61 protein-coding genes (2 of these 61 cut by a window edge) are annotated in these 55844 nt (G+C 49.5%); 41 read left to right on the forward strand and 20 right to left on the reverse strand.

Annotated features, from left to right (window positions below; genetic code table 11):
- The 3 genes from QUE60_RS03940 to QUE60_RS03950 form a co-directional block, all read left to right on the forward strand.
- On the forward strand, positions 1–453 hold the 3' portion of the coding sequence (locus QUE60_RS03940) for a heme-dependent oxidative N-demethylase subunit alpha family protein (RefSeq protein ID WP_286227351.1). The gene continues 327 nt to the left of window position 1, outside the view; only the last 453 of its 780 coding nucleotides appear in the window; its start codon lies off the left edge, out of view; its stop codon occupies positions 451–453.
- 17 nt (positions 454–470) lie between these two features.
- Positions 471–611, forward strand: coding sequence for a hypothetical protein (locus tag QUE60_RS03945; RefSeq protein ID WP_286224587.1), 141 nt, complete (start codon positions 471–473; stop codon positions 609–611).
- 75 nt (positions 612–686) lie between these two features.
- Positions 687–1067: a BLUF domain-containing protein gene (locus tag QUE60_RS03950; RefSeq protein ID WP_286224588.1), complete on the forward strand. Its 381-nt coding sequence runs from the start codon at positions 687–689 to the stop codon at positions 1065–1067.
- On the opposite strand, the gene QUE60_RS03955 is transcribed toward QUE60_RS03950, so the two are convergent.
- Genes QUE60_RS03955 through QUE60_RS03965 form a run of 3 tightly spaced genes read right to left on the reverse strand, consistent with a single transcriptional unit; the run spans position 1068 to position 2317 of the window.
- A complete protein-coding gene (locus tag QUE60_RS03955; protein ID WP_286224589.1) occupies positions 1068–1457 on the reverse strand; it encodes a hypothetical protein in 390 nt (129 codons plus the stop codon).
- Between the two features lie 15 nt (positions 1458–1472).
- The gene (locus QUE60_RS03960; protein ID WP_286227353.1) at positions 1473–1856 is read right to left on the reverse strand and encodes a glycine zipper family protein; all 384 of its coding nucleotides are present in this window, start codon (positions 1854–1856) and stop codon (positions 1473–1475) included.
- A 47-nt stretch (positions 1857–1903) separates the two neighbouring features.
- A complete protein-coding gene (locus QUE60_RS03965; protein WP_286227354.1) occupies positions 1904–2317 on the reverse strand; it encodes a gamma-glutamylcyclotransferase family protein in 414 nt (137 codons plus the stop codon).
- 81 nt (positions 2318–2398) lie between these two features.
- Here QUE60_RS03965 and QUE60_RS03970 point away from each other — a divergent pair, with 81 nt between their 5' ends.
- Positions 2399–2827, forward strand: a complete 429-nt coding sequence (locus tag QUE60_RS03970; RefSeq protein WP_286224592.1) for a CBS domain-containing protein — start codon at positions 2399–2401, stop codon at positions 2825–2827.
- Here the strand turns inward: QUE60_RS03970 and QUE60_RS03975 are convergent.
- A complete protein-coding gene (locus QUE60_RS03975; RefSeq protein WP_108508318.1) occupies positions 2824–3201 on the reverse strand; it encodes a carboxymuconolactone decarboxylase family protein in 378 nt (125 codons plus the stop codon). The genes QUE60_RS03970 and QUE60_RS03975 overlap by 4 nt on opposite strands.
- Positions 3202–3246: 45 nt before the next feature.
- On the opposite strand from QUE60_RS03975, the gene QUE60_RS03980 reads away from it, so the two are divergent.
- The 7 genes from QUE60_RS03980 (at position 3247) to QUE60_RS04010 (ending at position 7292) form a co-directional block, all read left to right on the forward strand.
- On the forward strand, positions 3247–3513 hold the full coding sequence (locus QUE60_RS03980) for a hypothetical protein (RefSeq protein ID WP_286224594.1): 267 nt from the start codon (positions 3247–3249) through the stop codon (positions 3511–3513).
- Between the two features lie 22 nt (positions 3514–3535).
- On the forward strand, positions 3536–4180 hold the full coding sequence (locus tag QUE60_RS03985) for an LON peptidase substrate-binding domain-containing protein (protein ID WP_286227355.1): 645 nt from the start codon (positions 3536–3538) through the stop codon (positions 4178–4180).
- A 2-nt stretch (positions 4181–4182) separates the two neighbouring features.
- Entirely contained in the window at positions 4183–4635 is a 453-nt protein-coding gene (locus tag QUE60_RS03990; protein ID WP_286227356.1) for a Smr/MutS family protein, read from the forward strand.
- Positions 4636–4640: 5 nt separating this feature from the next.
- Complete coding sequence (locus QUE60_RS03995; protein WP_286227357.1) at positions 4641–5657, forward strand: DUF6352 family protein; 1017 nt, start codon at positions 4641–4643, stop codon at positions 5655–5657.
- A gap of 79 nt (positions 5658–5736) precedes the next feature.
- A complete protein-coding gene (locus tag QUE60_RS04000) occupies positions 5737–5913 on the forward strand; it encodes a hypothetical protein (protein ID WP_286224598.1) in 177 nt (58 codons plus the stop codon).
- Complete coding sequence (locus QUE60_RS04005) at positions 5914–6570, forward strand: DsbA family oxidoreductase (protein WP_286227358.1); 657 nt, start codon at positions 5914–5916, stop codon at positions 6568–6570.
- Between the two features lie 53 nt (positions 6571–6623).
- Positions 6624–7292: an RraA family protein gene (locus QUE60_RS04010; protein ID WP_286227359.1), complete on the forward strand. Its 669-nt coding sequence runs from the start codon at positions 6624–6626 to the stop codon at positions 7290–7292.
- Here the strand turns inward: QUE60_RS04010 and QUE60_RS04015 are convergent, their stop codons facing one another.
- Complete coding sequence (locus QUE60_RS04015) at positions 7293–7811, reverse strand: adenine phosphoribosyltransferase (RefSeq protein WP_286227360.1); 519 nt, start codon at positions 7809–7811, stop codon at positions 7293–7295. It lies immediately after the preceding gene.
- A 17-nt stretch (positions 7812–7828) separates the two neighbouring features.
- Here QUE60_RS04015 and QUE60_RS04020 point away from each other — a divergent pair, with 17 nt between their 5' ends.
- The 3 genes from QUE60_RS04020 to QUE60_RS04030 are packed head-to-tail and all read left to right on the forward strand — an operon-like array spanning position 7829 to position 9557.
- Positions 7829–8395 carry a 5'-methylthioadenosine/S-adenosylhomocysteine nucleosidase family protein gene (locus QUE60_RS04020; protein WP_286227361.1) on the forward strand — a complete coding sequence of 189 codons (567 nt, stop codon included), beginning with the start codon at positions 7829–7831 and terminating at the stop codon, positions 8393–8395.
- A gap of 8 nt (positions 8396–8403) precedes the next feature.
- Positions 8404–8856 (forward strand): cupin domain-containing protein, encoded by a 453-nt coding sequence (locus QUE60_RS04025; RefSeq protein WP_286227362.1) that lies wholly within the window; start codon positions 8404–8406, stop codon positions 8854–8856.
- A gap of 8 nt (positions 8857–8864) precedes the next feature.
- The gene (locus tag QUE60_RS04030; RefSeq protein WP_286227363.1) at positions 8865–9557 is read left to right on the forward strand and encodes a fumarylacetoacetate hydrolase family protein; all 693 of its coding nucleotides are present in this window, start codon (positions 8865–8867) and stop codon (positions 9555–9557) included.
- Positions 9558–9561: 4 nt separating this feature from the next.
- On the opposite strand, the gene QUE60_RS04035 is transcribed toward QUE60_RS04030, so the two are convergent.
- The 3 genes from QUE60_RS04035 to QUE60_RS04045 are packed head-to-tail and all read right to left on the reverse strand — an operon-like array spanning position 9562 to position 11960.
- Positions 9562–9945: a DUF2237 family protein gene (locus QUE60_RS04035; RefSeq protein ID WP_286224605.1), complete on the reverse strand. Its 384-nt coding sequence runs from the start codon at positions 9943–9945 to the stop codon at positions 9562–9564.
- A 9-nt stretch (positions 9946–9954) separates the two neighbouring features.
- Positions 9955–10740 (reverse strand): enoyl-CoA hydratase/isomerase family protein, encoded by a 786-nt coding sequence (locus QUE60_RS04040; RefSeq protein ID WP_286227364.1) that lies wholly within the window; start codon positions 10738–10740, stop codon positions 9955–9957.
- The gene (locus QUE60_RS04045; RefSeq protein WP_458574868.1) at positions 10737–11960 is read right to left on the reverse strand and encodes a CaiB/BaiF CoA transferase family protein; all 1224 of its coding nucleotides are present in this window, start codon (positions 11958–11960) and stop codon (positions 10737–10739) included. Before QUE60_RS04045 ends, QUE60_RS04040 begins: the two co-directional genes overlap by 4 nt.
- A 69-nt stretch (positions 11961–12029) precedes the next feature.
- On the opposite strand from QUE60_RS04045, the gene QUE60_RS04050 reads away from it, so the two are divergent.
- Genes QUE60_RS04050 through QUE60_RS04065 form a run of 4 tightly spaced genes read left to right on the forward strand, consistent with a single transcriptional unit; the run spans position 12030 to position 14238 of the window.
- Positions 12030–12182 carry a DUF5993 family protein gene (locus tag QUE60_RS04050; RefSeq protein WP_286226057.1) on the forward strand — a complete coding sequence of 51 codons (153 nt, stop codon included), beginning with the start codon at positions 12030–12032 and terminating at the stop codon, positions 12180–12182.
- Complete coding sequence (locus tag QUE60_RS04055; protein WP_286227366.1) at positions 12179–12742, forward strand: disulfide bond formation protein B; 564 nt, start codon at positions 12179–12181, stop codon at positions 12740–12742. Before QUE60_RS04050 ends, QUE60_RS04055 begins: the two co-directional genes overlap by 4 nt.
- Positions 12743–12748: 6 nt before the next feature.
- Positions 12749–13714 carry a Bug family tripartite tricarboxylate transporter substrate binding protein gene (locus QUE60_RS04060; RefSeq protein WP_286227367.1) on the forward strand — a complete coding sequence of 322 codons (966 nt, stop codon included), beginning with the start codon at positions 12749–12751 and terminating at the stop codon, positions 13712–13714.
- A gap of 59 nt (positions 13715–13773) precedes the next feature.
- The gene (locus tag QUE60_RS04065; protein ID WP_286224611.1) at positions 13774–14238 is read left to right on the forward strand and encodes a glycine zipper family protein; all 465 of its coding nucleotides are present in this window, start codon (positions 13774–13776) and stop codon (positions 14236–14238) included.
- A gap of 12 nt (positions 14239–14250) precedes the next feature.
- On the opposite strand, the gene QUE60_RS04070 is transcribed toward QUE60_RS04065, so the two are convergent.
- Positions 14251–14466: a hypothetical protein gene (locus QUE60_RS04070; RefSeq protein ID WP_286227368.1), complete on the reverse strand. Its 216-nt coding sequence runs from the start codon at positions 14464–14466 to the stop codon at positions 14251–14253.
- 187 nt (positions 14467–14653) lie between these two features.
- On the opposite strand from QUE60_RS04070, the gene QUE60_RS04075 reads away from it, so the two are divergent.
- Positions 14654–14983 carry a winged helix DNA-binding protein gene (locus tag QUE60_RS04075; protein ID WP_286227369.1) on the forward strand — a complete coding sequence of 110 codons (330 nt, stop codon included), beginning with the start codon at positions 14654–14656 and terminating at the stop codon, positions 14981–14983.
- Positions 14984–14985: 2 nt separating this feature from the next.
- On the opposite strand, the gene QUE60_RS04080 is transcribed toward QUE60_RS04075, so the two are convergent.
- The 5 genes from QUE60_RS04080 to trxA form a co-directional block, all read right to left on the reverse strand.
- Positions 14986–16377, reverse strand: coding sequence for an MATE family efflux transporter (locus tag QUE60_RS04080; RefSeq protein WP_286227370.1), 1392 nt, complete (start codon positions 16375–16377; stop codon positions 14986–14988).
- An 8-nt stretch (positions 16378–16385) separates the two neighbouring features.
- Positions 16386–18104 carry an ArnT family glycosyltransferase gene (locus tag QUE60_RS04085; protein WP_286227371.1) on the reverse strand — a complete coding sequence of 573 codons (1719 nt, stop codon included), beginning with the start codon at positions 18102–18104 and terminating at the stop codon, positions 16386–16388.
- Between the two features lie 99 nt (positions 18105–18203).
- On the reverse strand, positions 18204–18566 hold the full coding sequence (locus QUE60_RS04090; RefSeq protein ID WP_286224616.1) for a type B 50S ribosomal protein L31: 363 nt from the start codon (positions 18564–18566) through the stop codon (positions 18204–18206).
- A gap of 120 nt (positions 18567–18686) precedes the next feature.
- Entirely contained in the window at positions 18687–19949 is a 1263-nt protein-coding gene (gene rho, locus QUE60_RS04095) for a transcription termination factor Rho (protein WP_108508340.1), read from the reverse strand.
- Between the two features lie 275 nt (positions 19950–20224).
- A complete protein-coding gene (gene trxA, locus QUE60_RS04100; protein ID WP_286224617.1) occupies positions 20225–20551 on the reverse strand; it encodes a thioredoxin TrxA in 327 nt (108 codons plus the stop codon).
- Positions 20552–20673: 122 nt separating this feature from the next.
- On the opposite strand from trxA, the gene QUE60_RS04105 reads away from it, so the two are divergent.
- Positions 20674–23526: a PD-(D/E)XK nuclease family protein gene (locus tag QUE60_RS04105; protein ID WP_286227372.1), complete on the forward strand. Its 2853-nt coding sequence runs from the start codon at positions 20674–20676 to the stop codon at positions 23524–23526.
- Between the two features lie 5 nt (positions 23527–23531).
- Positions 23532–27035: a UvrD-helicase domain-containing protein gene (locus QUE60_RS04110; RefSeq protein ID WP_286227373.1), complete on the forward strand. Its 3504-nt coding sequence runs from the start codon at positions 23532–23534 to the stop codon at positions 27033–27035.
- Here QUE60_RS04110 and QUE60_RS04115 read toward each other — a convergent pair.
- Entirely contained in the window at positions 27032–27487 is a 456-nt protein-coding gene (locus QUE60_RS04115) for a RidA family protein (RefSeq protein WP_286224619.1), read from the reverse strand. The two genes, QUE60_RS04110 and QUE60_RS04115, sit on opposite strands and share 4 nt — an antisense overlap.
- A gap of 145 nt (positions 27488–27632) precedes the next feature.
- On the opposite strand from QUE60_RS04115, the gene QUE60_RS04120 reads away from it, so the two are divergent.
- Positions 27633–27995, forward strand: a complete 363-nt coding sequence (locus QUE60_RS04120) for a c-type cytochrome (protein WP_286224620.1) — start codon at positions 27633–27635, stop codon at positions 27993–27995.
- Between the two features lie 17 nt (positions 27996–28012).
- The gene (locus QUE60_RS04125; protein WP_286224726.1) at positions 28013–28354 is read left to right on the forward strand and encodes a c-type cytochrome; all 342 of its coding nucleotides are present in this window, start codon (positions 28013–28015) and stop codon (positions 28352–28354) included.
- A 45-nt stretch (positions 28355–28399) separates the two neighbouring features.
- On the opposite strand, the gene QUE60_RS04130 is transcribed toward QUE60_RS04125, so the two are convergent.
- Positions 28400–29038 carry a GntR family transcriptional regulator gene (locus QUE60_RS04130; RefSeq protein WP_286227374.1) on the reverse strand — a complete coding sequence of 213 codons (639 nt, stop codon included), beginning with the start codon at positions 29036–29038 and terminating at the stop codon, positions 28400–28402.
- A 152-nt stretch (positions 29039–29190) separates the two neighbouring features.
- Here QUE60_RS04130 and scpA point away from each other — a divergent pair, with 152 nt between their 5' ends.
- From scpA to QUE60_RS04175, 9 genes are all read left to right on the forward strand, one after another.
- Complete coding sequence (gene scpA / locus QUE60_RS04135; RefSeq protein ID WP_286227375.1) at positions 29191–31368, forward strand: methylmalonyl-CoA mutase; 2178 nt, start codon at positions 29191–29193, stop codon at positions 31366–31368.
- Between the two features lie 9 nt (positions 31369–31377).
- Positions 31378–32409 (forward strand): methylmalonyl Co-A mutase-associated GTPase MeaB, encoded by a 1032-nt coding sequence (gene meaB, locus QUE60_RS04140; protein ID WP_286227376.1) that lies wholly within the window; start codon positions 31378–31380, stop codon positions 32407–32409.
- 8 nt (positions 32410–32417) lie between these two features.
- On the forward strand, positions 32418–33950 hold the full coding sequence (locus QUE60_RS04145; protein WP_108508348.1) for an acyl-CoA carboxylase subunit beta: 1533 nt from the start codon (positions 32418–32420) through the stop codon (positions 33948–33950).
- Positions 33951–33972: 22 nt separating this feature from the next.
- Complete coding sequence (gene accC, locus QUE60_RS04150; RefSeq protein WP_286227377.1) at positions 33973–35985, forward strand: acetyl-CoA carboxylase biotin carboxylase subunit; 2013 nt, start codon at positions 33973–33975, stop codon at positions 35983–35985.
- Positions 35986–35990: 5 nt separating this feature from the next.
- Positions 35991–36452 carry a VOC family protein gene (locus QUE60_RS04155; RefSeq protein WP_286227378.1) on the forward strand — a complete coding sequence of 154 codons (462 nt, stop codon included), beginning with the start codon at positions 35991–35993 and terminating at the stop codon, positions 36450–36452.
- Between the two features lie 84 nt (positions 36453–36536).
- On the forward strand, positions 36537–38126 hold the full coding sequence (aceB, locus tag QUE60_RS04160) for a malate synthase A (protein ID WP_286227379.1): 1590 nt from the start codon (positions 36537–36539) through the stop codon (positions 38124–38126).
- A 16-nt stretch (positions 38127–38142) separates the two neighbouring features.
- Positions 38143–38868, forward strand: a complete 726-nt coding sequence (gene tsaB, locus QUE60_RS04165; protein ID WP_286227380.1) for a tRNA (adenosine(37)-N6)-threonylcarbamoyltransferase complex dimerization subunit type 1 TsaB — start codon at positions 38143–38145, stop codon at positions 38866–38868.
- Positions 38828–39355 (forward strand): ribosomal protein S18-alanine N-acetyltransferase, encoded by a 528-nt coding sequence (gene rimI, locus QUE60_RS04170; protein WP_286227381.1) that lies wholly within the window; start codon positions 38828–38830, stop codon positions 39353–39355. The genes tsaB and rimI overlap by 41 nt, the downstream gene beginning before the upstream one ends.
- Positions 39345–39845: a DNA polymerase III subunit psi gene (locus tag QUE60_RS04175; protein ID WP_286227382.1), complete on the forward strand. Its 501-nt coding sequence runs from the start codon at positions 39345–39347 to the stop codon at positions 39843–39845. The genes rimI and QUE60_RS04175 overlap by 11 nt, the downstream gene beginning before the upstream one ends.
- Here QUE60_RS04175 and lplT read toward each other — a convergent pair whose 3' ends face one another.
- Positions 39846–41165, reverse strand: a complete 1320-nt coding sequence (gene lplT, locus QUE60_RS04180) for a lysophospholipid transporter LplT (protein ID WP_286224630.1) — start codon at positions 41163–41165, stop codon at positions 39846–39848.
- Between the two features lie 48 nt (positions 41166–41213).
- Between lplT and alr the strand changes: the two genes are divergently transcribed.
- Complete coding sequence (alr, locus tag QUE60_RS04185; RefSeq protein ID WP_286224727.1) at positions 41214–42299, forward strand: alanine racemase; 1086 nt, start codon at positions 41214–41216, stop codon at positions 42297–42299.
- Here alr and QUE60_RS04190 read toward each other — a convergent pair.
- A complete protein-coding gene (locus tag QUE60_RS04190; RefSeq protein ID WP_286227383.1) occupies positions 42292–43116 on the reverse strand; it encodes an outer membrane protein assembly factor BamD in 825 nt (274 codons plus the stop codon). The two genes, alr and QUE60_RS04190, sit on opposite strands and share 8 nt — an antisense overlap.
- Before the next feature lie 35 nt (positions 43117–43151).
- Between QUE60_RS04190 and QUE60_RS04195 the strand changes: the two genes are divergently transcribed.
- From QUE60_RS04195 to QUE60_RS04225, 7 genes are all read left to right on the forward strand, one after another.
- On the forward strand, positions 43152–44186 hold the full coding sequence (locus QUE60_RS04195) for an RluA family pseudouridine synthase (RefSeq protein ID WP_286224631.1): 1035 nt from the start codon (positions 43152–43154) through the stop codon (positions 44184–44186).
- Positions 44183–44974: a peptidoglycan editing factor PgeF gene (gene pgeF, locus QUE60_RS04200; RefSeq protein ID WP_286227384.1), complete on the forward strand. Its 792-nt coding sequence runs from the start codon at positions 44183–44185 to the stop codon at positions 44972–44974. Before QUE60_RS04195 ends, pgeF begins: the two co-directional genes overlap by 4 nt.
- Before the next feature lie 142 nt (positions 44975–45116).
- Positions 45117–46733: a class I poly(R)-hydroxyalkanoic acid synthase gene (gene phaC, locus QUE60_RS04205; RefSeq protein ID WP_286227482.1), complete on the forward strand. Its 1617-nt coding sequence runs from the start codon at positions 45117–45119 to the stop codon at positions 46731–46733.
- Between the two features lie 29 nt (positions 46734–46762).
- Positions 46763–47503 (forward strand): 3-ketoacyl-ACP reductase, encoded by a 741-nt coding sequence (locus QUE60_RS04210; protein ID WP_286224633.1) that lies wholly within the window; start codon positions 46763–46765, stop codon positions 47501–47503.
- 44 nt (positions 47504–47547) lie between these two features.
- Positions 47548–48108: a polyhydroxyalkanoate synthesis repressor PhaR gene (gene phaR / locus QUE60_RS04215; protein ID WP_286224634.1), complete on the forward strand. Its 561-nt coding sequence runs from the start codon at positions 47548–47550 to the stop codon at positions 48106–48108.
- Between the two features lie 49 nt (positions 48109–48157).
- Positions 48158–49516, forward strand: coding sequence for a 30S ribosomal protein S12 methylthiotransferase RimO (gene rimO / locus QUE60_RS04220; RefSeq protein WP_286227385.1), 1359 nt, complete (start codon positions 48158–48160; stop codon positions 49514–49516).
- A gap of 51 nt (positions 49517–49567) precedes the next feature.
- Positions 49568–50752, forward strand: a complete 1185-nt coding sequence (locus QUE60_RS04225; protein WP_286224636.1) for an acetyl-CoA C-acyltransferase family protein — start codon at positions 49568–49570, stop codon at positions 50750–50752.
- Positions 50753–50755: 3 nt separating this feature from the next.
- Here QUE60_RS04225 and serB read toward each other — a convergent pair whose 3' ends face one another.
- Positions 50756–51628 carry a phosphoserine phosphatase SerB gene (gene serB / locus QUE60_RS04230; protein WP_286227386.1) on the reverse strand — a complete coding sequence of 291 codons (873 nt, stop codon included), beginning with the start codon at positions 51626–51628 and terminating at the stop codon, positions 50756–50758.
- Positions 51629–51641: 13 nt separating this feature from the next.
- Positions 51642–55256, reverse strand: coding sequence for a transcription-repair coupling factor (gene mfd, locus QUE60_RS04235; RefSeq protein WP_286227387.1), 3615 nt, complete (start codon positions 55254–55256; stop codon positions 51642–51644).
- 46 nt (positions 55257–55302) lie between these two features.
- Here mfd and ispD point away from each other — a divergent pair, with 46 nt between their 5' ends.
- On the forward strand, positions 55303–55844 hold the 5' portion of the coding sequence (gene ispD / locus QUE60_RS04240; RefSeq protein ID WP_286227388.1) for a 2-C-methyl-D-erythritol 4-phosphate cytidylyltransferase. It continues 214 nt past the right edge of the window; the window shows 542 of its 756 coding nt (coding positions 1–542); its start codon is at positions 55303–55305; the stop codon falls past the right edge of the window.

A 55844-nucleotide genomic window follows, 5' to 3' on the forward strand; every position in this document is an offset into this window, starting at 1 on the left:
TTTCCCAGTAGTTGGATACCTGCTAAACGTCTTGGCATGCCACTCGCACAAATTCATCATCCGGTTGCGGATGGGGAGCGACTGGTGCAGGCCAGTCCAAAGATCGCCCATGTCATGAGCGATCCTCAGCAAGGATCCTTTCGGCGTTTTGTCTGGACGATTAGCAATAGTCCCGAACTCAGTCAACATCCATCACGAAAGTCAAATGCAACACCACAAAGGATCGATGATCTGTATTACCGCTTAGAAACTCAAACCACTATGCCAATCAACACCTCTCAGGGAAGAGCCAGTCTATTTCTTGTGAAGGTTGAGGTTTGCCCATTGATGGTGTTTTGGCAAAACCCAGAACAACGCACTCAAATCTGTGCGAGTATTCAATCGATGAGTGAAGCGGTATTGGAGTACAAAAATTTACACTCGATTAAAGCCTTACTACTTCAGAATAGGTGATTGAATAGGGTTATGAAATGGAAAGTTTTGGACCGATTATTCTGATTGAGGTCATCCTCGTATTTGGAGGGGTGCTACTCTTTGCATGGTGGCAATTGCGCGATCTCAAGAAAGAACGCGAGAAGGATCAAAAAAAGAGGGAAGAGGATAAATCCTAAGCATATTGCACTGCATCGATAGACATCATCTCAAATACTTGCTAAAACTTAGAATTACACTAAGATGAACTTATTGTGCCAAAACCAGCCACAAAATACTTCCCTGAAGAGAGCTACACCGAACTCGATTTGGTCAGTCTGTCCTACGTCAGTGATGCAACCGAAGAGTTTGGCATTTTGGCATTGATGCAGCTAGTAGATAAGGCATCACGTCGCAATAAGAGCTTAAACATCACTGGCGTTTTATCCTTTGACAATGGTCGCTTTGGTCAAATATTGGAGGGTAAGCCCAAGGATGTGGAATTGCTTTGGGAGGCTATCCAGCGTGATCCACGTCATTCCAATGTAGTATCGCTCGGTATGAAGCGTATCAATTCTAGGCGCTTTGCAAACTGGTCCATGCGTCTGTGTGGCCGAGAAGAAATTACTTCCGCTAATCCCGACATCAAGCTCTAATTATTTTTGTAACTCGCATTGCATGATGGGATATCCATCTTGCAAGCTTGCCTGCACATACTGATCGGTCTTTGATACATACACCTTCACTCCTTTGCCGTCGCCAATATTGTTGACATTGGTAAAGAGTGCGGTCTTACTGTCAATCCGTTTTAAGCTTGCAATCGTGGTCGGTTCACCGATACTAAATTTAGAGCCCGTCCAGCGGTCGGGTCGAATGAAGTCGCCCTTAACCAGTTTGCCGCGGTAGGTCTTCATATAAATACAATCTTTTTGATTGAGGATCAAATCAACTGGATCATCTTTACGGTCAAACCAGCTTGCCTGTAATAAGGAACTTGATAGAAGTAGCATCACGCACAATAAAGGGTTAATCAAGCGCTTCTTCATGATGCGAGAATTAGATCAATTGAGAACCTTATAGCCACGACCCACTAGGCATTTCTTGACAATGGCCTCTTGGGATTCATTTCCCTTATAAGCGCCACCAGCAGCTCCGATCACCGCACCGGCTCCTGCAGCCTGAACAATCTCCGTGCGATTACCGCCGGTAACAAGTCCTAGCAAACCCCCCACGACAGCACCCGCGCCTGCACCCTTCGCAGCGGTACCACCCATACCACTTGCTTCCTTGGCATAGTTTTGACATTCGGCAAGATCTTTTTCATAGCGCGCTTCGTTGACACCTTTCATGTCCACTATTGGGCGCACATCAGCGCCAGCACAGGCAGCCAGTACCACTGCTGTTAGGGGAATGAGATAGATCTTGCTTGCTTGATGAACTTTCACCTAAATCATTAAATCAAAGGCGATGGGGATCGTCAAGGATTGCGTGATCAAGCCCTAAACCGCCCACCTTTAATGCTTTCTAAGCCCCGTGGATCAAGTTGATAGAGATAAACCCAAGCGATTTGCCATTCCGATGTTCCAATGAGATGGATGGAGCGCAATACGCGTTGATATTCATGGGGGCTTGGATCGTCGGGCGAGCATTCTTCATATCGATCAACCACATCCAGTAATTGCATATTGTTTAGGCGCCAGAGCTCTCCATAAACCCAAGATTCTGCAAACTGGATTGACTCGCTGGGTCGATCCGTAGCGCCGGGATACCAGGATATTCGATAGAGCAGACCAGGCATCTGCGCTGCACCCAAGTACTCAGCACCCGCATGAAATTGCATTGCATTGGGATGACTAAAGGGGCTCATTAAGGTTCCATAAACAAATAGAAGATCGGAGCGCATCATTGTTTTACATGGAAACCCTAATAGGAGGAAGTAAAAAGCCTATTCACAATCAATCTTAATCGATCAAGAAGGTGCACCAAGATGAAAACCGTTAGCCAGCTGCTCGCAGAGAAACATCACCGAATCGAAACTATTGCTCCCAATGTACATGTGTTTGATGCCCTAAAACTCATGTTGGAGAAAGACATTGGCTCGCTGTTGGTAATTGAGTTTGGTAACCTAGTCGGCATTTTCACTGAGCGTGATTACGCCCGTAAATTAGTTCTACAGGGCAAAAGCTCACAAAATACCTTGGTGCGAGATGTCATGAGTACCAAACTGATTACAGTAAAACCAGCAGATACCCTGGACTACTGTATGCAACTCGTGACAGAAAAGCGCATTCGCCATCTCCCAGTATTGGATGGCGGCCGCTTGATTGGCATGCTATCGATTGGGGATTTGCTCAAAGCTGCACTCGCAGAACAAGCTGCTACGATTGCGCAACTTGAGGCGTATATTAATTCTTAAAGCCCCATTTCTTTAAAGACGTCTTTGGCGGTACGAAAGCTATCAATGGCTGCCGGAACGCCGCAATAGATTGCCGATTGTAAAAAGATCTCTGCAATCTCATCTTTGGTCAAACCATTATTGATTGCACCCTTAACATGCAGTTTGAGTTCATGGGGCCGATTGAGTGCAGTCAGCATTGCTAAATTAACAATGCTGCGGGTTTTGCGATCAAGGCCAGGCCGATTCCAGATTTCATTCCAGCAGTATTCAGTTACCAGCTCTTGGAGCGGTAAGTTGAACGAATCGGCATTGCGAATCGCTTGATCCACGTACTCGGCACCGAGTACCTCACGACGGGTTTTTAATCCTTTTTCAAAAGCATCACGATTCATGACTGTCTCCTTAGTAATTTACTAAACAGCAGTATAGTAATAGGCATGAACATTCGTTTGATTCCCGGAATTCTGATCATGGCAGTAGGCCTATCAGCCTGCGGAACCCCAGAGAGTGGCTTTCGGGTGGTTCAACGTTCCGACGGCATGATTGGTGTGCAGGCTGTGAAGGGCGCTAAAGAGATCGAGGCACAAGAGCTGGCAACTAAAGAGTGTAAAAAGAATGGAAAATCCGTCGCCCGTATTTCAGAGGCCCGCACCACCCACAATGACAAATTTCCAATGATTTATATTTATCAATGTCTGCGCTAGTCATACCTAGCGACCTAATCCAATGTCGATTCACACTCATACCCAAACCATTCCACTATTTCCACTGGGAACCACCTTATTCCCTGATGGAGTGATGCTGCTCAAAATCTTTGAAGTGCGCTACCTCGATATGGTCAAACAGTGTGTGCGCGAGGGTTCTGGCTTTGGTGTGGTTACCCTAAACAGTGGGGACGAGGTGCGTATGCCAGGTCAAGAGATTGGATTTAATTCAGTAGGAACCTTTGCCCGGATTAAAGAATTTGATCCGGTACAGCCTAGTCTCTTCATGATTCAATGCCAAGGGGAGCAGCGCTTTCGTGTCAAATCCAGTGAAACCAAACGCAATGGCCTGATTGTTGCCGAGGTTGATTTCATCGAAGACGATGCTTTCATGGAGGTTCCAGAGGATCTCAAAATTGCCTCTACCGTATTGGGTAAAGTGATTCAGTCTTTTAAAGAGCAGGGCGCAGCCCTTGGGAAAGAGCTGCCCTTTAGTAAACCCTATCGCTTTAACGAATGCGGCTGGGTCGCCAATCGCTGGTGCGAGCTCTTGCAATTAAGCCCTGGCCAGAAGCAATTTTTCTTAGAACAAGAGAGTCCTCGTCTTCGGTTGGATCTGATTCATGAACTGCTAGAAGAGATGGGCGTCTATAAAGCCGTTAAGTAAGCATGAGCTATTCCTACGAATGCTCGGTTTGTGGGAACGCCCGTCCCGTTACTGGCGAATGCCCATTTTGTAATACACCAATTGCACCGCTTGCACACTCCGATACTGACGTCATTAACCTAGAGCTGGATAGCCCTTCGAGCGATGAAGCCCTTGATCAACTAACGCATTACATTCGGGCTGCCAGTGAAGCGCAAATTCGGGCCTTGGTTGTGATTCATGGTTATGGCTCGAGCGGGAAGGGTGGCAATATCCGCAAAAAGGTTCGTGAGGCTTTGGAACATAATTATTTTGCGGATCGTGTGAGCGAGTATTATCACGGTGAGGATCTTCGGCATCAATCGGACTTATATCGTGACGTAATTAAGCGCCGACCTGGTTTAAAGAAGCACTTCAAATTGTTTAAAGAGGGTAATGCTGGAATGACCTTATTAATGATGCACTCACAGCCCTAAGAGCAATGCCAAACTATTGGTCCACCAGCGGTTTTGATACATTGAAAGTGAATGCAGATCACCATCTGGTGGTGACCGATGACTTTCTTAGAACCTATCTTGCTCGCCCGGAGCTGAGTCTCATTCCACAGTCGTGCGCTCAAGAACGAGCGGTCCATGAGCGTCTATTGAATTCACCACGCGAAGAAATTAGCCAAGCTGAGATTCAGAAAATCGCCGATCACGACGTGCAGGCTAACTATGAAATTTGGTTTCGCTACCGAGCTAAATTATTAGCCGCAAGCTCCCTTGAGCACTTTTACATGAGTCTGTTTCAGGGGAAGGGAGTCGATGTCCCACCTTTATTTGTGAGCCAGCTCACTCAAATTTTCCTTCGGCATATATTGGGTGAGAACCCAGACCCTTACGAACTAAGGATGGCAGAGTTCTTCTTTCGCACCCAAAAGGTCAGCATTCTGGAGGGTGGTGTTTTAATGGCAGCAGACCATGAAACGATTGAGCGAAATGCACAGGCCTCTGACTTTGGCAATATTGTTGATCTTCTAAAGAATCAATCACTGGCTGCTCGTACGATCGACTTGGATGTATTGCATCCCGATAATGCCAAGTCCTATTGGGGTCGTGATGAGTTCTATGATTTCGCAGTCCAGCTCAATTTCGATCAGCCTGCATTACCTGCCTTGGCGCGTCTTCTAGAAAAATGGATCAAGCATTTTTTAGGGATCGATACAGTGATTACCCCGTTGAAGGAGATCGCCGACTCCAAATGGGTTTGGCATGTTGGCTTAGATGCTGCTGCGACCGAGATTCTGAATGGTTTGTACCAAGAGCAGAGTCTTGATGAAAGTGTTCTTAACCGCTTAATTTGCCTCTTTAAGCTCGAATTCAAGGACCTGAGCCCAGTGCTTAGCCAGGTTCGAGGCAAACCCGTGTATTTGGGTCTGGCAATGAACGATCAGTCTCAGATTAAGCTCAAGCCCCAGAACCTCTTATTTAATCTTCCCTTAAGCCCTGTTTCGTAAACACTTTTTTCTATTCCGTCTGTTGCAGCGCAATAGAATTTAGGGTATACTATTAGGTATAAACCCTTAGGAGAAGAAAATGACTACAACAACTATCAAACCCACTTTGGCTGCCGGTTCAATAGGAGCTAGCGCCGGATCAAATTCTGGTATCTTGGCAACAATCCTTAAAACCTTGCGCATGCTTGGCAAGGCCTGGGAAGAGTCCAGAGTGGAATATAAAAAACGTGCCATCTTAGGTGGCGGTTGGGAATAATTGAAACCTGTCCGTATTGACTTTGTATCCGATATCGCCTGTCCTTGGTGTGCCGTTGGATTAGCATCCCTAGAACAGGCGTTAAAAGAACTCGGAAGTGAAGTCAGTACGGAGATCCAGTTTCAACCCTTTGAATTAAACCCTCATATGCCCCCAGGCGGGCAAGATGTCTTTGAGCATCTCACCGAGAAGTACGGCACGACCATTACTCAGGTCAAGGCCAATCAAGAGAAAATCTATCAGCGTGCTGCTGAACTAGGATTTCCATTTCATCCCGAAGGTCGCAAGCGGGTCTACAACACCTTCAATGCCCATCGTCTATTACATTGGGCCATGGTGGAATTTGATCTCGATGCCCAGCATCGTCTCAAAAAAGAGCTTCTCAAGAGTTACTTCACCTTAGCAGTTGATATGGATCAGCACGAACAGCTGCTAGAAGCAGTTGAGCGTGCTCAGTTACCAGCCGGGCGCGCTCGAGAAGTTCTCGCCTCTGATGAGTTCGCAAAGGATGTGAAAGACCAAGAGCAAAAATACCATCAGCTTGGCGTGCACTCGGTACCCTCGATCATTCTGAACAATCAATTCATTATTCAGGGTGCACAATCCCCAGAGCTCTTTGCGGAAGCTCTGCGTGATTGCGCCAATGGCGTGATCTAAATCCCAGCACTTCTAATGAATACAATGACGGTATTCATTTTGGAGGGTAGCTCATGATTCACGGAATTCAAATTAACCCACGGCACGAACCTGCCGAATTAGGCATTCATGCGCTGCGTGGTATGCCATCCACCGTGATAAGCGATATGTTGGGACGCACCCTGGTTGCCAAGGATATTCTGCCGATTCATCGCGCGCCAATGTCTGTCTGCGGTAATGCTTTCACCATCAAAGTTCATACGGCAGATAACCTCATGGTTCACAAAGCATTACAAATGGTGCGTCCAGGGGATGTGATGGTGATTGATGCCGAGGGCGATACCGGTTGCGCGGTGATTGGTGAGATCTTGACGCGCGTTGCTAAAAGTCGCGGCGTCGTCGGTATCGTTGTCGATGGTGCAGTGCGCGATGTCGATGCGCTCGAGGAGTTAGCCTTCCCATGCTGGGCACGTGGTATTAGTTTGCGTGGCCCCTTAAAGGATGGACCAGGTGCAATTAATATACCCGTCTCCATCGGCGGGATGATTGTGAACCCTGGAGACATTATCTTGGGTGATCAAGACGGCGTGATTGCCGTTCCTCCAACTCTTGCTGCAGAAGCAGCCCGTCTTGGCCAAGAAAAGATCAAGCAAGAACAAGAGATTCTCAAAACGATCGAAGCCGGAACTTATGCGGCACCATGGGTTGATGAGCTACTCATCAAAAAAGGGGTGAAGCTTTAATTACAAAGCGATCACGCAGCGATTAGCAATCCCCACTTGGCTTAAAACCTGAGAACCATTCAAACCAGCAATCTCAAGAACGCAAACCGCTGCAGCAACTTGCGCTCCGGTTTTCTGAACAAGACGCGCAGTTGCGGCGATAGTACCGCCAGTCGCCAAAACGTCATCAACGATCAGCACCGAAGCCCCGGGCTGCAAAATATGTTTACTGATCTCAAGAGTATCTGATCCGTACTCTAAGCCATAGGATTCTTGATGGATATCGGGCGGTAATTTGTTGGGCTTGCGGACCATCACGAACCCTTTATGAAGATGAGTGGCAAGTGCCGAGGCAAAAATAAAGCCCCGGGACTCAATCCCCAAAATATAGTCAAAGGAGTACTCAGTGCTAAGCTTACCTAGCGATTGAACGGTATAAGCAAAGGCATCCGCATTGGCGAGTAGGGGAGCAATGTCCCGAAATACGATCCCAGGCTTCGGAAAGTCCAAAATGCCAGGCAAGTAGTCTTCAAGCTTCATCCGTTTAGAATCCAATCATGACTATCGAACACCCCATCTTACTAGTAGTTGCTCTTAAGAATGAACTTGAGGCAATTACCATTCCAAAAAACATTGCAGTGGCATACACCGGAATCGGCAAAATCAATGCGGCTACGGTTACTCAAAGTGCGATTATTCATTATCAACCCAGTTTGATCATTAACTTTGGAACTGCCGGAGGATTGAATCCCAAGCTCAGTGAGTTAGTAACGATCGGACGTGTGATTCAGCGCGATATGAATGCGCAGCCCCTGGCACCTCGTGGCATCACCCCGTTTTGCACCAAGCCCGCCGAATATCTATCTGAGTCGGGTAAATATACCTGTGGCACTGGAGATAGCTTCGTAACCAGCATAGATCCTTGGTTGATCGAGCAGAAGGTTGATGTGGTGGATATGGAGTTATTTGCCATTGCGGCAATCGCCCATCAGCACCAAATCCCTTGGCGCTCATATAAATTTATCAGTGATACCGCCGATGATCAGGCAGGTGAGCAGTGGCACGAGAAAATAAACCATGGGGAAGAGCTCTTCTTGGAAGAGCTCAAACAGTTACTATCTTGATCGGACCCATGCTCAATCGACCCATTCTCTTGCTAACAGCAGGACTCTGCCTTCATGGAAATGGATGGGCAAACGAAGAAACCGCTGAGGTTTCCAAAACGATACGCGTCAAGCCAATTCCGATGGAAAGCGCAAAGACCATTATTGGTCAAGACTTTCGTTACCCCAGTGGAACGCCCCAGATTCAGGTCTTTGAGATTGAGATTCCTCCGGGTCAGCAAACCACATTGCATCGCCATGCCATACCACTCTTTGCCTATATCGCCAGCGGAGACCTGGAGCTTGATTACGGCAGCAAGGGCAAAAAGATTATGCGATCTGGCACCTCGTTTGTGGAAGCCATCAACTGGTGCCACTTTGGTAAGCCCCTGGGTAATCAGTCCGTTAGAATCATTGCTGTTTATCTTGGACAAAAAAATCCAGACCTCGCGATTTCAGAAGACTGTACAAAACCCGATTAGGACGATTCATGAGCACATCATTTGTTATTCCAGCCCCAGTTACTCCATCTTTGCCCGTTGTGGGTGATAGCAAGCGCTTTCCCGTCAATCGCATCTATTGCGTTGGGCGCAATTACGCTGATCACGCCCGTGAGATGGGTCATGACCCCGACCGCGAGCCACCATTCTTTTTCATGAAGCCCGCGACCGCGGTTGTGACCGATGGTCATGACATGGCTTATCCGGCTTTATCCAACGATGTTCACCACGAGTTAGAAATGGTTGTCGCTTTGGGTAAAGGTGGAGCGAATATTCCTGTAGACCAAGCCTTAGATCATGTGTGGGGCTATGGTTTGGGACTCGACATGACCCGTCGTGATTTGCAAGGCGAAGCCAAAAAAATGGGTCGTCCTTGGGATACTGGTAAAGCCTTTGATCAGTCCGCACCATGCTCGGCCTTAGTGCCTGTAAGTCAATGCGGACATTTATCCAAGGGTCGTATTTACCTGACGGTGAACGGTCAAGTGAAGCAAGACGGTGATCTTGCGATGATGATTTGGAATGTACCGGAGACGATTGCCTACTTGTCCACGCTCTTTACCCTAATGCCAGGCGATTTAATCTTCTCAGGAACCCCTGCAGGAGTCGCTGCGGTCCAACGCGGTGATGTATTGGAAGGCCATGTAGATGGCTTACCGACTCTCCAAACCAAAATTGTGTAAGGCTTTAGAGCTCAGACTGGTTCTCGAGCGCAAATAATTTGAGGGTATCAAAATCCACATGGTCAAGTGCATTGATGTGGGTACTCTCTAGTTTAAGGAGTGGTGCACAGCCATTCGCTAGAGCCTCTTGCCAGCGAGTAATGCACAAACACCATTGATCGCCCGCTTTAAGCCCCGGAAAGTTCCACTCTGGTCTCGGGGTAATCAGATCATTGCCCCGCTGATGACTAAACTCCAGAAATTCATCGCTCATGATTGCACATACCAAATGCAAGCCAACATCCTCGTCATTGGTCTTGCAGCAACCATCCCGAAAGAAGCCAGTGAGCGGATCAAACGAGCAGGGTACGAGTGGCTCACCAAAGACATTACGCACAATCTCAGGCATTTGTTCTCCTTACTTCCCTTGCCAATTGGGAGGGCGACCACTTAAAAATGCCGTTACACCCTCTTTAAAGTCTGCGCTGCCGTACACCTCGGTAATTAAATCATCGCAATTCGGTAATGAATGTCCGATCACGCGCGCCATGATGAGTTTGGATGCCTTTTGAGTAATTGGTGCTAGAGCAGCTAATTGCTTTGCAAGATCCATACTCATCCGCTCAAGATCCTCTGATTCACCAGTTTGGTAGATAAATCCCTGTGTCAAAAGCTCTTGCGCCGAGATTAACTCAGCAAGTAAGAGCATGCGTTTTGTGATTGCAACCCCAAGATGGGCCGTTAACCAGGCGATATTGCTCGGCGAGAGGGTATTGCCAAGTGTGCGTGCAATTGGTACTCCAAATTTTGCAGTTGGAGTCGCTATCCGAAAATCACACAAAGCCGCAATTGCTAAGCCACCACCAACTGCGAGTCCATCAATAACTGCAATCGTTGGTATGGGTAGTTGTTGAAGAGGCCCCAAATAGTGATCAATCATGCGCTCATACTGAACCCCATCGGCACCACCTTGAAAGGATTGAAACTGGGCAATATCACTACCCGAGACAAAGGATTTACCACCAATTCCTCGCAAAATAGCGACTCGCACAGAAGGATTTTGTGCAAGCTCTAAACAAATCGTGCGCAATTGCTCATACATCGCCTGCGTCATCGCATTACGCGCTTGGGGATGATCAAAAAAGAGATGTGCGATCGAGTCCTTAATCTCGCAATACACCCGAGCATTGATTGCATCACTCATGCAGCAAATGCACCCTGTGCGCGTAGTGATTCAATTTGATCCGAGGTAAATCCAGCCTGCTCTAAAACCTCTTGGGTATGCTCGCCCAATAGGGGAGGATGACGACGAATTTGCTGCGGGGTGCCTTGCATCTTGACCGCAAAGCCGATGTTAGGAACTTTGCCCTCCAGCGGATGATCAATCTCAATCTTCATTTGGCGATGCTTACCATGCTCGCTCTCAAAAGCCTGCGGATAATCTAAGATTGGCCCAGCCGGAATTCCCTCAGCCAACATCAGATCAATCCACTCACTTGCATCTTTATTAGCAAAGGATTTTTCAAGTTCAGTGATTAGTGCTTGGCGATGACCGAGTCGACCAGCAATCGTTTGGTAATCAGGGTTCTGTAACAGATCTGGGCGCATCAAGATGTCACAGAGTTTTTGCCAAAGCTTGTTATTCGTGGCACCCATCACGAAGTAACCATCTTTTGCTTTCACAGCTTGATAAGGCGCAGTCATACGGTTGGCCGTACCCAGTGCAATAGGAGGTTGACCGGTGCCCCAGTACTCGGAGGTATCCCAAATCGAGAACGCCAGTGCTGAATCAAATAAGGATGCATCAATGTATTGACCCTGGCCCGTGCTCTTGGCTCCAATATACGCTGACAGAGCCGCATAGACCGCAAAGAGTGCGCAGCCAATATCAGCAACGGGAACACCGGCTTTGACGGGTTTGCCATCGCCATGGCCGGTCACACTCATTACTCCGGACATCGCTTGAGCCATTAAATCAAAACCAGGACGCTCTGCCCATGGACCACTTTGGCCAAAACCCGAGATGCTGACGTATACCAGTGCGGGATTGATGTTGCGCATTGCCTCGTAACCAACACCCAGTCGTTTCATGACCCCCGGGCGATAGTTCTCCACCAAAATATCAGCGTCCTTGGCCAACTCAAACAAAATCTCTTTGCCAGCATCGGACTTCAGATTAATCGCAATGCTACGTTTATTGCGATTCATGTTCAAAAAGCCCATGCTATCGGGGCCTTTCATCTTAAAACCCATGGCACCACGGGTTTGGTCACCTGAGCCTGGTGGCTCGACCTTGATGACATCGGCGCCCATATCGGCGAGCAACATACAGCAGTAGGGGCCCGCCATGACTTGACTCACATCAAGAACCTTAACACCGGCGAGGGGTAGAGGACGATTAGTTTGGGATGTAGAGGAATTCATCATGGCATTCTAAACACAAAACCATTTTTTGTTTGTGCACATCCGTCTATTAAAATTATGAGTATGTATATGTTTTTACCTTTTGTGATTGCATTACTAGCCGCCATCTTCATTTGGTTTGAGAAGCGCGTACTTGGATTGCTGTTTGCATTCGCTAGCGCTGTGATCACGGTCGCATGGTTCTTGCATCATGCCTCCGACAAACTCAATATTAGCCTATGAGTAAGCTAACCTTACCATCGCTTAGTGGCCTGGGGAACATTGTTCTCTTAGGGGTCATTAATTTGGTACTTACTCTGGCATTTTTGGATCAATTCATCAATCATGATCTGCCATGCCCACTATGCATTCTGCAGCGCATGGGCTTTATCTTAATTGGACTGATGTTCTTGCTCAATATCCGTTCAGGTGCGCAGCCTGCGCATTACGGATTTGCCATTCTGTTTGCGATCTTGGGGTTGTCAGTCTCCCTGCGCCAAATACTTCTGCATGTTGCCCCTGATGATCTGGGTTATGGCGACACCTTCTTTCGTCTGCATTTTTACACCTGGGCCTTTGTTGGATTTGTCTCCTTGATGATTAGTATTGCAATTCTGTTAATCATTCCGGATCGTGGCACCCGCAGCCGCCATTGGTTTGCGCAGTTTATCTGTTTGTGGTTCATCCTTTTATTAGTGGGTAATGTAATCTCGACCTTATCCATTTGCGGTTTAGGTGCTTGCGCAGACAACCCATTGCACTATGACGGTATTACGCAGCTGCGCCAGTGGCTCACGAAGTAAGTTGCTTTGAAACGACTCTTTATCATCGGCGCACTTGTATTTGGGCTATGTTCTGCAGCGCAGGCGGAACGCATCTGGCCACGCGATACCATTCGTATCGTGGTGAGTTTTCCTCCAGGCGGTGCACCCGATACCTTGGCACGCGTTCTGGCAGAGGATTGGCAAAAAACCTTGAACGTAGCAATCGTTGTCGAAAACCGTCCTGGACACGGCGGTAATATTGGAGCCGATCAGGTAGCTAAGAGTGCGCCCGACGGCTATACCTTGCTCATTGGTACCGTAGGGATTCATGCGATTAATGGCGCCCTTTATGAAAAACTCTCTTACGATCCCGTTGCTGATTTCACCCCAATTACTTTCTTGGCAAGCACCCCAAACGTACTAATTGTGAGTAAGCAACTTGGCGTGCAGTCACTCAAGGACCTAATTGCTCTAGCCAAAGCAAAACCGAATGAACTGACGTTTGGATCATCGGGAACGGGTACATCGATTCATATGTCAGGAGAGCTCTTTAAAGAGATGGCGGGCGTGCAGATTCGGCACATTCCATATAAGGGCAGAGCGCAATCCCTGCCCGACCTTGTAAGCGGCCGAATCTCCATGCTCTTTGATAATTTAGCGTCTGCATTACCCTTAATTAAAGCCAATGAAGTGGTTGCGCTGGGAGTCACCACAATTAAGCGTTCCCCATCAGCCCCAGAGATCCCAACCCTCGCCGAGCAAGGACTCAAAGGGTTTGAAGCGATATCCTGGTTCTCTCTGATGGGCCCAGCCAAGTTGCCTCGCGATATTCAGATGCGGTTGAATCAATTGACCCAGCAAACCCTATCGAAGCCAGAGGTCAGAGCCAAGCTGATGAACGGTGGACTCGAGCCTAATCCTGGCAGCCCCGAGGATTTAGCCCGTTATATCCAACTCGAATCCAATAAATGGCGCAAAATTGTCCAGCAATCTGGAGCAAAGGCAGAATGATGTCTGCCAAACCCACTCCAGAAGCGTTAAATACATAGAAAGATCAACCGGAGCACTCCATGCGACTTCAGGCCTTCAAAACAATTGTTATTAGCAGTATTGGTATCGCAGTACTCACTGCTTGTGTATCCGCACCCACTGGTCCCACGATCACCATCATGCCGCGCGAAGGAAAATCCTTTGAAGAATTTAAAAAGGATGATGAGGAGTGCAGAGCCTTCGCATCTCAGTCCGTCAAAGAAGGCAATACCGCAGCCCTAAAGGAGGGGGCCATTAGTGCGGCCACGGGTGCCGCCATTGGTGCTGCAGCCGGAGCCCTGTACCAAGGCGGAAGCAGTACGAATGTTGGAACTGGTGCAGCCATTGGTATGGTTGGTGGCGCTGCAGTCGGGGCCATGGGCGCTGCCAGTAAAGAATCGCAGGCCCAAACCCAATACAACACCGCGTACCAACAGTGCATGTATACCAAGGGCAATCAAGTACCCGGTTTTAAACCGATTGGTGAGTTTAAAAAGATTCAGTAGTAATAAGATTGCTCAACTAAGAATCTGGACAATGCGCTCGCTTCCATCTTGATAAAGAAAGCGCAACTCATATTGACCCACTATCTCGGCACTCTTTAACTCTTTACTACCCCAACTCAACGAAAGCTCTAAGCCCAGTTCCTTATCTTCAACAATGACTAATTTGCTTTGATGATCGATCGCTTTAATCGAAAAGTGTTCGGAGAGAGGAAATAATTTATCAAGCATATAAATTTATAAAACTCATAAGTTTATAGAAAATATATACATATTGGTGAATACGGATTTTCACCTCTTGACAACTAATCTCGGGGGGGGGTGGAATCTATCTAGTAATTAGACCAAAAGCGATTAAACTTACCTTGGGAAATAAAGAAAGTCTTCCATTACAACGATTACTTGTGGGGACAAGAATATGGACGTCTTAGCCAATTACTTTGAGTTCGCAAGTAGTCGGGACAAAATACATGCCAAGTACAAGGTCACTCACCGCGAGTGCATTATCTTGCGCATGATCACCAGCGCCTTTCATGAAGGGCATAAGCTCACTGTGTCGGATGTGATTCAAATGAAGTCGATTGCTTCACCAGCAACATCGCATGCCGCCCTCAAATCTCTAATTGAAAAGAAACTAATTGAGAACAAATCCTGCACCAAGGATGCGCGCGTGAAGAAATTAGTTCCAACTGAGAAAGCCCTCAAACTCTATAAAGAGCTGGGCATGCTATTGGTCAAAACAAAATAAGCTTAGACCGTCACCGGCGGGTTGGTCTTTTTATAATACGCCGCAGTCTTTCTAAAAATCAATAGTAGTAGTGCCGCCGCAATCGCTAGGCTCACGCTGTTGGCAATCCAAAATCCATTGACCCCCTGCAAAATCTGGGGTGTATTGCCCAGCACATTGAAGCCCAATAGGTAGCCGCCTCCAAGGCCCACGCACCACAGTGATCCTGCATAAACCAACATGGGCAAAAACGAGATGCGATACGCGCGCAAGATAAATGCCGCAACCACTTGTACCGAGTCAACTAATTGATAGAAGCAAATAAATAAGAAGAGCGGCGCAGCTAATAATTTGACATCCGGTGTCGGGTCATAGAGATCAAGTAACTGGAACCGAAATACCCATACAAACAATCCAATCACAATGCATAGGCTACTGGTGAAGATCACCGACGACCAACCAATCTCCTCGGCGCGTTGCTGACGACCTGCGCCAATGGACTGCGAGACCAGGGTCATGGTTGCAATTGACAGTGCTAGTGGCACCATATAAATGACCGTACCGAGATTAGCAACGATTTGATGACCTGCAAGCGTGGTGGTGCCAAAGCGCGCAATGAACAAGGACATAAAGGTAAACGAGGTCACCTCAATAAAGTAACTTAGACCAATTGGCGCACCTAAGCGTAAAAGCGTCCAGATCCGATGCCAATCGGGCCAACTAAATTGCGCAAAGAGATGAAACGGCTTATAAAACCGACCCGAGAGCACAATAATGAGGGTCGCAAAAAACCACAGCCAGTTAATGATCACCGTAGCAACTGCGCAACCGGGGCCACCCATCGCAGCAACACCAAAGCCACCATAAATAAACAAGGCATTGAGCGGAAACTTGAGACCCAAGCCCACCAATTGCACAATCGTAATAATCCCTGGCCTAGAAACTGCATTATGAAAGGACATCAAAACCCGCATGCCCATGCTGGCTGGTAAACCAAGGGCCAAGATCTCTAGGTAGAGGCGTGCTTTACTCTCGAGATCCTGCTCAACCTGTGAGATCCCAAGTAAAAGATCGGCATTCAAAAGGATTAATGTGCCGACCACGGTTAAGCCTACAGCAAGCCAACCCGCTTGACGAACCTCTTCACCAATCTCACCAAACCGTTTTGCACCAAATAATTGCCCCGCAATTGGGGTTAGGGCGGCAATCACCCCTGTGAGTCCAACATAAATACTGATGTAGATCGCTGAGGCCATGGCCAGAGCTGCAAGATCCTCAGAGGAGTAGCGCGCCGTCATGGCGGTGTCTAACACACCAAAGGCAATCACCGCTAACTGGCCCACCAATAGTGGACCGGCTAATTTCAGGAGTTCAGGAACATCGTCTCGTAAGCGCGAGACCCGAAAAAATGTCATGCGTGGTCTTACTCGGGGATTACTTCGTATAAGCGCAAACGCTCATCGCGATCAGCAGCACGTCGGTCTTCCCAAAGCAGTTTGAGCTTCTTGTCATGCAGTGCGGAGAATGCCGTTGCCGTGCTGGCATTGTGGGTTAGTACATAAGGGCAGGCAGGATTGTCGGCCAAGGGTAAGCGAGTGAAGTAACTGAATGATGCTAATTGTGCCGCTCCTAAATTACTTGTATCGATACAAGTAGCATTGGCTGGCGCAGCCTGTACTAGCCGCTCAGCAACAAAACGATAGGTCTTGGCGTAGTTGATGGTGGGTAACCATAGAGTCATGAGCAGCACCCACATGAGGGTCGTACCAGATGCCGAGATAATCAAGCAGCGCCAAATCACCTTGGGAGCACGTGAGGTGCGCCACTGCACCACCCACAGCCAAAGACCGGTAATGCCAAGTGCAATGAGGAGGGTGACCCAACTAAATTGAACCTCAAAACCAGGAATATAACGTGCCACATTATCAGCAGTGCTTGCCGGAAAGCCCGTGGTCTTAGCAAGCCAAATCAGCCAAATGGCGATTGCAATAATCGTAAAGCTCAGCATTGCAAACCAGTCAATAAAACTAATGACACTACGTCGCAAAATGGGAAGGCTAAAGGCAGCCAAGATGGCCATTGGTGGAATGAGGATGATTAAATCATGCTCATTCGCTTCCACCCGAAATAGCACATAGATAAGTCCAGCGAGTAACAAACCTAAGGGAATGCATAAATGGGGCGCGCGCCACGCGCCAGCATCCTCATGTCGCACCCAGTGCACGAGGGCGACTAAGGCCAGCGGCCAGACCGGCCATGCGTATGCCCAAAAGTTGACTCCCATAAACTGTAAGGAGTTCCATGCAATGTAGCGATGCATGGGCGGTGTTTGTGCCCAAGCCTGGAGTGCCACTTCTTGTACTGCTGGAGAAACGGCAAAGACTTGCCATAAGAGTGGCCAAATACCAATCCCCACAATCGCAATGACCAGCGAACTCAGTGTCCACCGAAATCGTAGTTTTACCTGACAGAAGAAAACAGCCAGTGCGGTTGCTATCGCAATCAATGTAGTTAAAGCCCAGTTACTTGAGAGACCCAAAATGACTAATCCGAGGCCAGTCCATGCGCCACCTTGCCAAGGTTTATCAAGGCCACGGATAGTGCCATACATCACAATTGATAAACCCATGAGTTGCGCCATCATCGGCGTGGTCTCGTGAGTTCGCTGGGCCAGGCCCACACATGCCAAGAAAATGAGGAGCGCCCCATCGGCTAAGGTCATCCCGTAGTCGCGGGTATTGGGTTGGCCACCCAGCGCAAAACTCATGGGTTGTACTTCTTTACGACGCCCTAAGAGATAACACGCATACCAAATGGCAATTGCGGTCACGAAGAAGCACAGTGCTGAGTAAAGACGTGCCGCATTGCTATCACCAATCCATGAGCCAAACAAATCCATCAAGCTCGCACCCAGCCAGTAGGGTAGTGGTGCCCCCATCGATTGCTCACGTCCAGCGAGAGAGGGGATTAGCCAATCCTGCCAAGAGCTGGTATGCAGATGCCACATCACACCAAACCCAATCGAGTCTTCGTTTTTCCAGGGATCACGACCAAAAAGCCCGGCCAAGCCGTAGACGATTGTGAGTGCAAAGATCACAATCCGAGGAATGGATGCTGTGGCAGCGGCAGTCAGTTTGACCATACTAGTTCATCGTATCCCTGAATACTATCTTGATCCACATTCCCAGAAATAACAAAGGCAGCGTCTGCTGCCTTCGGTAACACAAACCACCTAAGGTGATTACTTCGCTTTCTTGCTGGCCACTTTCTTTGCAGCAGGCTCTGCTTTTTTCGCCTCAGCGGCAGCAGCACGCTTCTCAGCGGTCTTGGCAGCGCCATCACCGGTTGCCTTGGCAGCCGCTTTGCCACCAAACTTCTGACGGAACTTCTCAACACGACCAGCAGTGTCAATAATCTTCTGGGTACCTGTAAAGAAAGGATGCGACTCCGAGGAGGTCTCAATCTTTGCTAATGGATACTCTTGACCGTCTTCCCACTTAATCGTCTCTTTGGTGATGATGGTGGAGCGGGTTTTGAAGCTGAAGTTGTTGGAAACATCTAAAAAAACAACTTCGCGGTAATCAGGGTGAATGCCTTGTTTCATAATCAATATCCTTGGAACGGGTAGCCGTTGTGCGTCACGCGTGATCCCACAATACTTGCCCAGGGTTTAATACAGCAAAAGCGAGATTATGCCACAAAATCAACGCTTAAGCTCCAATGGCTAGCCGCCTCGGCGCATCAACTCAAAGAACTCGGCATTATTCTTGGTGGACTTGAGCTTGTCGACAATGAAGTTCATAGCCTCAATCTCATCCATATCGGCCAGAAGCTTACGTAAGACCCAGATTTTCTGGAGGTTTTCTGGCTTGACGAGGAGCTCCTCACGACGGGTGCCTGATTTATTGAGGTTAATGGCGGGGTAAACACGGCGCTCGGCTAAGCGACGCTCTAAATGGACCTCCATATTGCCAGTGCCCTTGAACTCTTCATAGATCAAATCGTCCATGCGACTACCGGTTTCAATCAGCGCAGTTGCCAAAATGGTGAGCGAGCCACCTTCTTCGATATTACGAGCAGCACCAAAGAAACGCTTAGGACGTTGCAAGGCATTGGCGTCGACACCACCGGAGAGCACTTTGCCTGAGGAGGGAACTACCGTGTTGTACGCACGCGCTAAACGAGTAATTGAGTCCAACAAAATAATCACATCTTTTTTCATTTCCACCAGACGCTTGGCTTTCTCGATCACCATTTCAGCAACCTGAACGTGACGAACGGCTGGCTCATCAAAGGTGGAAGCAACTACTTCGCCGCGGACGGAGCGCTGCATCTCAGTCACTTCCTCAGGACGCTCATCGACCAAGAGAACAATCAAGATCGCATCGGGATAATTTTGAGAGATCGCATGAGCCACATGCTGCATCATCACGGTCTTACCAGACTTGGGAGATGCCACGATCAGGCCACGCTGACCAAAACCAATCGGCGAGATCATATCGATAATGCGACCGGTGAGATTCTCTTCGGCCTTGATATCGCGCTCAAGAGCGATATTGCGATTGGGGTGAAGCGGTGTGAGGTTCTCAAACATGATGCGATTTTTGAGATCCTCAGGCGCCATGCCATTGATCTTGTCGACCTTCACCAAAGCAAAGTAACGCTCACCCTCTTTGGGGGTGCGCACTTCACCCTCGATACTGTCACCCGTGTGTAAGTTAAAACGACGGATCTGTGCAGGGGAGATATAAATATCATCGGGAGACGCCATATAAGACGACTCGGGGGAGCGCAAGAATCCAAAGCCATCGGGTAATACTTCTAAGACGCCATCGCCAAAAACTTGTTCGCCGGCCTTAGCCCGCTTCTTCAGAATGGCAAACATCAGCTCTTGTTTGCGCATCCGTTGGGTATTTTCAATCTCGAGGCTTGCTGCCATTTCGAGGAGTTGAGAGACGTGGAGTACTTTGAGTTCAGTTAATTGCATGATGTGTGCTTAGGATAAAACTAGAAAAGAAAAAAAATAAGATAAAAGTGGAGGGTGCCGATCAGGCGAGAAAAACGATCAACGGAAAAAAGCGTTACGGTGAATTAGTCGTTTGAAATGGGATTAAATTTGGGGATGGCCTTAAAGAGACCTTTATTGAAACTAGATACTACACTAAAAAATGGCAAAACACGTAATTTTTGCCACTCCTCAAAGACGGAAAGGGTCTAGCTCGAATTGTGAGCCTGACCCCAGCCATACTAAAACCACTTCAATTACAGATTGCTATCAATGAATGCCGTGAGTTGCGACTTGGCGAGAGCACCGACTTTTTGAGCTGCGACCGTGCCATTTTTAAACAAAATGAGTGTCGGGATTCCCCGAATATTGAACTGGGCTGGAACGCCTTGGTTCTCGTCCACGTTCATCTTGGCAATTTGGATGCGATCACCGTATTCAGTCGAGAGCTCTTCCAAAATGGGCCCAATCATCTTGCAAGGACCGCACCACTCGGCCCAAAAGTCGAGGAGAACGGGTTTATCAGACTTGAGAACATCCTGTTCAAACGATGCATCACTTACTTGTTTAATGCCGGCACTCATGAAAATTCCTTATGGTTTAAATGGATGGAATAACTCAGCAAACGGTCATTCCAAACCCTATATTATCAATAAGCCACGATTCATGCCAAAACTTGCTCCTGCCCCTAAGTGAACCCGTTGTTATGCAAACGTATTCGATCACTCCGAACCAAGATGCGTTAGCGCAAATCGCGAAGCAAATCTGGGCAATTGCAGCGGCAAGCGATGCGCGCCCCCTGGTCATTTTGCCCACAGCTGGACCCAATCTCAGTTTGCGCTTGGCGTTGGAGAGCAGTCGTCCCTCAAACACCATGCTATTACCCGAGGTACATAGTTTGGCTGATTGGCTTGCGCTGACTCCAGATGGATTGCGCCTACCACAGCCACAGTCGAACACGGAACGAGTCTTGCAAACCTATGCCTCGATTGAGACCCATCCCAATCTGCGCGAGTGGTTTACTGCCGAAGGAGAGGGGGGCGCTTGGAGCTTGGCCAATGCCATTGTTAGTGCCTGTGATCTGCTATCGCAAAGCGTCGTTCCGCAATTGGCCTGGAGCATCGATCATTTGGAGCTCGAACACGGGATTGAGCAGGTACAAATCAAGCTAAGCCAAGCAATAGCAGACGCCTATCCACAACTAGCCCAAGAGCTTGTAAGCAAAGAGTCCGCAGTTCTTTTGGCATTCTGGCGTTATCTCAGCTCCGTGCGTGATCCCGTCATCACCCAGCATCTCGCACTGGTATCCCATCTGCAGCAATGGCAAATCAACCCAAAGACACGTCGACCCTTGATTTGGATTGAGACCATCGAAGAGAATGATGCGCAAGCCCGCGCGCATCAGGTGTTTCTTGATCATTGTGAAGCGTTCATCCCGGTGCACCGATTTGTGATGGATTGGACTGAGGTTGGCCTATGGCCCGAGACCATGGAGTTTGATGCATCGCTCGACGGGCAACTGCAAATCAATCGGTCAGCGCTCAATCAAAAACACATTACCTGCCAAAGCGCAAAACGCTTTGAGGACCTTGCGTGGGAGGCAACGCATTGTATTGAGGGCCATTTACAGGCAGGACGTACTCAAATTGCTCTCGTGGCACAAGACCGACTATTGGCACGCCGCACCCGCGCTTTGCTGGCACGTCTTGGTCCTGGTTTATCCATCGACGACGAAACAGGTTGGAAACTCTCGACCACGCGCGCAGCCGCAGCGCTTCATGCTTGGCTTGAGTTATTGCGTTGTCCACCTCAAGGGCCGAGCGCGATCACCTTACTGGAGTTCCTCAAAAACCCATTTCTCAATCTCAGTGGCTTGCTGAACGCTACGCCTGAGGAAATCGGATTACTCATTAGTGAACTCGAGAGCATGTTGTTGCTCAAGCAGGCGAGAGCTTCGTGGGTTAGTTTCTATTTAGCAATCGAAGCGGGAGCAAGCTCCGAGTTTGACCCACGCTTACATCACCTATTACAGTCCATTCGAGAGCGGGTAAGTATTTGGCAGAACCCCAAGATGCAAAATCTGCCGTCTGCGAGAGCCCTTGCACAACTGCGAGATGATTTGTCCTACTTTGGAATGCGTCAGCAATTTGAGGATGATGCTGCTGGCTTACAGTTACTTGCCATGCTCGACAAACTGGGCTTAGAGCAAGCTCAGCTTCCAACGCTACGAATGCCCCTGGCCGAATGGATTATCTTTTTAAAGACCCGAATGGAAGAAGAGGTGTACCGCGAGCAGGGCAGTGATGCATCGGCACGCGTGACCATCTTGCCACTCAGTGCAACTCGATTGCGCCGCTTTGATGCCGTGGTGATGGTTGGTTGCGATGAACGCCAACTGCCAAGTTATGGCGAGACCCCACTATTTTTCTCGGAGAGTCTAAGTCAGACTCTCGGTGGTACCGATATTGCTCGGCAATATCGTCAACAGGCGCGGGATCTCTCACAACTCTTTGCCTCATATTCCTATATTGATCTGTTATGGCTAACCGAGGGTGCTAGTGGTGAGCCCTTGCGCGCATCCCCTTGGATCGTACGCTTACAAGAAGATCTTCCGCAACTTGCAACCCGTGAATCTAGTCGCTTTGCACGATCCGCTGTAGGAACACCGATGACCATGGCGCAGGCAAATCGACTCGATGGACTACCCATGCCAACGCGCATGAGCCCGAGTGCGTATCGGGCACTGCGGGCTTGCCCGTATCAGTACTATGTGCGTAGTCTCTTAGGTCTTCGTAAACGCAAGGATCTTGATGACGAGCTCGATGCATCGGTGATTGGTCAAACCTTGCATCAAATACTGCGCAATTTTTTCCAGGAACTCAAAAGTACCGAGGCTCGCGACGCCCAGATCAACGATGATTTGCAGTTCCGTAAAGATTGGATGATCACGCGCCTGATGCGCGCTTCTGAGCAAGGTTTTAGTCGCTTACTGGAGGGTGATCAGCGGGTCTTAGGGCATTTGCGGGATTGGCAAAAACAAATTCCCAGTTTTGTGGAATGGCAACTGGAACGGGAGTCACAGGGTTGGCGTTTTCATGATGCCGAACGCAAACTTGGCTTTGAGTTCAATTTCTTGGACAAGCATGGGCAATTCCATCAAATTCAGATTGAGGGCTACGCTGACCGGATTGATGTTAAGCCCAATACATCATCACTCGCGATCCTGGACTATAAGCACCAGAGCCGCGAGAAGGTGTTGGAGCGTGGCACGCAACTGATGGATGACCCCCAGTTACTGCTATATGCCAAAGCGCTATCCACACAAGGTCCGATCGAGCAATTGGATTGGGTTTCTCTAAAAATGAACCTCAAGAAAAAAGGTGCAAACCAACGCTCCGTTGGGATTTCAGAGATACCGCTCGCGATGCAACAGCTTGATGCGCAGTTGCAAAATGATTTAAGGAGCGTGTGGTCTGGAGACGCCATGCAGGCCTTTGCACCCGAGAGTACTTGTCTTTATTGCGATGCCCGGGGTATTTGCCGTAAAGGGATGTGGTGAGTAGCATGCAAGCTCTTAATATCGCAATCGTCTGTGACCCGCAGCGCTCGGTGGTGGTGTCCGCTTGCGCCGGTAGCGGGAAAACATGGTTACTAGTCGCACGTCTAGTCCGCATATTGCTTACCGGTGAGTCACCCCGATCTATCTTGGCTCTGACCTTCACACGTAAGGCTGCGCAAGAGATGCGTGAACGCCTCTATCAACTCTTGCAATCCTGGACCACGATGAGTGATGCCGAGCTGATGCATGCCCTGGTAGAGCGAGGACTCGATCCCGAAGCAGCACAAGTGCATCTTCAGTCTGCACGTACGCTCTATGATCGCCTGTTATCGAATCCGCATACCGTTTCGATTGACACCTTTCATGGCTGGTTCGGACGCTTACTTGCTGGGGCGCCGGTCTCAATGGGAGCTCAATCTGGATTTACCTTGCGCGAGGACGCCAAACGGCTGCAACAGGAGTGCTTAGAGGATTGGTGGGCATCGATCCCCCCCGATGTCCTGTCTGCCTATGAGTATTTGCTTGAGCAACTGGGTTCAGCACAAGCCCATCAGTTTTTATTGGGGGCCAATGGCCTAGTGCAGCAAAAGGGCGCCTGGGTATTTTTCAAGAAAGCCTGCGAGGCCCGTGGTGAACCCGTAACCGAGGCCTTACGCAGATGCTGTAACGCGCTTTCTCAACCTAATCCCTTACTCATCAAACTAGAAGAGAGTGCAGCGCCCCATGAACTCTCTATGTTGTATGAGGTGTTGTCTCATGGCGGCGTGCGTGATCAGCAGGGTCTCGCAGAATTAGGCGCAGCGCTTGAAGCCTTAAAGGAAAAACAATTTGATACCGCGATACGCTTATTGATCCCCGTGTTTATGACGCGTGATGAACTCCCAAGCTATCGCAAGGACAATGACAGTGCTTCGAAAGCGATTCAATCGTATTTAGAGGCGCAGAATCAAGATACCAATCGATTCATTGCGACTCGGCAAGCTTGGGCAATCGCATGTGAGCAATTCATTGAGTGGCAGGCTCAGCAGGAGGCGCTTGCGCTTAATCAAGCCTGGTTTAGTATCGGTGCGGCCATGCTCGAACATATCGAGCGTAGTAAAGAACGCATGCGCGTGCGTGACTTTGATGATCTAGAACTTGGTGTGGCGCAACTGATTTCGGATCCTCGTGTTGCGGCGTATTGGCAAGCACGTTTGGATGCACGTTATCGACATATTCTGATTGACGAGTTTCAGGATACCAATCCTTTGCAGTGGCAAATTCTGCGAGCTTGGCTTGCAGCCTATGGCGATGATCAGGATAAGCCCAAGGTATTTATTGTGGGTGACCCCAAGCAATCTATTTATCGCTTTCGTCGTGCCGACCCCCGTCTATTTGGAGCAGCAACCCGCTTTTTGCAAGCGCACGATCAGGCTCACCTTGAACAACAAAACACCACAAGGCGGAATGCGCCTGAGATTGTGGCGGCGGTTAACCGCATCTTTACGACCAGCCGAGTCCCCAGTAACTATCCATTTCAGGTACAGGCAACTCTCTGGACCGCTCCCGACATACCAGGCCATTCAAAATTCGCCAAAGGCGAGGCTTATCGTCTGCCATTAATCTCGATCATCGATGAGCCACAGGCCATTGCCCGCGAGAACGCCTTGGTCATGCCATTCACCGATACCCGCGATACTGGCGCCAAACAGCAACGTTTGTTGGAAGGACAGCGTCTAGCGCAATTAATCCACGAGGTACTACGAACTCGTTTGGTGCTCGATGAAATGATTGACCCAAGCAATCATCAGCAGCGTCATAAAATCTGGCGACCAGCGCGCCTGGGTGATTTCTTAGTGCTCGTCAAGCGCCGTCAATACCTGCCCGAGTATGAGGAAGCATTGCGGCATGCCAATTTGCTATTTGAGAGTCCGCGCTTAGGCGGCTTACTCGAAACACTGGAAGTTGATGACCTGATTGCTTTACTCACGATTCTGAGTAACCCCAATCATGATCTTGCTCTTGCGCAGGTCTTGCGCAGTCCTTTATATGGCCTCACTGAGGCGCAGATGCAAACGCTCTCAGAGTTGGTGCAAAGTAATCGTGGCTATCGCAATTGGTGGGAAGCACTAATGCATGCTGATGATCATCCCTATGCCGAGACCTTTTTGGGGATTGCTAAGCAACTCATGGAGTGGACGGAGTTAGCCAAACACTTGCCAGTGCACGATCTGCTTGATCACGTGTATTTCTCGGGCGATATTCGTTGCAAATACGCGAGCGTATGCCAAGCGCGCGACCGAGATCAGGTCTTAGCTAATTTGGATGCTTTTCTGGAGCTTGCCTTAAATTTAGATGGTGGCCGCTACCCCAGCTTGGGACGATTTATTACACAACTCAAACAAATGCGGCGTGGCGATCAAGATGAGACACCGGATGAAGGTGAGATGCGCGGTGAGGTTCCCTTAGAGGATGAGAGCGATGATCTAGCGGATGGGGATTTTGATCTAAATACTTACTCACTTTCACACCGTCAACAGCGCATTCGCTTAATGACCATTCATGGGGCGAAGGGACTTGAGGCTCCATTTGTAATTATTCTGGATTGCAACCATACAGCGATCACCAACCCAGGACGCGGCGTATTACTTGATTGGGATCCCGATCAGCAAGCACCAGATCATTTGTCAATGTTCACCAAGCTCAGCTTATCCAAGGCGCGTGAAGATTTACTTGCGCAAGAGAAAGGTATTGCCTTGCATGAGAACTGGAACCTTTTCTATGTGGCACTCACCCGTGCCAAGCAGGGACTTTGGTTAAGTGGGGTGGAAAGTACCCGCAATCGCCAGCAGGGTGGTTTGGTGCCCGACAGCTGGTATGAGCGCGCTTGCGAAGGTCAAGTCCCAGTATTCACTGATCTTGATGAGGCACACATCGACCAGCGTCATACAAGTCAGCCCCAACCATCACACAGCGATGAACGATTTGAATACCCTGATTTGGTCTTGACCTGGCAGGGTGAACCAAGCTTATCTCACAGAACCAAGACGCACAGTATCGATGAGCAACGGCGCATGCAAGAGGGTGATTGGTTTCATTGGGTACTAGAGCGAACCACGCCTCAACAGTACCGAGCGGCTGAGACCTTGCCAGACGAGAAATCCCTAGCGAGTCGACTTGGTATCAATGCCGAAGATGCAAATCGCACCATTGAACGAGTGAGAACCGTTTTTAACAGTTCCGAGTTGCTCCCATTCTTTGACCCGGCGGTCTATCGCAATGCTTGGAATGAGCTTGATGTCGTAAGTGAGGAACGGTGCTTGCGGATTGACCGCTTAGTAGAGTTTGAAAACGAGCTTGTTGTCTTGGATTACAAACTCAGCATCCCTGAGAAAACCGATCCTCTTTATTCTCAATATCAACTGCAGCTTGAGGGCTACTGTCAGGCCGTGCGACGACTATTTCCAGACAAAAGCGTGCGCAGTCTGCTGATTGATGGGCAGGGCCACAGCACCGATTTGCTAACTTAGATCTCAACGATCATTTCAATTTCGACACAAGCCCCCAAGGGGATTTGCGCAACCCCAAAGGCGCTGCGAGCATGCTTACCAATTTCACCAAATACCTCGACGAGGAGTTCAGAGCAGCCATTCATGACCAAATGTTGCTCGGTAAACTCGGGGGTGGAGTTCACGAGGCCCATGACTTTGACCACTCGACGTACGCGATCAAGTGAGCCGAGGTGGGCATTGAGGGTTGAGAGTAAATCAATCGCGATACTCCGAGCGGCTAACTGACCGGTAGCAGTATCCATGTCTAGCCCCAATTTACCAACCCATGGCTTGCCATCGCGTTTGGCAATATGGCCTGATAAAAATACCTGATCACCGGTGGTCACTGCCATGACGTAGGCGGCCGCGGGTGCCCCAGGACTTACTAGGGTAATTCCTAGGTCATTCAGTTTTTGGGAAATTACGCTCATGAAACTCCTTCAAGCAACGGGGTTAAACACGAAATCACCGAACAAGCCCCTAGTATAGGTAGATGACAAAAATAACTGACAATATTCGCTGTCCGCTATACTTCAGCCTACAAAATATTAACCATTTTGCAACACGATCACGCATATGAACAAAGCCATCGTTACTTCGCTCGGCGCTGCAGTATTCGCCGGTCTGTTTTCAATCACTGCCCAAGCCCAAGACGTTAAAGGTTCTGCAAAAGCAGGAGAGGCCAAAGTCTGGCTTTGCGCAGGCTGTCATGCCATTAATGATTACCGGGCTGACTGGCCCCAGGTTTATCGCGTTCCCAAGATTGGTGGCCAGAATGCTGACTACATTATTGCCTCTCTCAAAGCGTATAAATCGGGTGAGCGCAAGCATCCAACCATGCGAGCGATTGCGGGAAGTCTGAACGATCAAGATATGGCTGACTTAGCTGCCTACTACTCGACTCAAACGCCAACCTCTCCCCGTAACCCCTTAAAGTAATTGGAATCGAGAACATGATGAAATCCGCTCTGATCCTCTCCTTGTTAAGTGCCTCCATTGGGTTTGCTCACGCTGGTAATGTTGCCAAGGGTAAAGAACTGGTTGAAAAGAACAATTGTGCTGCCTGCCATGGCGCTGGCCTCAAAGCCCCAGTGGCTCCCGCTTATCCGAAAATTGCGGGTCAATACCAAGACTATTTGTATTACGCACTGAAGTCCTACCAAGTGGATGGCAATTCTCTGGTGGGCCGCAATAATGCCATCATGCAATCGCAAGTGAAGCAATTTAGCGATAAAGATCTAAAAGATATGGCTGCCTATATTGCATCAATTCCTGGTGATCTGATCGTCAAAAAATAGATTGCCGCGCAATCCCAAAAGCCTCCTCTTAAAACTGGAGGCTTTTTATTTGGCGGCCTCTAAGCCATGGGCCAGGTGCGTGCGCATCGCTTGTTCAGCAGCAACCGAATCGCGCTTAAGCAGGGCTTTTAGGATTTCGCGGTGTTCACTCAAAGATTGTTGTAAGCGCCCCGAGCGCGATAACGAGTCCTTGCGTTGCAGTTTTAGAACCTTACGAAGATCGTCAATCACGCTGCTCATCCAGGGATTGGCCGCAATCGCGATGATGCGCTCATGAAAGCGAACATTGATCTCGAAGAATAAATCGAGGTTGCGATCAGCGGCTGCTTTCTCAAGACGCAAGTGCAAATCATCCAAGGCATTGAGATCACTTTCTTTTGCCTTCGTGGCAGCCTCTTTGGCAGCTTCACCTTCCAGTAAGGAGAGAACCGTAAAGATTTGCTCCAGATCGCCACGATTGACTTCGGTGACATAAGCGCCGCGGCGTAGTTTCATGGTGATGAGGCCCTCAGCCGCCAACACCTTAATGGCCTCGCGCATGGGGGTGCGGCTAATCCCAAATTCCTTGGCAAGGCTTTGTTCATCGATCCAAGCACCGGGGGCTAGTTCATGCGCAAAAATACGGCTACGCAGTTGATCTGCAACCTCTTCATAGAGCGGGCGAGTTGAAAGTAATTTACTCATTATTTCTGTAAGTCATTGTTTATTAATGATTTTAATTAATTAAAATACATTTATGAATTCATAATTATGTATCCAATTCTATGGACAAAACTATAAAAGTCAAGCAAAATGATAAAAATATCAATGCACATTCATGCACACATGGGGCGCTTATGACCAAGAACGCATCACAACCCAGCGGGCAATGGCCAGCTGCAGCCGATCAATCCCTTGAGCAATGGCAAAAAGCAGCCAGTAAATCGGCGCCCAATGGCAAGCCGGATGCTTTAGGGTGGGATACCCCCGACGGCATCCATCTAAAAGCCCTCTACACCCAAAATGATCTTCAGGGGTTGCCTTATGTGAACTCACTCCCTGGGTTTGAGCCCTATCTGCGCGGACCACAAGCGACGATGTATGCGGTGCGCCCTTGGACCATTCGTCAATACGCCGGATTCTCAACGGCCGAAGAGTCCAATCGTTTCTACCGCAAAGCCCTCGAAGGGGGTGGTCAAGGGGTCTCAGTGGCCTTTGATCTAGCCACGCATCGGGGCTATGACTCGGATCACCCACGGGTGGTCGGTGATGTGGGCAAAGCAGGGGTCGCGATTGATTCGGTGGAGGATATGAAGATCCTCTTTGATGGCATCCCCTTGGACAAAATCTCGGTCTCGATGACCATGAATGGTGCCGTACTACCAGTCTTGGCAGGTTATATCGTGGCCGGTGAAGAGCAGGGCGTGAAGCAAGAGCAACTGAGTGGCACGATTCAGAACGACATTCTCAAAGAGTTCATGGTGCGCAATACCTATATCTACCCACCCGGACCCTCGATGCGCATTGTCGGTGACATCATTGAGTACACCGCAAAGAATATGCCCAAGTTCAACTCGATCTCGATCTCGGGCTATCACATGCAAGAGGCTGGAGCAAATCAAGCCCTAGAGCTCGCATTTACACTGGCCGATGGCAAGGAGTACGTCAAAACTGCCTTGGCCAAAGGTCTTGATGTGGATGAGTTTGCCGGCCGTCTGTCCTTCTTCTTTGCGATCGGTATGAACTTCTATCTGGAAGTTGCCAAACTGCGCGCTGCTCGCATCTTGTGGTGGCGCATTATGAAAGAGTTCAATCCCAAGAATCCCAAGTCATCGATGTTGCGTACCCATTGCCAAACCTCTGGCTGGTCGCTGACCGAGCAAGATCCCTATAACAATGTGGTGCGCACCACGATTGAGGCCATGGCCGCGGTCTTTGGCGGAACGCAATCACTGCACACCAATTCATTTGATGAAGCAATTGCCTTGCCTTCAGAGATGTCCTCCCGAATTGCCCGCAACACCCAATTAATTTTGCAAGAAGAGACCCATATCACGAGCGTAGTTGATCCTTGGGCGGGATCGTTCATGATGGAGAAATTAACTCAAGAGATGGCCGATGCTGCCTGGGAAATTATTCTGGAAGTGGATCAGATGGGTGGCATGACCAAGGCTGTTGAGAGTGGTTGGGCCAAGTTAAAAATTGAGGCGGCCGCTGCACAAAAGCAAGCCAAGATCGACTCCGGGTCAGATGTGATCGTAGGGGTTAATAAATACAAATTGGAAGAAGAGAGTTTGGTGGATGTCTTGGTCATCGATAACGATATGGTTCGTAATAATCAAATCGCTCGCTTAAAGGACATCAAGGCTAAACGCAATCAAGCGCAGGTGAATCAAGCCTTGGCGGATCTGACAACAGCAGCCGAGAACAATACAGGTAATTTATTAGATTTAGCGGTCAAAGCAATTCGTTTACGCGCAACGGTGGGCGAGGTGTCGGATGCTTTGGAGAAAGTTTATGGGCGCCACCGTGCCGATACACAAAAGGTGACCGGAGTGTACGCAGCTGCATATGATTCAGCCGAAGGTTGGGAAAAACTCAAAGTCGAGATCGCTGAGTTTGCCAAAGAGTACGGACGTCGTCCGCGTGTCATGATCGCAAAACTTGGTCAGGATGGACACGATCGCGGCGCCAAAGTGGTTGCTACCGCCTATGCTGATCTGGGCTTTGATGTGGATATGGGACCTTTATTCCAGACACCGGAGGAGTGTGCGCGCCAAGCCATTGAAAACGATGTGCATGCTTTGGGGATCTCTACCTTAGCCGCTGGGCACAAAACTTTGGTTCCTGCGATTGTGGCGGAACTCAAAAAGCAAGGTGCCGACGACATCATTGTGTTTGTGGGTGGCGTCATTCCGCGACAGGATTACGAGTTTTTGTATGAGGCAGGCGTGAAGGGCATCTACGGACCTGGTACGCCGATCCCCGCCTCTGCAAAAGATGTGCTCGAGCAAATTCGGAACAACCTGCGCTAAGCCCTCACAATGTCGAAAGCTCCAAGCAATGAGCAGTTAGTGGCAGCCTTGCTCGGCAAGCCCTGTGCGGAGCAACGTCGGGCATTAGCCAAAGCCATTACTTTATTAGAGTCAACGCGCCTTGATCATCGCGCGCGCGCCGATCAATTACTCAACACCATCTTGCCGCACACGGGGCGATCCTTTCGTCTCGGAATCTCAGGAGTGCCCGGGGTTGGTAAATCCACTTTAATTGAGAACTTAGGTCTTTATTTAATTTCCAAAGGCCATCGGGTTGCTGTCCTGGCAATTGATCCATCCTCAAGCTTGTCTGGTGGATCGATCTTGGGTGATAAGACCCGCATGGAACTGCTGTCAGTCAATGAGAATGCCTTCATTCGCCCAAGTCCATCCTCTGGAACCTTGGGTGGTGTTGCCGAGCGCACCCGAGAGGTGATGCTCTTAGCCGAAGCCGTGGGACATGATGTCGTGATCGTGGAGACCGTTGGGGTAGGGCAAAGCGAGATTGCGGTGGCTGGGATGACCGATCTCTTTATGTTGTTGCAACTCCCCAATGCCGGTGATGATCTGCAAGCCATTAAAAAGGGTGTGATGGAGATCGCGGATCTCATCGTGATTAATAAAGCGGATCTAGATCCGGATGCAGCCACCCGAGCCCAAGCATTTATTACCAGCTCCTTGCGCTTAATGGGATTTCAGGGGAATCCAGACCACGCCGCTCATGATGCTGAGCAATGGCATCCCGTGGTGATGCAAATGAGTGCACTCCTTAATCAAGGTGTGGCGCAGTTATGGGATGAGATCACTCGCTTTCAGTCCCTCGAATCGAAGAATGGCCATCTACAAAAGCGTCGTCGTCAGCAAGCCACTGCTTGGATGTGGGAGCGCATCGATAGCGCTCTCAAAAGTAATTTTAAGAACCATCCTGGAGTACAGCAGTTATTACCCGAACTCAGTGCCGCTGTGAATGAGGGCACGATCGCACCTTCTGTGGCAGCGCGTCGCTTACTAGACGCGATGCAAACACCCGATATTCAATAGGAGTTTTTATGCAAGACATTATTTCTCAATTGGAATCCAAGCGCGAGTTAGCACGTCTTGGTGGCGGTCAAAAGCGCATTGCTGCTCAGCACGCCAAGGGCAAACTTACTGCACGCGAGCGGATCGAGTTACTGCTCGACGAAGACTCCTTTGAAGAGTGGGATATGTTTGTGGAGCATCGCTGCACGGATTTTGGGATGGCCGATCAAACCGTACCTAGCGATGGCGTTGTCACCGGTTATGGAATGATTAATGGGCGCTTGGTGTTTGTGTTCTCGCAAGATTTCACAGTTCTGGGGGGATCTTTATCGGAAGCCCATGCTGAGAAAATCTGCAAGATCATGGATCAGGCCATGAAAGTGGGTGCACCCGTAATTGGACTCAATGACTCTGGTGGTGCACGCATTCAGGAAGGGGTTGCCTCGCTTGGTGGTTATGCAGAGATCTTCCAACGGAATGTATCTGCTTCGGGTGTGATCCCGCAAATCTCTTTGATTATGGGTCCCTGTGCCGGTGGTGCAGTGTACTCACCTGCTTTAACGGATTTCATCTTCATGGTGAAAGACACCTCTTACATGTTCGTCACTGGACCCGAGGTAGTGAAAACCGTGACCCACGAAGATGTCACCGCAGAAGATTTGGGTGGTGCGAACACGCATTCCACTGTATCGGGAGTCTGTGACTTGGCATTTAATAACGATGTTGAGGCGATCATGATGCTACGCCGTTTCTACAGTTATCTACCGCTCTCAAATAAAGAAAAAGCCCCTTTTCTGGGCGGTCTTGTCTGGTCGGATGAGCCCGATTACTCGCTCGATACATTGGTGCCTCTCAACCCCAATCAGCCGTATGACATGAAAGAGCTGATTCATAAGATTGTGGATGATGAAGATTTCTTTGAGTTGCAGCCCGACTATGCCAAGAACATCATTATTGGCTTTGCACGCATTGGCGGCCAGACTGCCGGTATCGTTGCTAATCAACCTTTGGTGCTTGCAGGGTGTCTCGATATCAAATCATCGATTAAAGCCGCTCGGTTTGTGCGCTTTTGTGATGCTTTTAATATCCCGGTCGTGACCTTAGTCGACGTGCCAGGTTTTATGCCAGGTACCGCTCAAGAGTACGGCGGCATCATTAAACACGGCGCTAAATTACTCTATGCCTATGCCGATTGCACTGTTCCCAAAGTCACTTTGATTACACGCAAAGCCTACGGCGGCGCCTACGATGTGATGGCATCAAAACATTTGCGAGGCGATGTGAACTTTGCTTGGCCCTCGGCAGAGATTGCGGTGATGGGGCCTAAGGGCGCTGTTGAAATTATCTTCCGCGAAGAGAAAAATGATTCGCAAAAGATTGCCGAGCGTGAAGCAGAGTACAAAGCGAAGTTTGCAAACCCCTTTGTCGCAGGACGGCGTGGCTACATTGATGATGTCATCATGCCCCACGAATCACGCAAGCGGATTGCACGATCACTCGCGATGTTGCAAGACAAAGATTTGCAAAATCCTCCCCGTAAACACGGCAACATCCCTCTTTAATTTAATCGACTGACGAATCACTATGTTTAAGAAAATCTTAATTGCGAACCGCGGTGAAATTGCTTGCCGAGTGATGCTAACTGCGAAACGCTTGGGAATCCAAACGGTTGCGGTCTACTCCGAAGCGGATGCCGAGGCGCGTCATGTTCGGATTGCCGATGAGGCCGTTTGCATTGGACCGCCACCATCGCGCGAGTCCTACTTGCAAATGGATCGCATTATTGCGGCGTGTAAAGAAACGGGTGCGCAAGCGGTTCATCCGGGTTATGGCTTTTTGTCCGAGAACGAAGAGTTTGCTAAGCGCGTTGAGGAAGAGGGCATTATCTTCATTGGCCCCAAATATCAATCGATTGCTGCAATGGGCGACAAGATTGCGTCTAAGAAACTTGCTTTAGAGGCAAAGGTTAACACCATCCCCGGCCATAACGCCGCTATTGATGATCCTCAGGCTGCGGTAAAAATTGCGCAGGGAATTGGCTACCCAGTGATGATCAAGGCCTCTGCTGGTGGTGGGGGTAAGGGATTGCGTGTTGCGTATAACGACCAAGAAACGGCCGAAGGCTTTGTGGCTTGTAAGAATGAAGCACTTAATAGTTTTGGTGACGACCGCGTCTTCATTGAGAAGTTTGTAGAAGAACCGCGGCATATTGAGATCCAAGTATTGGGCGATGCGCACGGCAATGTGGTGTATTTGTGGGAGCGTGAGTGCTCGATCCAGCGGCGTCATCAAAAAGTGATTGAAGAGGCGCCATCGCCATTCTTGGATGACGCGACTCGCAAAGCCATGGGCGAACAAGCGGTAGCGCTCGCCAAGGCCGTTAACTACCAATCAGCAGGTACTGTAGAGTTTGTGGTTGGTAAAGATAAGTCCTTCTACTTCTTAGAAATGAACACACGCTTGCAGGTTGAGCATCCAGTCACCGAATGCATTACTGGGCTTGATCTTGTCGAGCAAATGATCCGGGTGGCTGCTGGTGAGAAGTTGGCATTTACCCAAAACCAAATTCCGCGCAATGGCTGGGCGATGGAGTGCCGCATTAATGCCGAAGATCCTCTACGAAACTTCTTGCCCTCGACCGGACGCTTGGTGAAGTATCAGCCTCCTGCATCCAAAGATGGTGTACGAGTTGATACGGGTGTATATGAGGGTGGCGAGATCCCGATGTATTACGACTCAATGATTGCAAAACTCATTACGCATGGTGCCAACCGCGAGGAGGCAATGAGCAAAATGCGCGGGGCGCTCAACGAGTTTGTAATTCGGGGGATTCATTCGAACATTCAGTTCCAATCTGCTTTGCTACAACACCCACGATTTCTCTCGGGCCAGTTCAATACTGGATTTATTGCTGAGGAGTTCCCCAAGGGATTTTTAAAAGGATCGGTTGAGCCCAGTGACCTGAATCGCTTACCAGCTTTAGCAAGCTTTGTGCACCGTCGTTATATGGAGCGTGCCAAATTACTTGAAGGGCAGCTCTTAGGCCACGAAATGAAGATTACCCAAGAGTTTGTGGTGATGCATGGTGATACATCCTACGACACCAAGATTGAGCAACGTGATCACGGTTACCAAATATCCGTCAAAGCCAATCAAGGCAAGAACACGATGACGGATTATTTCTTGGAGAGTGATTGGCAACCCGGTTCGATTCGTTTGATCTATCGTTTAAATGATGGACCGACGGCATGTGCGCAAGTGGAGCGCCCAGGCTTGGGTTGTGTATTCATGCAAGACGGCGTGCATTTTGACTGCGTGGTCTTAAGTCCATTTGGGGCAGAGTTGCAACGCCGTATGCCATATAAGGCGCCTCCTGACACATCGAAGTTACTACTGTCGCCGATGCCTGGACTATTAACCAAATTGCATGTAGCCAAGGGTGATAAGGTTACTGCCGGTCAGAAATTGGTTGTGATTGAGGCCATGAAAATGGAGAACACTTTATTCGCTTCGCAAGATGGGGTGGTGGACGATATATGTGCCACTGAGGGATCGAGTCTTGCAGTCGATCAAATCATTATTCAGTTTGCGAAGTGATCACCATGAGTCGACCATTCAAAATTCTGGGAGTTCAGCAAATTGCCATCGGTGGTACCGATAAGCAAAAGCTTAAAGCGCTGTGGGTTGATCTTCTTGGCTTGAAATACAAAGATGCCTTCGTATCCGAGCGCGAGAACGTCGATGAGGATATTTGTGCCATCGGTCGTGGCCCGCACGAGGTTGAAATTGATTTGATGCAACCATTCGATATCGATAAAAAGCCAGCTGTGCATCAAACCCCACTCAATCACATTGGTCTGTGGGTTGATGATTTGCCCAAGGCGGTGGAGTGGTTGACGCAACAGGGTCTGCGATTTGCCCCCGGCGGGATTCGGAAGGGGGCAGCAGGTCACGACATCATTTTTGTTCATCCCAAAGCGAACGAGGAGTTCATGTTCTCGGGCGAAGGGGTTTTAATTGAACTTGTTCAGGCGCCACCCGATGTAATTGCCGCATTGGCATAAACCCCAATTTGTGTGCAGTGCAACAATTCAGGCATAATAGTCATCAATTTGTCATTTAATCCTTAAAACCGATTAGGAGTATTCATGTCTGGCGCCCCAACCATCGAATCCAGTGGCATTGAGCTTAAAGCCAAACTCAATCCGGATTTTGCAAGCGTTGTTTCCCCCGAAGCCCTAGAGTTCGTTGCTAAATTGCATCGCGCCTTTGAACCACGCCGTCAGGAACTCCTCAAAAAACGGGTTGAACTAGCCAAAAAATTAGACGCCGGTCAAAAGCTTGATTTCTTGCCAGAAACTAAATCCATTCGTGAGGGTGATTGGAAAATTGCTCCAGTACCCAAAGCACTGGAAACTCGCCGCGTGGAGCTTACTGGTCCAGTCGATGCCAAGATGGTGATTAATGCGCTGAACTCTGGTGCAGATTCGTATATGGCCGATTTTGAGGATTCCAATAGCCCCTATTGGGAAAACATTGTGCAAGGGCATGTCAATTTAAAGAAAGCCGTACGCCGTGATATTGAGCTCAATCTCTTTGGTAAGGAATACAAGCTCAATGAAAAAACCGCGACCTTAATTGTTCGTCCCCGCGGTTGGCATCTCGATGAGAAACATGTCTTGGTTGATGGTCAGCGTGTCTCAGGCGGTATTTTTGACTTCGCCATCTTCACCTTTAATAGTGGTAAGTATCTCGAAGCGAGAGGCTTAGGCCCATTTTTCTATTTGCCAAAGATTGAGAGCCATCTAGAGGCTCGCTTATGGAATGACATCTTTACTATGGCCGAGAAAGAGCTGGGCATGAAGCACGGCAGCATCAAAGCAACGGTGTTGGTTGAGACCATCAATGCCACCTTTGAGATGGATGAGATCCTCTATGAGTTGCGTGACCATAGTTCGGGATTAAATGCTGGTCGTTGGGATTACATCTTCTCTGCGATTAAGAAATTTAAGCTCGATAAAAACTTCTGCTTGGCTGATCGTGTGAAGGTGACCATGACCTCACCCTTTATGCGCGCCTATGCACTCTTTCTTTTAAAGACCTGCCATAAGCGCGGCGCCCCAGCAATGGGTGGAATGAGCGCTTTCATTCCCATTAAGAATGATCCTGAGAAGAATGCGATTGCGCTCGCAGCTGTATCAACGGATAAGCGTCGTGAAGCTACCGATGGCTACGATGGTAGTTGGGTTGCCCATCCAGGTTTGGTTGAGTTGTGCATGAATGAGTTCAAAGCCGTATTGGGTGACAAACCCAATCAATTTGATCGTCAACGCGAGGACGTTCAGGTCACCGCTGCGGATTTACTCAACTTTGCTCCAGAGGGACCAATCACCGAAGCAGGGCTGCGTTATAACATTAACGTCGGTATCCATTACATGGGTGCTTGGCTTGCTGGTAACGGTTGTGTGCCCATCCATAACCTGATGGAAGATGCCGCTACTGCTGAGATCAGCCGCTCACAAGTATGGCAATGGATTCGGTCGCCCAAAGGAGTTCTCGACGACGGTCGTAAAGTCACCCTTGAGCTAGTGCGTCAACTGATTGGTGAAGAGCTCACGAAGGTCAAAGACTCCGGTGCTGTTGGACAGTTTGATCGTGCCGCTAAGATCTTTGAGGACTTGGTTGCCAATGATGATTTTGTGGAGTTCTTAACCTTGCCGCTGTACGAAGAGTTTTAAACTCAGGACATCTAGCATGCGCATCTTGGCCATCGACACTTCGACCTCGTGGTGTTCGGTGGCCTTATGTTTTGATGACAAACCGATTCTGTATCGGCATGAGCTACTTGGATCAAAAGCGAGTCAGCATCTCTTGCCATGGTGCAGCGAGCTACTACAGCAGTGTGGCGCACGTTTCTCCGATCTGGATGCCCTGGCGGTAGGTGTGGGTCCTGGAGCATTTACTGGAGTACGTCTCTCGGTTGCAGTTGCCCAGGGATTATCGGTTGGCTCGCAATTGCCAGTAATTCCGGTGACCAGTCTTGATGCGATGGCATCGCAGTTTGCGCAACACCATCAAATGCCTCAAAACACGACATTCACCATTGCTCTGGATGCCCGTATGGGTGAAGTGTATTGGACTCGCTATCAAATAGAAGCCTCACAGCCTAAACCGATTCATCCAATACAACTAACTGCCCCAGAGTATATTGAGGATAACCATCAAGATTTAATTGCCGGTAATGCCCTTGCTGAGTATGCCGATGATTTCAAGGATCATTTTGTAGGTCGACAGATTGATTCGCAGCTAGTGCCCAATGCACTTAGCATCTTGGATCTCGCGCAAGTACGTTATCAAGCGGACCAAACGATTTTGGTTGAGAATCTTGAGCCCCTCTATATTCGTAATAAAGTGGCTCTCACTACCCAAGAACGTCACGATGCAGCAAGCCGCACCCCAACCGGTCATTTGCTTGGCTGAGCTGGTTCTGGAGCTGATGACCGAATCCGATCTGGATGCGGTCATGGCAATTGAAGCAATTTCGCATCAGCACCCATGGTCGCGCAAAAACTTTAGCGATTCGATCGAAGCGGGCCATTGGGCATATTGCCTGCGCGAGGTAGGCGATCCTGACAAGCGCATTTGGGCCTATTGCATCTTGCTACCCGCAGTCGATGATCTCCATCTTCTCAATATTACGGTGGATACGGATCTGCGCAAACAGGGCATAGGCCTGCGACTCATGAGTGCTATCCAAATGATCGCATCTAATTTATCAATCCCGCGGATTTTGCTTGAGGTTCGTCCCAGTAATCGTGCTGCAATCGCACTCTATGAGAAGGCAGGATATGAAGAGTTAGCGCGGCGCAAAGCCTATTACCCAGTAGAATCTTCTTCTAGTACGCGTGAAGACGCGATTGTGATGACCAAAGCCATCGATTGCCCTGCAAAACCCTATGAACATTGACGATCGCTCACGTTACTTAAAAGAAATGGGCATTACCGAGTGGTCTTTGCGTTCTGCTGCGCAAGACTCTCCACCCAGTATGTCTCCGAATGCTGAGCCTCATCAGGCCATCTCCAATTTGGAGCCTAAGGTGTATTGGCTGTTTTATGGTCAAGCGCCCGGTGGTGATCAAGAACGCTTATTCCAGAACATCATTTTGGCCCTCGGGCTCTTACCCAAAGAATGGGAATGGCGTTCACCGACCGATACGCAAGCACCGAATACGCATTTGCCATGTGTGGCATTTGCCTTCGGTGAGCACGCAGCACAGACCTTAAGTGGAGAGCAAGAGCCACTCGCGCACTTGCGGGATGTGGTCCTAGAGATTGCTGGTCAAGACATTCCCTTGATCGCCAGCGTTGATCTGGCGCACTGCCTCAGCCGACCGAAGGACAAAGCGCTCTTGTGGCAAGATCTATTGCTAGCCCGCTCTGTATTGCAATCTCTCTAATTAGTGCTTGGCTTCGCCAATCAGATGCAGCGAGTCATACTCGGCTTGGTTGGCTTGATGCTTCTTAATCACCAACCACATGGTGAGGGCAACGCCTAAACCAAAGCCGGTAATCACGATGGGTACTGGAACGTCTAACCAAATCAGCAGGGCATAGAGCATGAGCATCATTAGAACCGAGAGGTTCTCATTGAAGTTCTGAACAGCAATAGAGTGACCTGCAGAAAGTAGGACGTGACCACGGTGCTGTAAGAGGGCATTCATTGGAACAACGAAGTAACCTGCTAACCAGCCAACGGTGATCAGAAGGATATAAGCAGGTAGAAGATTAAAGTTGACTTCCAAGGCGCCAATCTTAAAGAGCACGATTGATGGGATGTATTCAATATGGTAGATGGCCATGATGCATACCAGCAGGCCCATTACGACGCCATACGGCAAGACATTTAAAGCGGACTTTAATGGAATACGTGAGGCTGCCCAAACCGCACCCCCGGCGACACCAATGGCAGAAACTGCTTGCAAAATAGCCCCTTGCGAGAGGTTCATATTCAGTGCGGTCTCAGCCCACTTCAGCACGATGAACTGTAGGGTTGCACCCGCACCCCAGAAAAGAGTGGTAACTGCCAGGGAGATTTGGCCCAAGCGATCGCGCCATAAAATATGAAAACCGACAAAAAAATCTTTGGTCAACTGAATAGGATCTAAGCGCTGCTCTGGGTAGCGTGCTCCCGTATCCGGAATCTTTAAGTTAAAGAGTGCGGCGATCAGGTAAATAAACATAATGATCGAGATCGCGGATTCAGCAGGGCTATCAACACCTGTGTTAAACAAAGGCAAATCAAAACTCATGAGGGAAGCTGAAACTTTGGTGCTAATCAACACACCACCCAAGACGGTGCCCGCAATAATCGAGCCCACGGTCAAACCCTCGATCCAGCCATTGGCGGCCACGAGTTTTTCAGGGGGGAGCAGCTCGGTCAAAATGCCATATTTTGCTGGTGAATACGCAGCTGCTCCAAGACCCACAATCGCATATGAAGCTAACGGGTGAGCGCCAAAAAGCATCGCGGCACAACCAATAATTTTGATCGTATTGGTAATGAACATCACCTGACCTTTGGGCCTGGAATCAGCAAAGGCTGCAACAAAGGCAGCCAATAATACATAGGAGAGCACAAAGAACAGTTTGAGAAGCGGGGTCATCCACGCCGGGGCAGCGAGTTGGGCTAAGAGGGCAATGGCCGCAATTAGCAGGGCGTTATCGGCGAGCGACGAAAAAAATTGCGCCGCCATAATGGTGTAAAAACCTGGTTTCATTCGTACAATTGCTTCATTTACTAGATTAGAGCATGAAAGGGGAGATTTCTGGAACGCCCGATTCTGGCAACGATTGACACTGCTGCATTAGGCCACAATTTAAGGCGGGTCAGAGAACTCGCGGGTAATTCTCGCATATGGTCTGTGGTTAAAGCCCGCGCCTATGGCCATAGCCTAAGGGCGGCGTTGGCAGGACTTTCGCAGACCGATGGATTTGCGGTCTTAGATCTCGATGATGCCCGCTGGTTGCGGTCGCAGGGCTGGACCAAGCGCATTTTGCTGTTAGAGGGTCTTTTCCAAGAGGGTGATATTCCTTCGGTGATTGAGCTGGACTGCGATGTGGTGGTCCACAACCCCAATCAAGTGACTTGGCTTGAAAAGCAAGCCCATCCCGTCACCATCTTTCTCAAACTCAACTCTGGAATGAATCGTCTTGGATTTCGACCAGAAGCGTATCGATTAGCCTACCATCGGCTTCATGCCGCCGGGCACCGCATGAACCATATGACTCACTTTGCAAATGCCGACTACGTTGATCGCGAGCCCTCAGTCGGTGCTCAAATGGAGTGCTTTACCAAGACGATCGATGGATTAGCGGGTGAGACCTCGCTGGCTAACTCGGCAGCGGTCTTATGGCATCGTAACGCCTTAGGTGATTGGGTCCGTCCCGGGATTATGTTGCATGGGATTTCTCCATCGGGTCAGTTTGCGGATATTGCCCATGCCAATTTGCAAGCGGTGATGACCCTATCAAGTTCCATCATTGCGATTCAAGATCTAGAGCCGGGCGACGCAGTGGGTTATGGATCACGATTCCGAGCAACTGGGCGGATGCGAATTGGTGTGGTTGCTTGTGGCTATGCGGATGGTTATCCCCGTCATGCAAAAGACGGCGCCCCCGTCTGGGTTTATGCGGATGATCCAAGCCAATCACGGCTTTGCCCGATTGCGGGCCAGGTCTCGATGGATATGCTAACCATTGATCTCACCCATGCGCCCTGGGCAACCGTCGGCACCAAAGTAGAGTTGTGGGGTAAAAACTTGCATGTCGATGATGTGGCAACACACGCCCAAACGATTGGCTACGAACTGGTATGCGCGATTGCGCCTCGGGTACCGCTCGAAATTATTTAGTGATCCAGAACTGCCACCACTTGCGCTCTTTCTGAACGCGCTTGCCCGTTTTAAAGATCTGACTATCAGGGAAATTGAGCTTAAAGACCCGCATGGCATCAGAGCTTAAGTCATACATCCCCAAGGCTTGATAGGACTGAACCAAAATGAAGAGTGCTTCCTCAACCGCTGGCGCACGATCGTAATCCCGAATCACGAGCTGCGCACGGTTGGCAGCAGCTAAGTATGCGCCTCGATCGTAATAGTAGCGTGCCACAATCACATCAGCCTCTGCTAAAGAGTTGACGATGTAGCGCATGCGATCAAGTGAGTCGGGGGCGTATTTACTGTTGGGGAAGCGTTCCACCACGACCTTGAAGGATTCAAAGGCCTCTTTGGCTGCCTTGGGATCACGTTCACTCAGATCTTGTCCCGTGAACTTTCCTAAAAATCCTAAATCGTCATTGAAGGTGATCAGACCCTTGAGGTAATACGCGTAATCTAAATTGGGGCTACCTTGGTGCAACTTAATGAAGCGATCGATTTGGACCATTGCTTGGGCAGGCTCCTGGGCTTTCCAAAAGCAATACGCGGAATTAATCTGAGCTTGCTGGGAGTAGGGACCAAAGGGGAAGCGCGCCTCCAGTTTCTCAAAGTACTGACCGCACTTATCAAAATCATTCTCATTCATCTTGTCGCGCGCCTCGGTGTACAGCTTCGCCTCGGACCAGCCCAAGGTTTCATCGGTGCTGGTATTCGCGCATGAAGTGAGAAGCATTACAGAAGAAACTAGCGAAGCGAGAACAACAAGCCTTAAACTAGCACGATGGTGCCCCATAGGGGGAATTGATAACACAATAAGGTCCTTCCAGCGTGGCATTGCCGCAAACTCCTGATCCGAATCCCTCTGATTATATCGATGATGAGGATTTCATTGCGCTTGAGATCCCGGATGCATGGGCGGGAGAGCGTTTAGATAAAGTCTTAGCCCATTTTTTAACCGACTACTCCCGCAATCGGATACAGGCATGGGCCAATCAAGGAGCGGTCCTAGTTGACGGCAAGGTCGTTAAATCTCGCCAGATTTTGCGAGGCGGTGAGGCGATTCGTGTCTTTCCACAAGAGATGCCGGAGCAACATGCATTTGAGCCAGAAGATATTCCACTCAATTGCATCTATGAAGATGATCATCTCTTGGTCTTTAATAAAGCGGCTGGGATGGTAATGCATCCCGCGGCTGGCAATTGGACTGGAACGGTACTCAATGGTCTACTGTTTCATTACCCGGAGCTCGCTCAGTTACCTCGTGCTGGGATTGTGCATCGACTCGATAAAGACACCTCTGGTCTCTTTGTGGTGGCTCGAACGGCATTGGCCCAAACTGCCTTAGTACGACTATTGCAAGATCATTTAGTGGAGCGGCGCTATCTGGCCTGGGTGTGGGGCGATACTCCATTACACGGCACAATTAACGCTGCCTTGGCACGTGACCCACGCGATCGACTCAAGATTGCCGTGGTGCCTGCCGATTCTAGAGTAGCCAATGCCAAAGCCGCACGCACCCATTACAAACGCTTAGCGCTGGGCGCCTACCAACAGAGTAAGGTCTCATTGTTGGAGTGTCGCTTGGAGACCGGTCGAACCCATCAAATTCGCGTTCATCTTGAGTCTTTGTCTTATCCATTATTAGGCGACCCGGTATATCGCAAACGAATCCCAGCGGCTGCGAGTCAATTGTTCTTAAAGCGCCAAGCCCTCCATGCGTTTGCGTTGGAGTTTGTCCATCCAAGCACACACGAACCGATGCGATGGTTTGCTCCCATTCCAAATGATCTCTTAGAACTGCATGCGCAAGTGCACATGGATGCCGCAGATCTTCCCAAACCATTTGATGATTCTTCCTCATGAGCCCGCTTCGTATTCTGAGACCCGATTGGCCGGCACCTACTAATGTGCATGCCTTTACAACCACCCGGCAAGGTGGCTTTAGTCAAGCACCATACGATCAATTCAATCTAGGGGCATTTGCTGGCGAGGATCTAAAAATTGTGCAACAAAATCGGGCCTTGCTAAACGCCTTATTACCGCAAGCACCATTTTGGATTAAGCAAGTGCATGGTACCGATGTGGTCTTAGCAAAAGGCATTCACGAGGGCATCGGCGATTGCATCATTGAGGCGGACGCGAGTGTGACGACGACTCCGCAAACCGTGTTGAGCATCTTGGCCGCTGACTGCATGCCAGTGCTCTTTACCAATCGATTGGGAACGGCTGTCGCTGCTGCACATGCGGGTTGGCGTGGGTTATGTGCCGGTGTTCTGGAAAATACGGTAGCCAAACTTCTCAAAGAGTCCTCAAGCACCGCATCCGATGTGCTCGCATGGATTGGTCCGAGCATCTCGGTGGCACATTACGAAGTGGGCGGTGAAGTGCGTGCTGCGTTTATGGAGTCAGCAGTGCAATTTGATTATCTACTCGACGATGCATGTTTTATTCCTAATCAGACCTCAAGCCATGAGAAGTATTGGGCCGATCTGCCACGAATTGCCAAATCCCGCCTGCAAGCCTTGGGTATTGGTGCTGTCTATGGCGGCGATTTATGTACCTTCAGTGATCCTGAACGTTTTTACTCCTATCGCCGTGAAACCCCCACGGGACGCTTTGCTAGCTTGATTTGGTTCAATCCGAAGCCCTAGCAATCAAGGTAATTGCCGCATCTCAGCCCAGCGATCCTGATAAATGCTAGGGTTAGTGCTTATAACCCTTGCGTCATAATCACCTGAGAATAGAGACGTACTGATTAGATTGATTGACACTTTTAAGAAGATCACCATCATCATGAATTTGGGTAATTCACCAAGCTTGGCCCCGCAATACATGGCCATGATTCCCCCAGACAAGCTCTCCGAAATTCAAACCAAATATCTCGAAGACCTTGGTAAATTGGGTAAAGATCCCAGCGCATTGGAATTCAAAGACCGACGCTTTATGGGCGAGGCTTGGCAAAACCCTTGGAGCAAAGCACTAGTCTCCACCTATTTATTGAATGCACGTTATCTCAATGAGCTCGTGCAAGCCGTGCAGACCGATGCTAAAACTCGACAGCGCATTGAGTTTGCGACCAATCAAATGATTGATGCCTTATCGCCCTCAAACTTCTTGGCCACCAACCCAGAGGCATTGGAGACTATCCTCAAGACCCAAGGTCAATCGATTCAAAAGGGGATCTTGAACTTATTGGGTGATCTTGGCAAAGGAAAGGTGAGCCAAACCGATGAGAGTGGCTTTGAGGTGGGTAAAAATTTGGCACAGACCGAAGGTGCGGTGGTATTTCGGAACTCGCTCTTTGAATTGATTCAGTACAAGCCTCTCACTGATCAGGTTTATGAGCGACCATTCTTAATGGTTCCCCCGTGCATTAACAAGTACTACATTCTAGATTTGCAACCTGATAACTCTGTAGTGCGTTATATGGTGAGCCAAGGGCACACCGTATTTTTGGTCTCCTGGAAAAATCCAGACGCCAGCATGAATCGCATTACCTGGGAGGACTATGTGGGTACTGGCGTGCTCGAAGCAATTCGGGTTACGCAGGAAATCAGTCAACAAGACAAGATCAATATTTTGGGCTTCTGTGTGGGCGGTACTTTAGTGAGCACCGCACTCGCAGTGCTGGCTGCACGTAAACAGGATCCTATTGAAAGCCTGACGCTTTTGACCACCTTATTGGATTTCACGGACACAGGCATCCTCGATGTCTTTATTGATGAGTCCTTGGTCAATCTGCGTGAGAAATCCATCGGCGGTGCTGAAGGGCGTTATGGCCTCTTATCTGGTTTGGAGTTAGCCAATACCTTCTCCTTCTTGCGACCCAACGAGTTGGTGTGGAACTATGTGGTGGATAACTACCTCAAAGGTAACTCGCCACCGCCATTTGATTTGCTCTACTGGAATGGGGACTCCACCAATTTGCCTGGCCCGATGTATTGCTGGTATCTGCGCCATACTTACTTGCAAAATGATCTAGCCAAACCGGGCAAGCTCAAGGTCTGTGGGGAGAAGATTGATCTAAGTAAGATCAAGGTCCCTGCTTACATCTACGCATCACGTGATGATCACATCGTGCCATGGCACTCGGGTTATCAGAGTACTCAAATTTTGAAGGGGCCGATTCGGTTTGTGATGGGGGCCTCGGGTCATATTGCGGGTGTAATTAATCCTCCGCATAAGAAGAAACGCAATTATTGGACTAATTCTGATTTACCAAAAACCGCGGATGCATGGCTCAAAGGTGCCAAAGAAGTGCCGGGTAGTTGGTGGCCCGACTTTACCGAGTGGCTCGCTCAATATGGTGGTAAACAGATTCCTGCACCGAAAAATTATGGGCATGGCAAGTACAAAAAATTAGTTGCAGCACCTGGCACCTATGTGAAAGAAAAGGCGCAAAAGGTTTAATCGATTGATTTGAATACAAGGAGAAGATGATGGCACAACGGATTGCATACGTAACAGGTGGGATGGGCGGAATCGGCACGGCGATCTGTCAGCGTTTATCCAAAGGCGGCTTTAAGGTGATTGCTGGTTGCGGCCCAAACTCGCCCCGCAAGGATCGTTGGATTGGTGAGCAAAAAGCCTTGGGTTATGAGTTCATTGCGTCTGAGGGTAATGTATCCGATTGGGAGAGCACCAAAGCAGCCTTTGAGAAGGTCAAAGCCGAGGTAGGTCGGGTTGATGTCTTGGTGAACAATGCCGGCATCACTCGGGATAGCGTGTTTCGGAAGATGACCCCTGAGGATTGGAAGGCGGTGATTGATACCAATCTGAACTCGCTCTTTAATGTAACCAAGCAAGTGATTGATGGCATGATCGATAACGGCTGGGGCCGGATCATTAATATCTCCTCGGTCAACGGTCAGAAGGGTCAGTTTGGTCAAACTAACTATTCCACTGCCAAGGCAGGCTTGCATGGCTTCACCATGGCGCTAGCCCAAGAGGTTGCTAGCAAAGGGGTGACCGTGAATACCGTTTCACCAGGCTATATTGCGACAGATATGGTTAAGGCAATTCGGGAGGATGTGCTTGAGAAGATTGTCGGCACAATCCCAGTGAAGCGCCTGGGAACCCCCGACGAGATTGCCTCAATCTGCGCTTGGATTGCCTCAGACGACGGCGCCTTCTCAACCGGCGCCGACTTCTCGGTCAATGGGGGGATCCATACAGGCTAAACTAAGGTAAATTCTGCATTGCAACAGCGAGCAAGGGAATCACCATGGCTACACGAACAAAACGGGCTGGCGATGAGCGCCTAATCAAAAAGTACCCCAATCGGCGTCTCTACGATACCCAGACGAGTACCTATGTAACTCTTGCTGACATTAAGCAGTTGGTTATGGCGTCCGAGAGCTTTAAGGTTCTCGATGCTAAAACCGATGAGGATCTGACCCGCAGCATACTTTTGCAGATCATTCTTGAGGAAGAGGCCTGCGGGGTGCCACTCTTCACGACCCAGATGCTGCAGCAAATGATCCGTTTTTATGGTCACTCGATGCAAGGGTTGATGGGGAGCCATTTGGAGCGCACCATGCAATCCTTTATGGATATGCAGCAAAAGTTAGCGGAGCAATCCAAGTCGATGACCGGTGGTGGTACTGAAGCCTGGACCCAAATGATGAACTTGCAAAATCCTTTTATGCAAAATTTGATGACCAACTATATGGATCAGAGCAAGGACTTATTCCTAAAAATGCAGGAACAAATGCAAGGCTCGAACCAACTCTTTACTGGCTTCCCATTCAAAGGCAAATCTGACACATCGGATTCCAACTCCTAAGCACGGGGCTTAGAGACTTTCATTACATCATTAAGATCGGGCATTATTCGTGGTTGCAAAAGTAGGATTTGTTTCATTGGGGTGTCCCAAAGCATTGGTGGATTCTGAGCTCATCTTGACGCAGTTAAGTGCCGAAGGTTATGAGACCGCAAAAGACTATGCTGGGGCCGATCTGGTGATCGTCAACACCTGCGGCTTTATTGACTCTGCAGTGGAGGAAAGTCTGTCTGCGATTGGAGAAGCCCTCACCGAGAACGGCAAGGTGATCGTGACCGGTTGCCTAGGTGCCAAGAAAAATGCCGATGGTAGCGATCTGATTACTAGCATCCATCCCAAAATATTAGCGGTAACTGGACCACATGCAACCGCTGAAGTCTTGCAAGCCGTACATACCCATTTACCCAAACCGCATGACCCATTTTTGGATCTTGTGCCTCCGGCTGGGATCAAACTAACGCCAAAGCATTACGCTTACCTAAAAATTTCAGAGGGTTGTAATCATCGTTGCAGCTTTTGCATCATTCCAAGCATGCGAGGCGATTTGGTATCGCGTCCCATCGGCGATGTGTTGCAAGAAGCACAAAAACTTTTTGAGTCGGGAGTTAAAGAGCTCTTGGTGGTTTCGCAAGACACGAGTGCCTATGGTGTGGATATTCAGTACCGCACCGGTTTTTGGGATGGCAAACCCATTAAGACCCGTCTTTACGATTTGGCACTTGCACTTCATGAGCTCGCCATATCGCATCAAGCCTGGGTGCGGATGCATTACGTGTACCCCTATCCGCATGTTGATCAGATTTTGCCGATCATGGCTCAATTCAAGGATACGGGATTTGGACTCTTACCGTATCTTGATATTCCATTTCAGCATGCACACCCAGATGTCCTCAAGCGCATGAAGCGACCCGCCAGTGGTGAAAAAAATCTGGACCGAATCCAGTCATGGCGTGCGATTTGTCCTGACCTGGTGATCCGCAGTACCTTTATTGCTGGATTTCCCGGGGAGACCGAAGAGGAGTTTTCAGCCTTATTGCAATTTATGGAAGAGGCGCAAATCGATCGAGCCGGATGTTTTGCTTATTCACCGGTGGAGGGTGCTACTGCGAATGCGCTCGACAACCCTGTCCCAGAGCCCATTCGCGAGGAGCGGCGCTCTCGCTTTATGGCGCTTGCTGAGGAGCAATCGAGCCGGCGCTTACGGCGATTAGTCGACCAACGCATTCGGGTATTGGTTGATCATGTGACCCCAGAGGGTGGGATTGGTCGGAGTGCGGCCGATGCCCCAGAAATTGATGGGATTGTGCGAATTCTTGCACCCAGCAAGCCTTCCAAGCGGTATCGGGTTGGGGAGTTTGTAAAGGCAACCGTCCTTGATACGCAAGGGCATGATCTGATTGTGCAAGTGTAGATAATGAGCTAAAACTAGCTATTGGGCTAATCTGTAAAGAAGGGAACAATGATGAGTCGTGAAGTCGTGGTCTTAAGTGCAGCGCGTTCTGCAATCGGTAGTTATGGCGGCAGTCTCAGTGGCATGGAGCCATCAGAGTTGGCTGGTGTGGTGATGAAAGAAGCCGTTGCCCGTTCTGGCGCCGATCCTGCCAAGATTAATTATGTGACGGTCGGTAATACTATGCCAACTGACTCACGCTACGCTTATGTCTCTCGCGTGGCTGCAATTCAAGCGGGGCTGCCAATGGATTCGGTCGCGATGGCAGTGAATCGTTTGTGCAGTTCTGGATTGCAAGCGATTGTGACCACTGCGCAAGGCATCATGCTCAATGATTATGACTATGGTGTGGGCGGTGGCGTTGAAGTGATGTCGCGTGCAATGTATGGAGCCACTGCAATGCGCAATGGTGCACGCATGGGCGATACCAAAATGATTGACCTGATGGTCGCCGTTCTCACAGACCCTTTTGGTGTGGGTCATATGGGCATCACTGCCGAGAACTTGGCTGAGAAATGGAAGATTACACGCGAGGATCAAGATGCCTTTGCTGTTGAATCCCATCGCCGTGCAGCAATAGCAATTAAAGAGGGTCGCTTTAAATCCCAAATCGTACCGATTACATTAAAGACCCGAAAGGGTGATGTGGTGTTTGATACCGATGAGCATTGCAAACCGGATACCACCATGGAGACCTTAGCGAAGATGAAGCCTGCCTTCAAAAAAGAGGGTGGCACAGTCACCGCAGGAAATGCATCGGGTGTTAACGATGGTGCTGCCTTCATGGTCTTGGCTGCGGCTGATGTGGCTGCCAAAGCTGGACAAAAGCCAATCGCACGTTTGGTCTCTTATGCAGTCGCTGGTGTACCCAATCACATCATGGGTGAGGGCCCCATTCCCGCAACCAAGATTGCTTTGCAACGCGCTGGATTGACTCTAGACAAGATGGATGTGATTGAGTCCAATGAAGCCTTTGCTGCTCAGGCAATTGCTGTCACCAAGGGATTAGGTTTGGACCCAGCAAAGACCAATGTGAACGGTGGTGCAGTTGCCCTTGGTCATCCGGTAGGTTGCACCGGTGCTGCGATCGCCACTAAAGCCATTTATGAATTGCATCGCACCAACGGTAAATACTGCTTAGTCACCATGTGTATTGGTGGCGGTCAAGGCATTGCCGCGGTATTTGAGCGACTCTAAGCCTTAGAGCAGTTCGAGGACTGCATCCAAGCCGACGTTGTCTAAAGCGACGTCGGCTTTTTCTTTAACAATCGCCTTGGCGCGATAGGCGACGCTCAAACCGCAGTCGGCCATCATCAATAGATCATTGGCGCCATCACCAATCACAATTGCAGCGCGCTTATCGAGATCAAAGTGTGCACACGCCGCTTCCACAAACCGATTCTTGGCCGCTCCATCCACAATCTCACCTAAGACCTTACCGGTGAGTCGATCATTCACAATCTCTAGCTGATTGGAGTGCGTCTCGCACAAGGCAAGGCGTTCTTGCATGCGATCGGTAAAGAATGTGAATCCACCCGAAACCAGTAGGGTGTGCATATCACGTTCATGCGCACCGCTGATCAAGGGCTCGGCTCCGGGATTGAGTTGTAAGCGTTCCTCATAGACCGAATGCAAAGCCGAGATGGACGCACCCTCTAATAGGGCAACACGGCGACGCAAGCTCTCAGCAAAGTTTGGGATCTCGCCACGCATCGTGGCCGCAGTAATTTCTGCGACCGCTGCTTTCTTGCCAGTAAAGTCAGCAATTTCATCAATGCACTCAATATTGATTAAGGTCGAGTCCATATCCATGGCCAAGACTTTCAGTGTGCTTGGATTAAAGCCAGTAGGTAGAATGGCCAAATCACAACCACGCTCTGCACAATACTGGCGCAGACCATTGCGTTCGAATGCTTCAATCTCGCGCATTAATAAAAATCTCCCCGCAGTATGCTGAAAATCAATCCCCAGGGTTTGCATAGCACGTTCTAAGCCTGAAACGAGTTGGGGATCAGTCGCTTTTGATCCTAAGATCTGCAAACTGGGGAAGGGGTGAGACGATGAAAACACCATAAATCAATTATGCCTAAGCGATCGATGAGAGCGCAGGAGTTGGTAGAGGATGTGCCGAGGCCACCAGAGCCGTGCTTAAGAGTTTCATGAGCTGTCGAATCGCTTCGATGCGCTGCTCAAGCTGATCAAACGAGGACCCCTTAGTAGGTAAGTATTTAATGCGATCTTGGCCATTGAGTTGCACCTGAGGGTTGGATTGCACCAAACGAATCAATTTCACGGGATCCAATGGAGGGTGTGCAATAAAACTTACCTGGATGCCATTTGGACTCGCATCCATTTTCTGAATGCCGTAGAGAACCATTTCAAGGCGTAGCCGATGGGTCTCGTAAAAGGCTTTGGCAGGATCAGGTAAGTTACCAAAGCGATCCACAAGTTCTTCACGCAACTGGCTCAACTCATCAAAGGCTTCACAGCTGGCAAAGCGTTTGTAGAGCGATAGGCGTTCATGCACATCGGGACAATAATCCGCAGGCAGGAGAGCGGGTGCCCCTAAATTAACATCGGTCACCGCTTGCATGGGTGAGAGGAGATCGGGCTCCTTACCACTGCGTAAGGACTTGACTGCGCGATTGAGCATCTCGGTATACAGCTGAAAGCCAATTTCATGAATCTCACCCGATTGCTTATCACCCAATACCTCACCAGCCCCACGGATCTCTAAATCGTGCATAGCAAGATAAAAACCAGAACCGAGTTCTTCCATCGCCACGATCGCGTCTAGGCGTAAACGTGCTTGCTTCGTGAGTGCATCTGGATCAGGTACTAATAGATAAGCATAGGCTTGGTGATGCGAGCGGCCCACGCGACCGCGCAATTGGTGGAGCTGCGCCAAACCAAACTTATCAGCGCGATGCATGATGATGGTATTGGCGGTTGGTACGTCAATCCCGGTTTCAATGATGGTGGTACACAGCAAGACATTACTGCGCTGCGTGACAAAATCTCGCATCACGGCTTCAAGCTCGCGTTCGTGCATTTGGCCATGCGCCACGGTAATTCGGGCTTCGGGTAAGAGCATCTGTAAGGCTTGCTTGCGATTCTGGATGGTCTCCACCTCGTTGTGTAAGAAGTACACCTGACCACCACGTTTGATCTCGCGTAAGACCGCTTCCCGAATCACACCATCACTCTCACGTCGCACAAAGGTCTTAATGGCTAGACGTTTCTGAGGAGCAGTCGCAATCACCGAGAACTCACGCAAGCCCTCGAGCGCCATACCTAAAGTGCGCGGTATTGGAGTGGCAGTGAGTGTGAGGATATCCACCTCTGCACGCAATGCCTTCAAGGCATCTTTCTGACGCACACCAAAGCGATGTTCTTCATCAACAATTACCAAACCAAGGCGCGCAAATTGCGTCTCTTTGGAGAGGAGCTTATGGGTACCAATCACAATATCAGCCTCACCGGCAGCAATCGCAGCTAATGCCGCACTGATCTCTTTAGCAGTCTTAAAACGTGAGAGCTCCACAATCCGAACTGGCCAGGCGGCAAAACGATCTTTCCAGGTGGCAGCGTGTTGCTCAGCCAGTAGGGTAGTGGGTGCCAGAATCGCCACTTGTTTACCACCCATCACCGCCACAAAGCTAGCGCGAAGTGCCACCTCGGTTTTACCAAAACCCACATCGCCACAAACCAAGCGATCCATCGGCTTGCCGCTAGTCATATCGCCAATCACTGCAGCAATCGCATTCGCTTGGTCCGGCGTTTCTTCAAAGCCAAAGCTCTCTGCAAACGCGGCATAGTCATGTGCCGAGAACTCGAAGGCATGACCTTTGCGGATTGCTCGTGCGGCATAGAGATTGAGAAGCTCTGCTGCCGTATCTCGTATTTGCTGAGCAGCCTTGCGCTTGGCTTTATCCCACTGACCAGAGCCCAATTGATGCAAGGGCGCTGAATCCGGATCGGCCCCCGCATAGCGCGTGACCTGATGCAGTTGTTGGACTGGCACATACAAGGTTGCATCGTGCGCGTAGATGAGATGCAAAAATTCCTCGAAGGCGGGTGCTTCTTTAGGACCCGCCATATTGAGTAATACCAAGCCCTGGTAACGACCAATGCCATGTTCGACATGAACCACAGGGTCGCCGACCTTGAGCTCGGATAAATCCCTAAAGAGGGTATCGGGATCGGTATTGCTGGTTTCCTTACCCCGACGCTGACGCGCCGTTTGCGTGAAGAGCTCAGCCTCCGTAATGATGAGTAATTGCTGGGGTTGCCATACAAAGCCATTAAAGAGGGGAGATACGCAACACCCAAAGCGCTCATCACCTTTTACAAAATCAGCGATGGTGTTTACACCCTGTGGGTGTAAAGCAAACGCTGCATCTTCAGAAGACCCTAAATTACTCTCTTCAATGAGTTGCCGAATTGACTCGAGTCGTCCTGCACTCTCTGCACAAATTAGGATGCGCCATTCATTTTGAGAAACTAATTGCCGCAAGCGCTTGAGGGGATCGGCATCGCGTCGATGAATGGCGACATCTGGTAATTGGGTAAAGACAGGTTCCGTCGTTGAATCCAATGCGGCTTGCGTTTGGAGCACAAAGCGCGGATAGGACTTCGCAATCGTATAAAACTGCTCTAAGCTCAAGAACAAATCCTGAGGCTTTAGCACAGGACGCTCGAGATCGTGCTTTAGAAAAGCATAGCGTTGCTCGGTATCTTTCCAGAACTGCGTGATACTGGTTTCAATATCACCCACATAGCCAAGACAAATATCGCTGCGACTATCCTCTTGATCGCTGCGTACAAAGTAATCAAAGACGGTGGCGGTCTCATCAAAAAACAGCGGCAGGTAAGACTCAATCCCCGCCGTCGGAATTCCAGTACTTACATCCTTGTAGATTGAGCAGCGCGTTGGGTCTCCCTCAAAATACTCCCGCCAGCGCCCCCGAAAGGCAGTGCGTGAGGCCTCATCAAATGGAAACTCATGACCAGGCAATAAACGGATTTCTTTCACTGGATACAAGCTGCGTTGCGTATCTGGATCGAAAGCACGGATATGTTCAATCTCATCGCCAAAGAGATCGAGGCGATAGGGTAGGGATGACCCCATTGGGAACAGATCAATTAAGCCACCCCGAATGCTGTACTCGCCAGGGCGCATCACTGCACTAACGGGATCGTAACCTGCCTGTTGCAATTGCAAACGCAGAGCCTCTTCATTTAAGCGCTCGCCTTGGCAAAAGAAAAAAGTATGAGCGGATAAAAATGCGGGTGGGGCAAGCCGCTGCAATGCGGTGGTCACTGGCATTAGGATCAGATCGCACGTGCCGTTTTGCATTTCATAGAGAGTGGCCAAGCGTTCGGAGATTAAATCTTGATGCGGTGAGAAATGATCGTAGGGCAGGATCTCCCAATCTGGCAGTAAGCGAATGCGCAATTGCGGAGCAAAGCTCGGAATCTCCTCCAGTAAGCGCTGGGCATCGGTCGCATTGGCGCAGAGCACCACAAACTGGCTGTAATTGCTGCGATAGGCGCCTGCCATTTGTGCGAGAAGCGCGGCATCGGCTGAGCCAACAATGGAATCGAAGGTAAAGCGCTGCCCCGCCCGTAGCACGGGAATAGGGGGTGTAAGTAAAGCAGCAGGCCTTGGCGCTGCCGCTGGATTGACAGCATCCGACATCTAGAAGCATTATAGAATCAGGTATGTATCCCATTCTGAACCTGCCATGGCAACACTAACTAAACCTTGCCATGCCGTATTGCCCTCTGCGGGCATGGGCGTACGCTTGGGTGGCGATCAGCCTAAACAGTTTCGGCATTTGGCAGGTAAGCCCATGTTGCTTTATGCCTTGGATGCTTTCTTTGCCTGCCCTAAGGTGAACTCGGTCTGGATCGGCATGAGTCCTGGCTCAAACTCTTTGATTCATGACCTTAAATCACGTTACCCTCATCCGGTTAAACGCTTTGAATTCCTGGAAACAGGTGGCCCCACTCGGCAGCAAACGGTCTTAAATACACTTGCGGCAATGCTTGATCTAGGAGTTGATCCGCAGGATTGGGTATTAGTGCACGATGCAGCCCGCCCAGGAATTACCCCTGAATTGATTGCCAGGCTCATCACTTTAGTCAAAGCTCAAGAGCAAACTGAGAGTCACCATCAGACATTGCAATCCGGTGGTCTCTTAGCAATGCCGGTTGCCGATACGATGAAAGAGACCACGCACGATGCGATGCGTGCCAAGACGACGATTGATCGCTCGCATCTGTG

The sequence above is a fragment of the Polynucleobacter sp. HIN11 genome (assembly GCF_030297675.1).
Classification (GTDB): domain Bacteria; phylum Pseudomonadota; class Gammaproteobacteria; order Burkholderiales; family Burkholderiaceae; genus Polynucleobacter.

Bases quoted from the DNA above. Each gene is read 5' to 3' on its own strand.
- QUE60_RS03945 (WP_286224587.1), top strand. From the start codon at position 471: ATGGAAAGTTTTGGACCGATTATTCTGATTGAGGTCATCCTCGTATTT.
- QUE60_RS03955 (WP_286224589.1), bottom strand. From the start codon at position 1,457: ATGAAGAAGCGCTTGATTAACCCTTTATTGTGCGTGATGCTACTTCTA.
- QUE60_RS03965 (WP_286227354.1), bottom strand. From the start codon at position 2,317: ATGATGCGCTCCGATCTTCTATTTGTTTATGGAACCTTAATGAGCCCC.
- QUE60_RS03970 (WP_286224592.1), top strand. From the start codon at position 2,399: ATGAAAACCGTTAGCCAGCTGCTCGCAGAGAAACATCACCGAATCGAA.
- QUE60_RS03975 (WP_108508318.1), bottom strand. From the start codon at position 3,201: ATGAATCGTGATGCTTTTGAAAAAGGATTAAAAACCCGTCGTGAGGTA.
- QUE60_RS03980 (WP_286224594.1), top strand. From the start codon at position 3,247: ATGAACATTCGTTTGATTCCCGGAATTCTGATCATGGCAGTAGGCCTA.
- QUE60_RS03985 (WP_286227355.1), top strand. From the start codon at position 3,536: ATGTCGATTCACACTCATACCCAAACCATTCCACTATTTCCACTGGGA.
- QUE60_RS03990 (WP_286227356.1), top strand. From the start codon at position 4,183: ATGAGCTATTCCTACGAATGCTCGGTTTGTGGGAACGCCCGTCCCGTT.
- QUE60_RS03995 (WP_286227357.1), top strand. From the start codon at position 4,641: ATGCCAAACTATTGGTCCACCAGCGGTTTTGATACATTGAAAGTGAAT.
- QUE60_RS04000 (WP_286224598.1), top strand. From the start codon at position 5,737: ATGACTACAACAACTATCAAACCCACTTTGGCTGCCGGTTCAATAGGA.
- QUE60_RS04010 (WP_286227359.1), top strand. From the start codon at position 6,624: ATGATTCACGGAATTCAAATTAACCCACGGCACGAACCTGCCGAATTA.
- QUE60_RS04015 (WP_286227360.1), bottom strand. From the start codon at position 7,811: ATGAAGCTTGAAGACTACTTGCCTGGCATTTTGGACTTTCCGAAGCCT.
- QUE60_RS04020 (WP_286227361.1), top strand. From the start codon at position 7,829: ATGACTATCGAACACCCCATCTTACTAGTAGTTGCTCTTAAGAATGAA.
- QUE60_RS04025 (WP_286227362.1), top strand. From the start codon at position 8,404: ATGCTCAATCGACCCATTCTCTTGCTAACAGCAGGACTCTGCCTTCAT.
- QUE60_RS04030 (WP_286227363.1), top strand. From the start codon at position 8,865: ATGAGCACATCATTTGTTATTCCAGCCCCAGTTACTCCATCTTTGCCC.
- QUE60_RS04035 (WP_286224605.1), bottom strand. From the start codon at position 9,945: ATGCCTGAGATTGTGCGTAATGTCTTTGGTGAGCCACTCGTACCCTGC.
- QUE60_RS04040 (WP_286227364.1), bottom strand. From the start codon at position 10,740: ATGAGTGATGCAATCAATGCTCGGGTGTATTGCGAGATTAAGGACTCG.
- QUE60_RS04045 (WP_458574868.1), bottom strand. From the start codon at position 11,960: ATGAATTCCTCTACATCCCAAACTAATCGTCCTCTACCCCTCGCCGGT.
- QUE60_RS04050 (WP_286226057.1), top strand. From the start codon at position 12,030: ATGTTTTTACCTTTTGTGATTGCATTACTAGCCGCCATCTTCATTTGG.
- QUE60_RS04055 (WP_286227366.1), top strand. From the start codon at position 12,179: ATGAGTAAGCTAACCTTACCATCGCTTAGTGGCCTGGGGAACATTGTT.
- QUE60_RS04065 (WP_286224611.1), top strand. From the start codon at position 13,774: ATGCGACTTCAGGCCTTCAAAACAATTGTTATTAGCAGTATTGGTATC.
- QUE60_RS04070 (WP_286227368.1), bottom strand. From the start codon at position 14,466: ATGCTTGATAAATTATTTCCTCTCTCCGAACACTTTTCGATTAAAGCG.
- QUE60_RS04075 (WP_286227369.1), top strand. From the start codon at position 14,654: ATGGACGTCTTAGCCAATTACTTTGAGTTCGCAAGTAGTCGGGACAAA.
- QUE60_RS04080 (WP_286227370.1), bottom strand. From the start codon at position 16,377: ATGACATTTTTTCGGGTCTCGCGCTTACGAGACGATGTTCCTGAACTC.
- QUE60_RS04085 (WP_286227371.1), bottom strand. From the start codon at position 18,104: ATGGTCAAACTGACTGCCGCTGCCACAGCATCCATTCCTCGGATTGTG.
- QUE60_RS04090 (WP_286224616.1), bottom strand. From the start codon at position 18,566: ATGAAACAAGGCATTCACCCTGATTACCGCGAAGTTGTTTTTTTAGAT.
- rho (WP_108508340.1), bottom strand. From the start codon at position 19,949: ATGCAATTAACTGAACTCAAAGTACTCCACGTCTCTCAACTCCTCGAA.
- trxA (WP_286224617.1), bottom strand. From the start codon at position 20,551: ATGAGTGCCGGCATTAAACAAGTAAGTGATGCATCGTTTGAACAGGAT.
- QUE60_RS04105 (WP_286227372.1), top strand. From the start codon at position 20,674: ATGCAAACGTATTCGATCACTCCGAACCAAGATGCGTTAGCGCAAATC.
- QUE60_RS04110 (WP_286227373.1), top strand. From the start codon at position 23,532: ATGCAAGCTCTTAATATCGCAATCGTCTGTGACCCGCAGCGCTCGGTG.
- QUE60_RS04115 (WP_286224619.1), bottom strand. From the start codon at position 27,487: ATGAGCGTAATTTCCCAAAAACTGAATGACCTAGGAATTACCCTAGTA.
- QUE60_RS04120 (WP_286224620.1), top strand. From the start codon at position 27,633: ATGAACAAAGCCATCGTTACTTCGCTCGGCGCTGCAGTATTCGCCGGT.
- QUE60_RS04125 (WP_286224726.1), top strand. From the start codon at position 28,013: ATGAAATCCGCTCTGATCCTCTCCTTGTTAAGTGCCTCCATTGGGTTT.
- QUE60_RS04130 (WP_286227374.1), bottom strand. From the start codon at position 29,038: ATGAGTAAATTACTTTCAACTCGCCCGCTCTATGAAGAGGTTGCAGAT.
- scpA (WP_286227375.1), top strand. From the start codon at position 29,191: ATGACCAAGAACGCATCACAACCCAGCGGGCAATGGCCAGCTGCAGCC.
- meaB (WP_286227376.1), top strand. From the start codon at position 31,378: ATGTCGAAAGCTCCAAGCAATGAGCAGTTAGTGGCAGCCTTGCTCGGC.
- QUE60_RS04145 (WP_108508348.1), top strand. From the start codon at position 32,418: ATGCAAGACATTATTTCTCAATTGGAATCCAAGCGCGAGTTAGCACGT.
- accC (WP_286227377.1), top strand. From the start codon at position 33,973: ATGTTTAAGAAAATCTTAATTGCGAACCGCGGTGAAATTGCTTGCCGA.
- QUE60_RS04155 (WP_286227378.1), top strand. From the start codon at position 35,991: ATGAGTCGACCATTCAAAATTCTGGGAGTTCAGCAAATTGCCATCGGT.
- aceB (WP_286227379.1), top strand. From the start codon at position 36,537: ATGTCTGGCGCCCCAACCATCGAATCCAGTGGCATTGAGCTTAAAGCC.
- tsaB (WP_286227380.1), top strand. From the start codon at position 38,143: ATGCGCATCTTGGCCATCGACACTTCGACCTCGTGGTGTTCGGTGGCC.
- rimI (WP_286227381.1), top strand. From the start codon at position 38,828: ATGCAGCAAGCCGCACCCCAACCGGTCATTTGCTTGGCTGAGCTGGTT.
- QUE60_RS04175 (WP_286227382.1), top strand. From the start codon at position 39,345: ATGAACATTGACGATCGCTCACGTTACTTAAAAGAAATGGGCATTACC.
- lplT (WP_286224630.1), bottom strand. From the start codon at position 41,165: ATGAAACCAGGTTTTTACACCATTATGGCGGCGCAATTTTTTTCGTCG.
- QUE60_RS04190 (WP_286227383.1), bottom strand. From the start codon at position 43,116: ATGGGGCACCATCGTGCTAGTTTAAGGCTTGTTGTTCTCGCTTCGCTA.
- pgeF (WP_286227384.1), top strand. From the start codon at position 44,183: ATGAGCCCGCTTCGTATTCTGAGACCCGATTGGCCGGCACCTACTAAT.
- phaC (WP_286227482.1), top strand. From the start codon at position 45,117: ATGAATTTGGGTAATTCACCAAGCTTGGCCCCGCAATACATGGCCATG.
- QUE60_RS04210 (WP_286224633.1), top strand. From the start codon at position 46,763: ATGGCACAACGGATTGCATACGTAACAGGTGGGATGGGCGGAATCGGC.
- phaR (WP_286224634.1), top strand. From the start codon at position 47,548: ATGGCTACACGAACAAAACGGGCTGGCGATGAGCGCCTAATCAAAAAG.
- QUE60_RS04225 (WP_286224636.1), top strand. From the start codon at position 49,568: ATGAGTCGTGAAGTCGTGGTCTTAAGTGCAGCGCGTTCTGCAATCGGT.
- serB (WP_286227386.1), bottom strand. From the start codon at position 51,628: ATGGTGTTTTCATCGTCTCACCCCTTCCCCAGTTTGCAGATCTTAGGA.
- mfd (WP_286227387.1), bottom strand. From the start codon at position 55,256: ATGTCGGATGCTGTCAATCCAGCGGCAGCGCCAAGGCCTGCTGCTTTA.